Below are 54247 nucleotides of genomic sequence, written 5' to 3' on the forward strand. Positions count from 1 at the left end.
AGCTCGCTGTCGCTCTCGAACGTGCGGGACGCTCGGACGCGTCAGAATGTCGCCCGCGACACTACCGGACGAAAATCTACTAGTAGGCTCGGTGGAAGTAAATGGGGTGAATTCCGGCCCAGACGTTCAAGTATGGTGGCGGCGTAGCGTACTGTATGAGCCAGGTGACGAGACGTATCGTACAGGAACTTCATGACGAACCGCATCTCGAAGGCAGACGGATTACTGTTCAGTTCATCAAAGAACAGATCGAAGAGCGGGAGCTCGACCCGAGAACAGTCGCCGATCGCCACGATCTAGACGTAGCTGATGTCTATCGAGCGCTCACGTACTACCACGACCATCCCGAGGAGATGCGTACGGTTGAACGCCAGCGGCGATCTGCGATTGAAGACCACGATCACCTGACGACAGACCCCGACGACGTGCGTGGCTGATGGGGTATCGAATTCTCGCAGACGAAAACGTTGAGCAGGCGACGATCAATTATCTGCGGAAACTCGGTCACGATGTCGAGTGGGTCGGCGATGTCGAGGAGCTCGATCTCGGCGCTGACGACAGGGCGATCGCTACGTACGGACGCGAGACGAACCGTCTCGTTCTCACCCAAGATGACGACTTCTTTACTCAGTTCGACATCGAAGATACTGCTGGAATCCTCTTTCAGAAGGATCAGACGCTTTCGGCCCGAGAGGTAGGAGATGTCGTGCACGAACTCTCCGAGCATATCGACCAGTCCGACGTGACGCTCGAATACGTGAGTCGAAACTGGCTGTAGAACTGACGTTAGGAACCAATAGCATAGTCGAAATGTACGCCCGCGACACTAACGACCGGTCTCATCTCCGGCGGCGTGCCGCGTCGACCGGGAAACCCTCGTGGCGGGCGGTCGCCTGCGCGGCGACGGGCGGGTCGCGTCAGCGACCGATGTAGCGCGCCTGGGTTCTCCGCGCTGTCATCGCTCCCATCGGGGAGTACTCGGGCGGGGACTAATGGCGCGCGCTCGACGGTAGCCGCCCGGCGCGTTTAAAAGGTCCGCTGGGAGACCGTCACTCTCGTTTTTCGCTGCCACCGACGCTGATCGTGTCCGCTTCCGGCTCCTGCGGTTCCGACACGGAGACGGGGTCGATCCCGCGTCGATTGGCGTCGAACTCGGAGAGCAGATAGACGAGCGCGACGAGTATCAGGACCCCGACCGGGAGCAGCACGAACGGCGTGATCCCGAGGAAGCCCCACACGAGCAGCAACGCCACCGAGACGAGCCCCACGGTGACCGCGTAGTAGATCTGCGTGCGGACGTGGTCGATGAGGTCCGCGCCGGTGAACGTCGCGGACAGCACCGTCGTGTCGGAGATAGGCGAGCTGTGGTCGCCGAAGATGGCCCCGGAGAAGATGACGCCGACCATCACCGCGACGAGGGTGTGCCCCTCCGCGCCGCCCCCGGTGACCTCCCAGGCGATGGGGACCGCGATGGGCGTCATGATCCCCATCGTCCCCCAAGAGGTCCCGGTCGAGAAGGCGATGAACCCGGCGACGACCATCACGAGCGCCGGGAGGACGGCCTGCGGGACCGTTCCGACCGTCGCCTCGGCGACGTACTGGCCCGTCTCCAGCGCGGAGATCACCTCGCCGATCCCCCACGCCAGCACGAGGATCGACACCGCGGTGAGCATGATCCCGAACCCGTCGACGGTGTACTCAGTCGCGTCGCCGAAGCCGAAGACCCGGTAGACCTTTCCGAGGACGAACCCGGACAACACCATGCCGAAGGCGCCGATCATCAGCGCGGTCGCGAAGTCCGCGTTGATGACCGCGTTCCACAGGCGGTCGCCCGCGCTCCCGAACTGGGCCGCCAGGAGGTCCGACAGGAAGCCGGTCGGCGCGAAGCCGCCGGACCAGAACGCGGTCGCGACCGTGACGACGATCAGGACGCCGACCGGCGCGAAGAAGTTGATCAGCCGCGGCGTCGACGCCGGCGGCTCCCCCAGTTCGCCGGCCACGTCCTGCATCGGCTCCGCGCCCTCGCGGGTGACCCGCCCGGTCGTCCACGACCGGTGTTCGGCCGTCAGCATCTCGCCGTAGTCGCGACCCCACAGCACCACGATGGCGACCATCGCGATCGCGAGGATCGCGTACATGTTGAACGGAATAGAGGAGAGGAACACCTCGAAGGTGCTGGGCCGGTTCGCCTCGGCGACGCCCGCCTCCGCGTATCCCTCCTCGATCAGCGACAGCTGGAACGCGACCCACGAGGAGATCCCGAGCGTGGCGACGGGGGCGGCGGTGGAGTCGACGATGTACGAGAGCTTCTCGCGGGAGATCCGGAGCTGGTCGGAGACGTCCTTCATCGCCGAGCCGACGATTGCGGTGTTGGCGTAGTCGTCGAAGAAGAGGACGATCCCGAGCACCCACGCCGCCAGCCCCGCCTTGCGCTGCGTGTCGAGGCGCTCGATCGCCCAGTCGCGGATCGCGTACGTCCCGCCGAGGTTCCACACCAGCGCCACGCCGGAGCCGAGCAGCAGCGTGAACACGAGGATCGTCGCTTGGAACCCGTCGTCGGCGATGATCGCCGCCACGATCCAGTCGAACGTCTGGACGATCCCGAGCCCGCCCGTGTAGATAACGGCCCCCGACCAGATGCCGAGGAACAGCGAGAGGATCGCCTTGCGGGTGAGGATCGCCAGCGCGATGGCGAGCAGCGGCGGGACGATCGAGAGCGCTCCGAACTCGGACATAGCGTGCGAGTACCACGCACCCATATTTAAAAGGGATCACCGAGCGACGGAGAACGCACGACCGCGACCGGATCGCACCGGCCCGCGAGCGCGACCGGACCGCACGGCCCGCGGGCGCGACCGGACCGCGACCGGCGGTATCGACGCCTATCCGAACGCACTTACGTCCCTGTCACGGACCCACGCGCAATGTCTGTCCGAGTAGGCATCCTCGGCGCGACGGGCGCCGTGGGCCAGCGATTCATCCAGTTGCTCGACGACCACCCGACGTTCGACCTCGCCGCGGTCACGGCGAGCTCGGAGAGCGCGGGCGAGACGTATCGCGAGGCGGCCAAGTGGCGCGTCGACACGCCCATCCCGGCGGACGTGGCCGGGATGGAGGTCGCGGAGACGACGCCCGCGGGCATCGCGGGCGACGACGTCGACCTCCTCTTCTCCTCGCTCCCCTCGGGCGTCGCGGCCGAGGTCGAGCCGGCCTTCCTGGAGGAGGGGTACGTCGTCTCCTCGAACTCCTCGAACGACCGGATGGCGGCGGACGTGCCGCTCACCATCCCGGAGATCAACCCCGACCACCTCGACCTGATCGAGGTCCAGCGCGACGAGCGGGGCTGGGACGGCGCCCTCGTGAAGAACCCGAACTGCTCGACGATCACGATGGTGCCGACGCTCGCGGCGATCGACGAGTTCGGCCTGGAGAGCGTCCGCGTCTCGACGCTTCAGGCCGTCTCGGGCGCCGGCTACTCCGGCGTCACCTCGATGGAGATCATCGACAACGCCATCCCGCACATCGGCGGCGAGGAGGAGAAGATGGAGACGGAGTCGCGCAAGCTGCTCGGCGAGTTCGACGGCGCCGAAGTCGCGCTCCACGACGCCGACGTGGCCGCCTCCTGTAACCGGATCCCCACGCTCGACGGCCACCTGGAGAACGTCTTCGCCGAGTTCGCCGACGACCCATCGCCGGCGGACCTCCGCGAGGCGATGCGCTCGTTCGAGGGCGTCGGCGACCTCCCGAGCTCGCCCGACCAGCTGATCAAGGTGTTCGGCGACGACGAGCCCGAACGCCCGCAGCCCCGCCTCGACCGCACGTACGCGGACGGGATGGGCATCGTCGCCGGCGGCGTCCAGTCGACGGACGCCGGCGCGAAGTACAACTGCCTCGCGCACAACACGATCCGCGGCGCGGCCGGCGCCTCCCTGCTCAACGGCGAACTGCTCGTCGAGGAAGGGTACGTCTGAGCAACTCGCGCGCCGACCGATACTCACTTTATTCTCCGCGTTCCGTTCGCCGACGCCATGGCAGCGCCAACCGCGAAACGGTCCCTCCGCCGAGGCGTCGCCGTCCTCCTGATCCCGCTTTCGGGGGCGACGACGCTGCCGGACTTCGTCGAGTCCGCGCTCCCCGGCGTCTCTGACGCCGTCGGTATCGTGCTCTTCGTCGCCGCCGTCGCGTACCTCGTCGGGAGCGTCGGCAGGCAGGTGGCCGCGGCGGCCGACACGCCCCTGTAGGCGGCTCCGGGCCGGGCTCGCCCGCACTGTCTCGGCGACCGAAGCGTTGAACAGGCGCGTCGCGGAACGGGTCTCGCATGGTCGAGAAAGACGCCGTCCGCCGCGGATACGACCGGATCGCGGCGGCGTACGCCGCCGACCGCGTCGAGGACGGCACCGGGCGCGCGGTGCTCGCCGAGTTCCGCGAGTCGCTGCCGGCGGCCGCGCGCGTCCTCGACGCGGGCTGTGGACAGGGGACCCCTGTCCTCGCCGACCTGAGCGCGTCGGCGGCCGCGGTGGGGACCGACATCTCGCGGACGCAGTTGGATCTGGCTGCCGAGCGCGTCCCGAACGCGGCGCTCGCACAGGGGGACATCGCCGCCCTCCCGTTCCGCGACGGCGCCTTCGACGCGGTGACGGCGTTCCACTCGCTCATCCACGTCCCGGCGGCGGAACACCAGTCCGTCGTCGACGAGTTCGCCCGCGTACTCGGAGCGGGCGGTCGGCTGCTCTGTTCGGAGGGCCCGGAGGAGTGGACCGGCGCGAACCCCGACTGGCTCGACACCGGCGTCGAGATGCAGTGGCACATCGCCGGCGCCGAAGCGACGCGGACGCAGCTCCGGAACGCCGGGTTCGTCATCGAGCGCGAGCGGACCGTCGGCGACTCGCTCGCCGAGGGCGACGACGCGCGCTGGACGTTCTTCGCGGCGCGGCTGGCCGAGTGAGCCGCCGCGGACCGCTATTCGTTCACTTCCCTTCGAACTCGGGCTCGCCGTCGCCCATGAACGCCGTGACCCCCTCCATGAGGTCGTCGGTGTTCATCACGTGGCCGAAGCCCATCGCCTCGACCTCCAGGCCGGCCTCGTTGTCCGTCCGCCCGGCGTGGATCGCGCGCTTCGTGTACTTCTGGGCGATCGGCGGGCCGCCGGCCAGCTGCTCGGCCAGCTCGCGGGCCCGCTCGTCGAGCTCGTCGTCGGGGACGACCTCGTTGACGAAGTCGTAGTCGGCCATCGTCTCGGCGTCGTAGCGGTCGGCGGTGAGGATGATCTCTTTCGCGCGCCCCTCGCCGACGATCCGGGCGAGGCGCTGCGTGCCGCCCCACCCCGGGAGCAGGCCGAGGTCGAGCTCGGGCTGGCCGAGCTCGGAGCGCTCCGAGGCGATCCGCATGTCCGCCGCGGTCGCGAGCTCCATCCCGCCGCCGAGGCAGTAGCCGTCGATGGCGGCGACCACGGGCTTGTCCGACTCCTCGAACTTGCCGAACGTCTGCTGTCCCTGTCGGGAGAGCTCGACGGCGTGGATCGGGTCGGCGCCGCCGGCGGCCATGCTCTGGACGTCTGCGCCCGCGGAGAAGGCGCGGTCGCCGGCGCCGGACAGGAGGATCGCCCGGACCTCGTCGTCGGCGTCGAGCCGGTCGATCGCCTCGGCGAGCTCGTCGAGCACCTCGCCGCTGATGGTGTTCATCCGGTGCGGGCGGTCGATCTCAACGTGGCCGACTCGGCCGTCGACCTCCACGTTCAGCACCTCGTAGTCGGGGCCGCCCTCGGCGTCGCTCGCGTCGCCCGCGGCGCCCCGGAACCCGCCGGATTCGGCGGCCTCACGGAGGTAGTCGGTCGCCTCGTAGCGCGCCTCGCCGGTCTCCTCGGCGAGCGCGTCGAGCGTCTCGACGAGCGTGTCGAGCCCCTCCTCGTCCGCGAGCTTGGCCGGGCCGTCGGGGAAGCCGGCGCCGAGCTTGACGGCCTCGTCGATGTCGTCGGCGTCGGCCACGTCGTTGCCGATGAGGCCGGCCGTCTCGTTGGCCATCACCGCGAGCAGGCGGCGGCGGACGTCGGCGTCGATCGCGTCGCTGGGTATCTGGGCGCCGTCGCCGTCCTCGTAGTCGTAGAAGCCCTTCCCGGTCTTCTTGCCGAGGTTTTCCGCCTCGACCTTCTCGCCGAGCAGGGGGCAAGGGCGGTAGGCGTCGCCGAGGACCTCGTGCATGTACTCCAACACGTGGTACCCCACGTCGACGCCGACCTGGTCGGCGAGCTCGAACGAGCCCATCGGCAGGCCCATGTCGAACTTCGTCGTGGAGTCGACCGCCTCCATCGTCGCGTCGCCGGACTCGACGATCCACGCCGCCTCGTTCATCAGCGGGACGAGGATACGGTTGACGATGAAACCGGGGCTGTCCTTCCGGACGCGGACCGGGGTCTTCCCCATCGACTCCGCGAGCCCCTCGATCAGTTCGAGGGTGTCCTCGCTCGTGTGCTTCCCGGAGATGACCTCGACGAGGTCCATCCGCACCGGCGGGTTGAAGAAGTGCATGCCGCAGAAGCGCTCGGGCCGATCGGTGACCTCGGAGAGCTCGGTGATCGAGAGGCTGGAGGTGTTGGTGACGAAGACGGCCTCGTCGGGGGCGTGCTCGACGACCTCGTCGTACACGTCCTTCTTGATCGCCATCTTCTCGGGGACGACCTCGACGACGACGTCGGCGCCGTCGAGCGCGTCCTCGAGGTCGACGAACGCCTCGACGCGGTCGAGCGCCGCGTCGGCCTCGTCGCCGCCGATCCGGTCCTTCTCGGCGAGCTTGCCGAGCGACCACTCGATCTGGTCGTATCCGTTCTGGACGAGTTCGTCGTTGATGTCGCGGAGCGACACGTCGTAGCCGGCGAGCGCCGCCACTTCCGCGATGCCGTGCCCCATGTTTCCGGCACCGAGCACTGCCACGCGCTGAACGTCTTCGAGCTGCATACCCGAACGGTCGGAACCGTCATGGTTGAACGTTTTCATCTTCCAAACGCGAAACGTACTGTAAGTTTATTAGGGCAGGCTACGCCGGATCGCCCCGCGCCGGGGAACGGAACCGAACGTACTCGTGCGTGCGGTCCCGTCTCCCGGACATGGACGACGACGTCGCGGCGACGCTGCGCGAGGACCCCACGATGGCGGCGCTGGTCGACCGACACGGCCCGCTCGACGTCGCGCCCGCGGACGACGAGTTCGGTCGGCTCTGTACCTCGATCGTGAACCAGCAGCTCTCGACCGCCTCTGCGAACGCGATCCGCGAGCGGTTCCTGGACGTGCTGGGCGGCGACCCGACCCCCGACCGCGTCCTCGCTGCCGAGGAAGATGCGTTGCGCGAGGCCGGGCTCAGCGGTACGAAGGTCGAGTACCTGCGCAACGTCGCGACCGCGTTCCGCGACGACGAGCGCGACTTCACCCGGGAAGGGCTGGCCGGCGTGAGCGACGAGGCCGTCGCCGACCGCCTGACTGAGATTCGTGGGGTGGGCGAGTGGACCGCGCGGATGTTCTTGATCTTCGCGCTCGGCCGCGAGGACGTGCTCCCGCTCGGCGACCTCGCGGTCCGGAAGGGGATCGAACAGGTGTACCACAGCGGCGAAAAGCTGTCGCGCGCGGAGATGCGCGAGATCGGCGAGGCGTGGCGCCCCTACCGGAGCTACGGCACGCGGTACATCTGGGCCGAATACGAGTCGTAATCGGTTGGGTATGGATCGCTCGTGAGCGTTGTCCGAGTGCCAGTCGTTCGGCCGGGCGACGGTGAATCTTATAAAGGGCCGATCGTCGCGACTACCACCGAAGCCTCAGCCGCTCGGCGATGCGTGGCTGGCCACCGATCGGCGGCGAACACTTCCAAAGCCCCAGCCGCGAGGCGGACGTACGCTCGTTGCGGTCCTCAGTCGCTCGCGTCGCTCGCTCCTTGCGGTCCTTACGTCGCCTACGCCAGCCTCGCGGCTGCCCCTTTGAGTCCCGCCCGACCGCGACCGCACCTCACGCCTCCCCAGCCTCGTCGGCCTCCCTTCGGTCGGCCGACTCCCTCGCGCGGTGCCGTTCGCGGCCGCCTCCGGCGGCCGCTCACGGGCACGCGCCACCGCAACTGATCCCGTCTCGTCGACCGCGTCTCCGTCTACTCCTCTTCTTCGAGGATCTCGCCCGCCTCGTCGCGCTCCGTTTCGTCGGTGTCGGCACGTCGGCGCACGTCGACCCGGTAGTCGGTGAGGATGTCGCGGCCGAGGAGCAGGGGGTACTCCATGTGCCCGCGGTCCTCGACGCTCGCGGTGACGGTGTGCTGGTTGCCCCCGATACCGATGACGAGGTCGACCACGGGGCGGGCCTTCCCGCCCTTCATGCTGCCCGACTTGACGCGCGTCATGCTCTTGATCGGGCCGGCGCCGATCTCGGCGGCCAGCTGGGTGTCGATACTCGTCCGGGTCGCGCCCGTGTCCGACTTCGCGAGCGCCTGCGTCGAGCCGGAGGTGCCGGTGACGACGACCTCCTCGATGTAGCCGATGTCTGGCTGCTCGGTCGAGCTCGGCTTCGGCGCGGGCGCACAGGAGGGCCGCGAGTCGTCGAGACTGGCGGCGACGCGCTCGACCGCCTCGTCGTCCACCTCGCCGCCGACCGTCTCGATCGCGAGCTTCGCGATGTGCGGGGCGGGGCTCGTGCCGGTCGCCTCGAAGAGGCCCTTGAAGCCGGCGGTCGGGTTCACCTCGAGGACGTACCAGCCGTCGTACCCCTCGACGAGGTCGACGCCGGCGTAGTCGAGCCCCATCACCTCGGCCGCGTAGAGGGCGGTGTCGGCGGCCTCCTGGGGCATGTCGTCGGTCGCGTCCTCGACCGCGCCGCCGAGCGCGACGTTGGTGCGCCAGTCGCCCTCGGGCGCGTAGCGGTACATCGAGCCGACGATCTCGTCGCCGACGACGTACACCCGCAGGTCGCGGTGCTTCTCGTCGTCGCGGTCGATCAGCTGCTGGAGGAACGCCTGCCGGTTCCCCACCTTCGGGTTCACGCGCTCGGTCAGGTCGACCTTCCACGTCCCGCCGCCGTGGGTCCCGATCGCGGTCTTGTACACGCCCACGTCGCCGAACCGCTCGCGGCCCTCGTTGAGGCGGTCGTTCGAGAGCGCGAGCAGCGCGTCGGGCACGCGGATGTTCCAGTCGGCGAGCGTCGCGGCCGTCGCGAACTTGTGGATCGACGCGAGCACCGCGTCCGGCTCGTTCAGCATCGGTCGGATGCGCTCGAACGTCGTCGCCAGCCCCAGCAGCTCCGCGGGCTGGTCGGTGTTCGAGAGGAGGAGCCGGTTCGCGATCACGTCGACCGCGGGCTCGACGGAGACGTCGCCGTCCTCGACGCTGACCGCCGCGTTCTCCTCGCGGAGCCACACGGGCTCGTGGCCGAGGTCCTCGACCGCGTTGCAGATCGCCTTCGTCTCCTTGCTGTTGTGCAGCGACAACACTCCCACCCGAACGGAGTCCGAACTCATACCTGCTCCTGCGCGGGCCGTCCTAAAAGACGCGCCGATCGGTTCGGCGGTCGCCCCCCGAATCTCCGGGCCGCCATATATATACCCGGCCCCGCGCTCCGCTTTGGCATGAGCGACGACCGGGCGTTCACGTACAACGGCGGGGCGGTGCCGCCCGGCGAGACGCAGAACATCCGCTACGGGATCAGCGAGACGTACCTCGGCGACCCGGTGCGGATCCCGGTCACCATCGTCAACGGCGAGCGCGACGGGCCGACCGCGTTCCTCACCGCGGCCGCCCACGGCGACGAGCTGAACGGGATCGAGGTCGTCCGCGAGGTCGCCCACGAGTGGGACCTCTCGCGGCTGGCCGGCACCCTCGTCTGTCTCCCAGTCCTCAACGTCCCCGGCTTCCTCGCGCAACAGCGGTACCTCCCGGTGTACGACCGCGACCTGAACCGGTCGTTCCCCGGGAAACCGGGGTCGACCAGTTCGAAGCGGATGGCCCATCAGATCTACGAGAACTTCATCGCGCCGTGCGACTTCGGGCTCGACTTCCACACCTCCACCCGCGGCCGGACGAACATGCTTCACGTCCGCGCGGACATGACCGACGAGGCGGTCCACCGGCTCGCGATGGCGTTCGGCTCGAAGGTGATAATCGACAGCGACGGCCCGGGCGGCACCCTCCGCGGCGAGGCGACCGACGACGGCATCCCGACGATCACGATCGAGATGGGGGAGGCCCACCGGTTCCAGCGCCCGCTGATCGACGACGCGCTCGCGGGCGTCCGCTCCGTCTTCGCGGAGTACGGCCTGCTGGAGACCGACACGGTGCGCTGGCCCGGCTGGCGCACGATCGTCGCCGGCGCGGGCGAGAAGACGTGGCTGCGCGCCGACTCCGGCGGCATCGTCGACACCCACTTCGAGAGCGGGTCGCTCGTCCGCGAGGGCGACCGCATCGCGACGATCACCAACCCGTTCAAGGAGGACGCGGTCGGCATCGAGGCCCCCTTCACCGGCCTCCTCATCGGCCTGTTGGAGAACCCGGTCGTCTACCCCGGCAACCCCCTCTGTCACCTCGTCGAGGTCGGCGAGTCGACCCGCCGGGCGATCGAGGCCGGCGACGCGCCGAAGCCCGTGGGGCAGCCGGCGTCGACGTCGCGGCAGTGAGGCCGCGGTGCGGCGGGTCGCCGTCGCGATGCGGCGGGTCGCCGTCGCGCCGAAATCGGCACCGTCACTCCTCTCCGGCGAGCCGCTCCCGGAGCCCGACCGCGGCGCCGGCGACGACCGCGAGGAAGCCGACGAGGAACGCGACCGGCTGGAGGAAGACCCGCTGCGCGACGACGGCGCCCGGCTCGCGCTCGACGGTCCGGGTCCAGAACTCGTAGCGCTCGCCGTCGCGCTCGACGATCAGCAGCCCGTCCCCGAGCGTCGGCTCCGTCGGGTACGACAGCGAGTCGACGCGCTCGTCCGGGTCCTCGACGCCGAACCCGCCCTCCGGCGCGTCGCGGGCCCGGTCGAACGCCTCTCGGACTTCGGGCGCGAGGTCGGCGTACGCGACGACCGCGTCCGAGGCGTTGGAGCCGTTCGCGGTGCCGGTCGCCGGCGACCCGATGCCGGCGACCGACCCCTCGCCCACCGGCTGAACCGTGTGCGTGTAGGCGGGGTTCGGCTCGCCGACCGAGACGGGGAGGAACAGGGGGTTCGCCATCAGGAGGACGCCGAGCGCGACGAGCCCGGCGGCCGCGAGCGGGGTGCGCATGGCTCGGGGTTTGGCGGGCCGGGAGTTGAGCCTTTCCGACCTTACTCGGGTTTATAATCTGTGTCAGCCGTCTCGGCAGATCGTTTATAAGTGGACAGCGGCTCTGCTATGAACTTCTTAAAAGCCCTCACTGCTCAGTTATGAGCCGCTACTGACGGAGCGATGGCGGACACCGCCAAAGCCCCAGCCACGAGGGCGGCGCACGCTTGCTGCGCGCCTCGGTCGCTCACTTCGTTCGCTCCCTGCGGTGCTTGCGTCGCCTGCGCCGCCCTCGTGACTGCCCCTTTGAGTCCCGCCCCATACCGCACGGCAACCGCACCTCACACCTCCCCAGCCTCGTCAGTCGGCCTCCGCTGCGCTCCGGCCGACTGACTCCCTCGCACGCGCTCCTCGTGGCCGCCGACGGCGGCCACTCGGAGGCGCGCGCCACCGCAGTTCGTTTATAAACAATCGTCGCCGTCGCTCCTGGTCATTTAAATACTGTATCGCGTCCGGCGGTGGCGCACGTACCCCCGCTGTCCCCTACCGCCCGATCGTCCCCTGCCGCGTCACGGGCGCGTCCGGGTCGACGAGGAAGGCGACGACGGTCGCGCCCTCGTCGCCCGCGGTCACGGTCGGCGGGGCGCCGTCGCCGGTCCACAGTGCGCTCTCCGTCTCGGCGAGGTCGGCGCCGTCGACCGCGGCGGTCCCCTCGAACACGTACATGTAGGCGTCGCGACCCTCGATCTCGGGGAGCGTCGCGCCCGCGTCCGCGTCGAGGCGGACGTCGTAGCAGTCCACCGCGTTGCGCACGGTGAACGGGTGGTCTGCGCCCGCAGGGGCGAACACGCGACGCCACTCGTTCGGCTCGGGCTCGGGCAGCGGGCCGTGCTGGATCCCGGGCTCCAACCCGATCTCCTGTGGGCGGACGAAGATCTGGAGCATCCGAAGCGGCGGGTCGTCCGCCAGCGTCTCCTCGGCGTGCCAGAACCCGGACCCGGCGTTCATCACGAGGAGGTGTTCCGAGTCGGTGACGAGCTCGTTGCCCTCGCGGTCGTCGTGGCGCATCACGCCCGCGGGCACCCACGAGACGATCTCCTCGTCGCGGTGCTGGTGCATCCGGATCAGCGTGCCGGGATCCATGAACGACTCGACGACCGTCGAGAGCGGGCCGTACCCGTGGTCGTCGTGGTCCGGGAGGTTCCGCCCGGGGAAGTTGAACCGCGTGCGGAACTTCCCCTGATCTTGAAAGACCTCGGAGCGGGGCGCCGGGTGGAGGCCGCGGTCGGCGGCGGTGGTGGAGTCCATTACCAAATGGTAAAATCTCCGCGGTCAAAAGCCGTCCGGTGGGGGCGACGCGCTCTTTTGTCCCGCGCCCCGCGTTCCGATATCGTGCCGACCGTCCTCTCGGACCGCGACCGCCGCAAGCGCGACGACCGCCCCGACGAGACGTTCTACGCCGAGCCGCGGTTCGTCACCCACGCGGACGACGCGTTCCTCGCGCGGCTGACCGAACTGTACGCCTCGGTGACCGAGCCCGGCGACCGCGTCCTCGACGCGATGAGCAGCTGGGTGTCGCACCTGCCCGACGTCGAATACGCCCGCGTCGTCGGCCACGGGCTCAACGAGGCGGAGCTGGCCGCCAACGACCGCCTCGACGAGTTCGTCGTCAGCGACCTCAACGCCGACCAGTCGCTGCCGTTCGCCGACGGCTCGTTCGACGTCGTCTGCTGTGCGCTGTCGGTCCAGTACCTCCAGTTCCCGGGGCCCACGTTCGCCGAGTTCGCCCGCGTTCTAGCCCCCGGCGGCACCGTCGTCGTCAGCTTCTCGAACCGCATGTTCCCGACGAAGGCGGTCCGCGCGTGGCGGGCCGCCTCGATGGCCGAGCGGGCTGACCTCGTCGAGCGGTACCTCGACGCGGGCGGGTTCGCGGTCACCGACCGGATCGCGGAACGCCCGGGTGGGGACCCGTTCTACGCCTTAGTTGGGACGCTCCCGTGACGCCTCGGGCGACTCCAGCCCCGAGCCGCTCGGCGGGCGGAGGACGAAGGTCGCCAGCCCCGCCGCGACCGCCAGCCCGCCGCCGAGGACGAAGGTGGCGTTCCACCCTGTCGACGCGACGAGGTAGCCGGCGACGACGCCGGAGAAGACGCCGCCGCCGACCTTCGCGGTGTACAGGACCGCGTAGTTGCCGGAAGAGTTGGCCGCGCCGTAGTAATCGGCCAAGAGCGAGGGGAAGAACACGTACAGCGGCGAGGAGAAGAACATCGCCCCGAGGACGAACGCGACGAAGACCGCCCCGTTGCCCGCCTCCCCGGCGCCGACGAGACCGATCCGGAACAGGCCGGCGAGGAGGAACGACCCGGCCATCACGCGCTTGCGGTCGAAGCGGTCGGTCGCCTCGCCGAGGATCAGCCGCGAGACGCCCGCGGCGACGGGCAGCAGGGTCGCGGAGAGCGTGGCGATCAACGCCGCGAGCCCGAAGTTCTCCGCGAACCGGACCACGTTCGCGATGACGAGCAGGTCGGCGCTCGCCATCGCGATGAACATCGCGTACAGCAGCCAGAACTGCCACGTCGAGAGCATCTCGCGCGTCGAGTAGTTGCGGCCCCGGATCGACGCCGCGAGCCCCTCGTCGTCGTCGTCACCGTCTTTCCGATCCAGCCAGTCCTCCGGCGGGTCCCGGAGGAGGAACGAGCCGACGAGCGTGACGACCAGGATGCCGATCCCGATGTTGCGGAGCACGTCGCTGTACGCCGCGACGGTCGCGTTCGCGCGGACGTACGGGACGACGAGGGCGCTCCCGGCGGCGAACGCCATCGTCCCGACGCCGGTCGTCAGCCCCGTCCGGTCCGGGAACCACTTGACCGCGGTGTTGACCGCGACCGTGTAGACGATACCGACGCCGACCGCGCCGAGCGAGTAGAGGAGGTACAGCTGCCAGAGGCTCGTCGCGTACGCGAGGCCGATGTACCCGCCGCCGGCCAGCACCGCCGCGAGGAACGTGAGCGCGCCCGGTCCGCGGCTGTCTCGCCACTTCCCCGCGGGGAACTGCGAGAGGGACTGGAACACGACGTAAAACGAGAACACCGCGCCGAGCGCCGGCAGCGCGATGTCGAGCCCCTCCGAGAGCGCCGGAGAGATGGACGACCAGACGTACTGGTACGGGCTCACCGCGGCCATCATCCCAGCCGCGGCGGCGATCTGCCACCACCGCGAGAAGCCGAGGACGTCGGCCGCGCGCGCGGCGTAGTCGATCCCGACGGCCGAATTGTCGCCGGTCTCTCCGTCGGTCTCGGCGGTCGAGGCGTCCGGTTCGTCGTTACCCATCGTCGTTCGTCGGCTGCGTGCTGTTGGTCCGTGTCATGTGATCCGGTCGGACCGGAGTCGCCGCGAACCGCGGTCGACCCGGTTCGGTGGCTTCGTGTGTCTACTCCTCGCTCCTCGACTAAAACGCGTCGTTGCTCCGAGTCCGTCCGACCGGGCGCCCGCCGACTTTCGGGGGGATCCCGGGCGCACTGCGATCCCGGCCGCGGTAGGGAATCACGACCGGCCGATAAATTATGATAATCGTCTATCCTGTCGAAAATTGTTAAGATGCGTCCGCTCGTAGGCGAATTCGAACGCGGAGTCGTTTATCCGACGGCCCGCACCGAACACATGTCCACCGACATCAACGCCACCGACTCGCCGAGCGAAATCGCGATCGCCTCTCGCGAGGCCGATAGCGCCGCAGGGGGCTCCCCGCCCGGGCGCTTCGAGCGCGTGCTGGTCGTCACGACCGACGACCCGGCCGGGCGGGCGGCGGCGTCGACGGCAGTCGACCTCGCCGCGGCCCACGATGCGACCGTGGACGCGCTGTACGTCGTCGACACGACCGAGGGGTGGGACATGGTCGTCGAGCGTCGCGAGCGGGCCGGCGAGGCGCTCGTCGAGTCGGTCGAGGCCGCGGGCGCGTCGGTCGGCGTCGACGTCGAGAAGTGGTTCCGCTACGGGACCCCGCACCGCGAGGCGGTCGACTTCGCCGCCGCGCACGACGCGGACCTCGTGGTGATCGGCAGCGCCCGCCGGACCGGGCTCGACCGGCTCCTCCATCCCGACCCGGTCCCGGCCCGCGTCCGGCGCGGCGCCGACGCACCGGTGATGGTCGTCGGCCCGGACGACGCCTGACCGAGCCTCGCGCCGTCGCTTCCTCCTTCCCGTCTCGTCCCCGTTTCGCCCGCACGCCACCGGTTAAGTGGGTCGAACCCTAACGATCGGTGTGACTGACGTAGGCATCGTCGGCGCGGGCGCGGGGGCGGCCGCGGCGGCGTTCGTGGTCGACGGCACCGTACCCGACGCGGACGTGACCGTGCTGGAGAAGTCCGGCGGGCTCTGCGGGCGCGCGGCGACCCGACGCCACGACGACCTCACGTACGACTACGGGGCGAACTACCTGAAGAGCGACGACGACCGCGTCGTCGAACTGATCACCGAAACGCTCGACGACGAGGGGCTCGTCGACGTGACGGACCCGGTGTACACCTTCGCGGCCGACGGGGCGGTGTCCCCCGGCCGCGACGCCGACGAGCACAAGTGGAGCTACCGGCGGGGGCTCACCCAGATCGCGAAGCGCCTGTTCGGCCGCACCGACGCGACCGTCCACCGCCGGACTCGCGTCGAGACGGTGCGACGAGTCGAGGCCGACAGTAAGTGGGAACTCGACGACGCGGACGGCGAGACCCACGGTCCGTTCGACGTCCTCCTCCTGAACCCGCCGGCCCCGCAGACGGCCGAGCTGCTCCGGACCGCCCAGTGGGACGACCCGCTCCGCGAGACACTCGTCGAGGCCGTCGGCGCGGTCGAGTACCGCAGCGTCTGGACCGCGGTCCTCCGCTACCCGTTCGCGCTCGATGTCCCCTACTACGCGCTCGTCAACACCGACAAGGAGCACGCGGTCGGCTGGATATCCCGCGAGGAGTGTAAGGCCGGCCACGTCCCCGACGGCGAGACGCTGCTCGTCGTTCAGGCGAGCGACGCGTGGTCCGACGCCCACTACGACGACGACCCGGCGGAGAACGTCGCCGCGCTCGCCGACCACGTCGCCGAGATCGTCGGCGACGAGCGGCTGGCCGACCCCGCCTGGACCGACCATCAGGGGTGGCGCTACGCGCAGCCGGAGGGCGGCGTCGACCGCGGGCCGGTCGATTCGGCGCGCGACGCGGGGCTGTACCTCCTCGGCGACTGGGTCGCGGGCGAGGGGCGGCTCCACGCCGCGCTCGCGAACGGGCTCGACGTCGGCGAGCGCGTCGCGTACGGTATTTGAAAACAGGGGGCGCCGCCGCGGTCGACCGCGGCGTCGCTGCCGGGGGAACGAGTCTTTTCTGAAAGAGCGATTCGAGAGCGGACCGATCCGCGACCGGAGCGCTTAGTTCGTCGTGATGCGGTACTCGACGGTCCCCAGACCGGGGAGCGTGAGCGTCTGGACGCGCCCGCTGCGCCGGCGCAGAGTCCGCAGGACCGACCGCGAGAGGACGGCGAGCGCGACGGTGCCGGTCAGCAGCGCGACGGTCGCGACGGGGTACGCGAGCGCGACGAACGGTGCGAGGATGAGCGCGAGGAACGCGAGCGTTCCCAGCGGCGAGCGACTGCCCGGCGGCGACTCGGAGCCGATCGGCCGGTGCGCCTCCGCCGAGGTGATGGAACCTTGGTACATATCTCACCGTACGCGCTCCGCCGACTAAAACCTTTCACTTCTCAAATATGTTTTGAGAAACGGTACCACGGACCATGTCCGTAAAACAACTGAAACAGTTGTTCATGCGGTGTAAGATGTACCATGCTACTCATTAGTACACCTCTCAAAAATCTGTGAGTTAGTATCGGTGACGGCGTCGAAGTCCCGGTCGCAGGGAGTCGCCCGCCGCGGACCGCGCTCGCGGCCCCGGAGTCGAATCCGCTCACCCGGGCGGAGGGGGACGGTCCCGAGACGCGGCCCGGCGGTGCTTTTATTTCGCTTCGACTCTTCTCGTAGATACGGACAGCTACACACGATGACACTCGACACTCCCACCACCGACCCAACGGTCGTCGTTTCGGCGCCGGAGCGCAGACGCGTGGTCGCCGGCCTCGCCGACGGCACCGTCGAGACGGTCGCGGATCTGCGTGTTCGCGGGCGGGCCGACGAGATCGCCGCCGAGCTCCGCGAGACGCACCTTCCGGCCTTAGAGGAGGCCGGCTACATCGAGTGGGACCGCGAGGCCGGCACCATCAGGCCCGGCCCGAACTTCGAGGAGGCCGCGGGCCACGTCGACGACCTCCCGATGCCGGACATCGAGCCCTCGGACGACTGACCGGCGCGGTCGACCGACCGTCGCGGCCGGCCGAGCGGACGCGGCCCGGAGGCCGATCATCGCGGACGCGGCCCGAGACGTTTATCCCCGGGCGCGGGCGACACCCGACAGCCATGGCCGAGCCGATCCTGAAGTGGGCCGGCGGGAAGCGGCAGCTGCTCGACGAGCTGTACGCCCGGTTCCCGTCGGCGTTCGGCCGGTACCACGAGCCGTTCGTCGGCGGCGGGGCCGTCTTCTTCGACCTCGAACCCGCCCGCGCGACGGTCAACGACGCCAACCCGCGGCTCGTGAACTTCTACGAGCAGGTCCGCGACCGCCCCGACGAGCTGCTCTCGCGGCTGGCCGCGTTCGACGACCCCGAGGGCGACCCCGACCCGGACCTCCCGTACGCCGAGGAGACGGCGCGCGGTCGGGACGTGGAGGCCTACTACTACCAGCAGCGCGCGCGGTTCAACCGCCGGCCGTACGAGGGGGAGTTCGACCCGCTGGAGGAGGCCGCCCTCCTCCTCTACCTCAACCGGACCTGCTACAACGGGCTCTACCGCGAGAACGCGGACGGCGGGTTCAACGTCCCGATCGGTCGGTACGCCGACCCCGACTGGGTCCAGCGCGACCGGGTCCGTCGGGCGAGCGACCTGCTCGCCGACGCGGAGGTCCGCAACGAGGACTTCGCGTACGTCCTCGACGCCGCCGAGCCCGGCGACCTCGTCTACTTCGACCCGCCCTACGAGCCGATGAGCGCGACCGCGAGCTTCAACGAGTACAGCGCGGCCGGGTTCGACCGCGAGGACCAGCGCCGGCTGCTCGACGTCGCCGGCGAGCTCGACGACGCCGGGGTGTGGGTCGTGCTCTCGAACAGCGGCGTGATGTACGACGCGTACGCCGAGGCGGGCTTCCGCGTCGACCGCGAGGGCGCGACCCGCGCGATCAACAGCGACGCCGACAGCCGCGACGCGGTCGACGAGATCGTCGCGACGAACGTCCCGCCGGCCGAGCGCCGTGAGGTCGGTCAGCGGGAACTGTCCGGATACTGAGTCGGCCACGATCGGGGCAGCCCGGCGGCACGTGCCGCGGTCGCCGCCGTCGGTTTCCGGTCGCGGACCGCGGCAATGGGGCGGGCTTTTTGACCTCCCCCGCCGAGTGGTCGGGTATGACCGATCTCGACATCGACCTCGTCCTCGTGCCCGTCGACGGCAGCGAGGAGTCGCACGAGGCGGTCGATTACGCCATCGCGGTCGCGAGCGAGTACGGCGCGAGCGTCCACGCGCTGTACGTCCTCGACGAGGAGGTCGTCCGCGCCATCGACCACGGCGTGGTCGACGAGAGCGAGGTTGCGGACGACTCCGAGGCGTTCACCGACTCCGTCGCGCGCCGCGCGGAGGCCGCCGGAGTCCCCCACAGCAACTCCATCGCCTACGGCTTCTCCACGTCGGTGAAGACCGTCCACCCGGGAAGCGTCGTCCTCGACACGGCCGAGGAGCTTGAGTCCGACTTCATCGTCGTCCCGCGCGAGCCGGTCTCCGGCGACCCCGGCGAGGTGTTGGGGAAGGCCGCGGAGTACGTCCTCCTGTACGCGAGCCAACCCGTTCTGTCGGTCTGATGGTCGGCGGCCTCCTCCCGGCGGGCACGACGCTGCCGCCCGCACCGCACCTCCTCGTCGTCCTGCTCGCGACCGGCGCGGTCGTCGCCGCGCTCCGCCGCCGCCGGCCCCGAGTGACCGCCCGCCGCGTGCTCGCGCTCGCCCCGTGGATGGCGCTCGGCTCCGCGGCCCACGTCCTCTACGTCGTCGACGCGCTCCCGTCCTCGCTCGCGCCGTTCGCCGGCTCGCCGACCGTCTACCTCACGGTGGGGACGCTCGCCGGCGCGGCGTGGCTCGCCGCCGACGCCGCGCGCCCGGACCGCGTCGCGGCGACGCTCGCGGCCGCCGGCGTCCTCCTGCTCGTCCCCGTCGTCGCCGTCGCGGTCGCTACCGGCCTCTCGCCGATCGGCGCGCGCTGGTCGGCGGTCGCGCTCGCGCTCGCGATTCCGATCGCGGCCGCCGCCTGGGTCGGCCTGACTCGCTTCCGGCCCGAGGCCGCGGTCACCGGTTCCGTCGGCGCCCTCGCGGTGTTCGGGCACGCGCTCGACGGGGTCTCGACCGCGGTGGGGACCACCCAGCTCGGATTCGGCGAGCGCACGCCGCTCTCGCGGATCCTGCTGGAGATCGGCGGACTGCCGTCGCTCCCGGTGATCGGCGAAGGGGGGCTGTTCCTCCTCGTGAAGCTCGCCGTCGCGAGCGCGGTCGTGTGGCTGTTCGCGGCCTACGTCCGCGAGGAGCCGGCGGAGGGGTACCTCCTCCTCGGCTTCGTCGCGGCGATGGGCCTCGGCCCGGCCGCGCACAACCTGCTGCTGTTCTCCGTGGCGGCGTGAGGAAGGGCCCGACCGGCGCGTTCCCGGTCGCCTCACAGGACCGCCAGCGCGAACGCGACCGTGACGCCGGCGAGCAGGACGGCCTGGACGAACGCGCTGGCGAGCGCGCCGACCACCGCGTAGGCCGCCTGTCGAGCGGCCTCGCGCGTGTCGCCGTCGCGTTCGTTCAGCGCGGCGAGGAAGACGGTGCCGCCAAGTCCGACGACGAGCCCGATCGGGCCGAGCGGGATCAGGAGCACGATTCCCACCAGCGTCCCGACGACGACGGTCCGGGTCGATGCGCCGCCGAGCTTCCCGGAGACCATCCCCGACGCGACGTCCGCGGCGGAGGCCAGCAGCGAGACGACGACGAGCGCGACCACCACGGCGGGGCTCGGTGCCGCGAACCCGGTGGTGTACGCGTAGCCGACGACGGTCAGCGCCGCGAGGACGCCGCCCGGCACCAGCGGGACGAACGAGCTGGCCGTCCAGACGACGAGCAGCGCGATCGCCAGTCCGGCCGCGAGAGTCACCATACGGAACGGACGCTACGTGCGCTGAAAACACTTCACCACGGTCGGCCCGACGGGAGCGGGTCCGCCGACCCCGCTCAGTCTTCTTCTTCGACGACTTCCGGGTCCTCGATGGCCGACTGGAGGGAGTCGAGCCCGTTGACCCACTCGGAGACGAGGCCGTACTCGAGGTCCTCGACGAGCTCGATGTCGAGCGCCTCGCCGTCGATGACGCGCGTGCCGGCCTGGACGACGTAGCCGAGCGCGGCGTCGAGGTCGTCGCCCTCCTCGGCCTCGGCGGCCGCGCGCACGAACTCGCTCACGTCGCCGTCGACGACGCCGCCGACGACGTACTCCTCGGCCGCGTAGAAGACGGGGACCAGCGAGGTCTGGACGCCGTCGATCAGCATCACCTTGTCCTCGTCGTCGAACTCGACGTCTGCGAGGACGATCTCGCGGATGTCGCGGACCTCCTCGACGGCGCGCTCCTCGTCGATGCGGTCCTCGTCGAACGCGGCGAGCACCTTCACCACGGCGATGGCGGCGTCGTCCTGGAGGTTCAAGAGGAGCCGCGCGGAGTCCTCGTTCTCGGGGTCGAGTTCCTCTTCGGCCAGCCTGTCGAGCCAGTTCTGCCAGCGTTCGTCGGTATAGAACGTTTCAACGGCGTCGTCGTCGGTCATGTCCCGTACGTCGCCCGGACTACTCAAATGCCTTTCCTATCGATCGCCGCCCGAGATAGCGTCTCACGCGTGAGAATCCCGGAATCAGACCTCTCGTTCGAGCGTCGCCTCGGTGTCGATTCCGTACACCGCGCGGGGGGTCTCGACGTGCGCCCGCCGGACCGCCTCGTCGTGTTCCCCCTCCAACAGCCAGCGCACCCGCCGCGGGACGGTCTTCGGTCCGAGCACCATCCCCGGTCGTTCCGGGTCGTCGACGAAGTCCGTCTCCATCAGGAACGGCTCGCCGGCCTCGGCCGCGCGCTCCAGCCGCTCCTTGTCGCTCATCACGCTCGGGGTGACGCCCGCCAGCTCGCCGGCCGCGTAGTGTTTGACGACGCGCGAGGGGTCGAGGCCGACATCCTCGGCGACCGCGGCGAGGTCGGTCAGGTCCTCGGTGGCCTCGGTGTGGAGCTGGACCGCGCAGTCGACGTCGGCGCCCAGCTCGAACGCGCGCCGCGTCACCGCGTTCGACGCGTCCCAGACCGCGTCGCTCACGTCGTAGTGAGGCCGCCCGGACTTCAGCGCGAGCGCGTCCCCGTCGGCGACGTACTCGCTCGCGACCTCCAGCCCGCCGCGCATGAGGTCGCGGGCCTCGTCGGGCGCGAAGTCGCGCTCGTCGACGAGCCGACTGATCAGCCCCGGATGAACGCCCAGGACGGGCCACGCGCGGCCCGGGAGCGCGTCCGTCGCGGCCGCGACGGTCTCCAGCGTCTCCTCGAAGACGGCCCGGAAGTCGGCCGGCTCGTCCGGCTCGACGCCGAGCAGCCACGAGGGCTTGTTCACCACGAGCAGGTGGGTCCCGCCGAGCCGCGCGAACTCCTCGACGGCCTCGATCCCGCGGCCGTGTCGCGGGTCGAGGTGGAGGTGGTTGTCCAGCACCGGCGTGCCGAGGTCCTCTGTCATGCGAGATGGTTCGGCCGCGCGCGATTAGAAGGATCGGTCCGTGGCGGTCGGCGCGGTCGGCGACCGCGGGAGGCTCGTCGCGGCGCGCCGGGGCGCGGTTCAGTCGGCGCGGTTCGCCGCAAACGCTGTGTCGGTCCCGGGGACGGTCACGTCGGCGAGGCCAGATTCGATCTCCTCGCGTCGGTCCTCGAACCGCCCGGGCAACACCAGCCGGTCCCCGAGCGCGTCGAGGGGCTCGTCGCTCGCGTACCCCGGGTCGGCGGTGGCGAGCTCGAAGAGGACGCCCGCGAACTCCCGGAAGTAGACGGACCGGAACCAGTGGCGGTCGATCTGTTCGGTCGGGCGGAGGCCCATCGACGCGACCGCGTCGCGCATCCCGGACTGGTCGGCGTCCGTCGGCGTCTGGAACGCGACGTGGTGGACCGTGCCGCGCCCCGAGCTTCCCTGCCGATCAGTTTCGACGACGTCCACGTACTTCCCCACGGCGCCGCCCGCGGCGAAGCGAGTCCGGTCGTTGCCGGTCGCGGCGTCGGCCTCGGACTCGGTCTCGGTCAGCCCCATCGTCCGCAGGAGCCCCTCGGTTCGGTCGGGGTCGTCGAGCCACAGCGTCACGGAGTGGAAGCCGCGGATCGCGGCCGACTCGGGGACGTGCGCGGTCCACGCGGTCGTCGGGTCGTCGTCCGGGATCTCGACTTCGACCAGCTCGACCGGGAGCCCGTCGGGGTCGCGGAAGGGGAGGACCGTCTCGCCGAAGCGCTCCTCGCGGGCGTCGTAGTCGACGCCGCGCTCGTCGAACCGCCCCTCCCAGTAGTCGAGGCTCCCCTCGGGCACGCGGAACGCGGTGCGGGAGACCTGCCCGGCGCCGACCTCGCCCTCCGGCAGGTCCGTCCACGGGAAGAACGTCATGCTCGTGCCGGGCGTGCCCTCGGCGTCCCCGTAGAAGAAGTGGTACGTCCCGGGGTCGTCCTGGTTGATCGAGCGCTTCACGAGGCGGAGCCCGAGCGTCTCGACCCAGAAGTCGAGGTTGCGCTGCGGGTCGCCCGCGACGCAGGTGACGTGGTGGATTCCCGGGGTGGGAGTCGGGCCGTCCTCGGTTCCGGCGCCTGCGGAGTCGGATTCGTCTGTCATACTTCCAGATACGCTCCGGAGGGACTTGAATCGGTGCGGACACGGGTGTTACCGGGTCGAGTACGAGCCCACGACGATGGCCGAGGGCGGGATTCGATCGATACCTGAACCCCGATCGGCTGCGACATCATTTATAAACGAAGTGCGGTGGCGCGTGCCGACGAGCGCCCGTCAGGGCGCGAGTCGCACGCGCGAGGGACGCGGTGAGCGCTCGAAGAGCGCGAACCGCGAGGCTGGGGAGGCGTGAGGTGCGGTGCTGTGCGGGGCGGGGTGGGGCTCAAAGGGGCAGTCGCGAGGGCGGCGTAGGCGACGCAAGCACCGCAGCGAAGGAGCGTCAGCGACTGAGCGAGGAGCGCAGCGAGCGTACGCCGCCCTCGCGACTGGGGCTTTGGAGGCGGTCACCGCAGAGCGAGAGATCACGTACAGCCGAGCGGCTGGGGCTTTGGAGGCGGTCACCGCAGAGCGAGGGATCACGTACAGTCGAGCGGCTGGGGCTTTGGAGGCGGTCACCGCAGAGCGAGGGATCACGTACAGTCGAGCGGCTGGGGCTTTGGAGGTGTGTTCCAACGGTTCGTGGTCGAGTGTTTATAAACGAGCGGCTGGGGCTTCGGCGGTGTTCGCCGCCGCTCCGCAAGCAACTATTTATAAGCGAGCGACCGGGGATGTGTAGGCCTACTCCCCGCCCGCTCTCTTTTATAAATATCGTCGGAGTTCCTCCACGATACGACCGGAATGCGGCCGCCCGCGGGTACTTCATCGGATCGAATCGACTGATCAGCGAGCTCGCGCCATGGCCCGTTCGATCCGCTCCCTGAGCATCTCCAGCTGGTCGCCGACCGCGCCAACGGCCGCGAGAACCGGATACGTGACGTCGAGGTCCTGGTAGCAGTACCCCGGCAGGTCGAGCTCGTCGCCGAGCGCGAGCCGGCGCTCGTGGTCTGCGAGCACGCGCTGGCGGCGGGCCGCGATCCGGTCGCAGTCGTCGCGGAGGGCCCCGATCCGGGTCCGGCAGGCGTCGAGCGCGCCGAACCCGGCGGCCGCCGAGTCGTCTCCTTCACCGCCGATCTCCGCTTCGATCGCCCCGATCTCCGTCCGGATCGGTTCGAGGCGGGACCCAGCGCGCTCGACCGACTCGATCTCCGACTCCACGGCGTCGAGGAACGCCTCGCGCTCCTGAACGGCGGTCTCGACCGCGCACAGCAACGAGCGCTTGTACTCCTCGTGGAAGCAGTCCGTGCGGGTGAGCACGTAGGCGAGCTCGGGACCGAACTCCTCGGCGACGCTCCGCTCGTAGGTGTCGTCGTACTCCGCCTCGTAGTGCGGGACCGACATCACCGTGGCGCGGTACGCGTCCCGGACCGCGACGAGCCGAGACCCGGGCGGCGCCGCACCGTCGGCTCCCCCGGTCGCTCCCCCGATCGCGCCGCGGACGCCGGCCGGTCCGCCCGCGCCGGCGAATCCTCCGCCCGCGCCCGGGTCCGTCGGGTCGACGCGCCCGCTCTCGTTCGGGATCGAGGAGACCCGGCCGCGAAACGCTCGGAACGCCTCCCGCTCGTCGACGACTCGACGCCGCTCGACCCGGAGCTTCGCCCGCGCCGCCCGGATCGGGTCGCTCCCCTCGTCCGCGTGAGTCGCTGCCATACGTCGCGGCACGTCGAGGCCCCTCGTAAGCGCTTATATGAGTGGTATCGCGGAGGGCAGAGACGTCCGGGCCGCTCCGGAGCGGTATATACTCCCCTCGCCGTCCCCGTCGGTTGCGGCCGCGGTCGCTCGTACCGGCCCCGGTGGACAGCGACTTTACCGCGCCGCCCCCGACCGACAGTATGGAGAAGGTGTCCCTTGCCGAGGCGTTCGACTCGTTCGACGAGACGTGGTCGCCGCGGCTCGCGGGCGAGCTCAACGGGCAGGCGGTGAAACTCGCGAAGGCGGACGGGGAGTTCGTCTGGCACAGCCACGCGGAGGCCGACGAGCTGTTCCTCGTCAACGCGGGTCGACTCCGGATCGAGTTCCGCGACGAGGCGGACGCGGTGCTGGAGGCGGGCGAGTTCACGATCGTTCCGCGCGGGACCGAACACCGGCCCGTCGCCGAGCCCGAGGCCGAAATCGTCCTCTTCGAGCCGAGCGAGACGCGCAACACGGGCGACGTCGAGACCGACGAGACGGTGACCGACTTGAAGAGCCTCGACTGACCCTCACGCCACCGCGGCCCGCGCCAGCGACCCGAACAGCGGCAGCCCCAGCCCCGCGCCGACCGTGACGTAGACGACCGGGAACATGTCCGACGCCGCCCCGGCCGCCGGCCCGAGCGAGAGCACGAACGCGGCGAGACAGACCACGCCGGCGCCGAAGGCGTACCCCGCTCCACGACGCGCCGTCGGCGCCGGGAGCGACGCGAGCGCGCCCGCCGCGATAAGCCCGAGCCAGTGGACCGACGCGACCCCGACGCCGACGGCGAGCGCGGCGACCACCGCGACCGCGTGCGGTCCCGGCTCGGTCCTGACGCGGTCGCGGAGCGCGGTCGACTCCGAAGACACGTTCGACTCCGAATTTCCGGGCGACTCCGACGCGTCGCTCATCGGGACCCCTCCGTCGACGGCTCGAACCGGACCACCGGGTCGCTCCCGCCCCCGAGCGGCATCGGCCGCTGGTTGTTGTCGAGCCAGCGCCGGAGCTGGTCGTCGTAGTGCGCCGAGAAGTAGTCGCCGGAGTTGCCGCCCGGCAGGACCGCGGTCGCGTCCGTCCCCGGCCGCACGGCCATCCGCCAGCTCGACCCGATCGCGGACTCGACGCGGTAGTTCTTCACCGTCGCGGGCGAGCCGTCCGCGGGCAGCTCCTCGTAGTTCAGGAACGGCGCCTCGCCGCCCAGCGGGTGCGCCATCGCGCGGGTGGTGTTGTAGTCGCCGTACCGGTCCCAGTCCTCCGAGCCGGCCGCCCCGATCTCGTCGAGCGCGTCTCGGAGGGCCGCGACCGCGAGGTCGCCCCGCGAGCGCCCGTCGAAGAGCGGGTCGTCGTCGGGGAGCCGCGCGAGCGTCCGGTCGTTCGGGTAGTACGACTCGCCGTGGTCGGCGTCCGAGAACGCGGGCCCGAAGACGCGCTCGCGGAATTTCGGGAGGTAGCGGGCGAAGATCAGCGCGGCGCGCGAGTCGCGTTCCATCCGGTAGTCCCAGTCGTCGAGGTCGTTGGCGGCGTCGATGACAGCGGGCCTGAAGCCGTGCCGGTCGCGGACCGCCTCGACCAGCTCGGGGACGAGTTCGGCCGCGCGGCCGTCGCGCACGTCGTTCTGGAGCGCGCGGTGGAAGTCGGGGTCGGTCGGTCCCTCCCCGCCGGCGTCGGCGTCGCCGCCCCCGCCGATCGCGTCGTCGAGCCGGTCGGCGATCCGCGCCCCGCGGTACGGCGTCGCGTAGTCGACGCCGACGTAGTGGACCGGGTCGTCGATCGGGCGCTGGTTGGCCGTCGAGAGGACGTCGGGATCGATCGCGTGCGGCTTCTCCTCGAAGGGGACGAACCCCTCCCACGAGGACTCGCCGAACGGCTCGAACCCCCGCCACTCCCCCTCGCCCGCGGAGCCGTCGAAGATCCGGTCGCCGTCGACGACCTCGCCGTCGATACGCCGGATCGGCAGCCGACCGGTCGCGAAGTAAAGCGTCCGGCCGTCCGCGTCGGCGTAGACGAGGTTCTGCGTCGGCAGGTCGAAGTCGCGCGTCGCCGCCAGCAGGTCGTCGATCCCCTCGCTGCGCCCGTAGGCCTCGATGGCGGCCGTGGTCCGCGTCGCGGTGTGGCCCGTCCACGCGACGCCGACCGTCCGTCCCTCGCGCTCGATCAGGGGACCGTGAACGGTGCGGCGCACGCGGAGCTCGCGGTCCTCGCCCCCCGCCACCGGGATCGTCTCGCGCTCGTCGGTCTCGAAGTCGCGCCACTCGCCCTCGTAGCGGTAGCGGTCGCCCGCGTCGTCGATCTCGTACCGGTAGCAGTCGAGGACGTCGGCACCGAGGTTTGTGAACGACCACGCGCCGCGGTCGTTCGCGCCGGCGATGACGAACGGGACGCCGGAGAACGTCGCGCCCCGCACCGACCGCTCGGGGGTGTCGACCGACTGCTCGTACCACAGCGGCGGCGCCTGGAGGGAGAGGTGCGGGTCGTACGCGAGTATCGGCGTCCCGCTCGCGGTGTGCTCGCCGGAGACGACCCAGCTGTTCGAGCCGACGCCCGTCGGCGACTCGAAGCCCGAGAGCCAGTCGGTCAGGGCGGCGTCGATGGGGTCGGCGGCGTCGACGGGGTCGGCGGTGTCGACGGAGTCGGTCGACCCGTTCGAGACGGGTTCGCCTGGGGCCAGTTCGCCGCTTCTCGAGTCTCCGAGCCGCGTCTCCGTCCCGTCGAGGATCGGGTAGTCGTGGTCGTACCGCGTCGGAAACAGCGTCTCCGCGCGGTCCGCGCCGAGGCGGTCGGCGACGAGCGCGCGTCGCAGTTCGCTGAAGCTCCCCGTGAGCGTCCACGAGATCTGCTTTTCCATCAACATCGAGTCGACGGGGGTCCACGGCTCGGGCTCGTAGCCGATCAGCTCGAACTCCAGCGGGAGCGGCAGGTCGTCCATCGCCGCGTTGACGCCGTCGGCGAACGCCTCCACGAGGGGGCCGGCGCGCGTCTCGGCGACGACCTCCCAGGTCGCTTCCGCGGCGTCGGCGAACCCCATCGCGACGTTGAACTCGTCGCTGCCGAGCGTCGCCTCGCCGATCACCGCCGAGAGCCGGCCGCGCATGACGCGGCGCTGGAGGTCCATCGCGAACAGCCGGTCGAACGCCTGGCAGTAGCCGACCGCGAAGTACGCCGCGGGCTCGGCGTCCGCCTCGACCTGCGGGACGCCGAACTCGTCGCGGGCGACGGTCGCGGGCCCGTGCGGGCTCTCGACGGTCTCGGGGAGCGAGCGGTCGGCCGCGTCCCACGCCCGGCCCGACAGCGGGGCGAACGAGTCGAGGAGGTCGGCCGCGTCGCTCGCCGCCAGCCCGGCTGTCCCAGCGGCGAGGACGCTCGCGAGGACCGCGCGGCGCGTGGTGTCGCGTGTCACCTCCCGACCGAGGCCCCGATACCTCATTATAATTTGGATTAGACCGGGGGCGGGAAACGTACATCCGTCGCCCGACCGAAAGCCGGGTCGATGGAGGTCGCGCTGATCACGGTCGGGGACGAACTGCTCTCGGGCGACACGGTGAACACCAACGCCAACTGGCTCGCCGCGGAGCTGAGCGAGCGCGGCGTCGCCGTGGCGCGGATCCTCTCGATCCCAGACGACAGGGCCGAGATCGCGGCGCGCGTCCGTGAGTACGCCGCCGACTTCGACGCCGTGATCGTCACGGGCGGGATCGGCAGCACCCCGGACGACGTGACGATGGAGGGGGTCGCTGACGCGTTCGACCGCGAGATGGCCCCGACCGAGCTCACGCTCGAATCGGTCGAGCGCCGGCTGGCCGCGATCCGCGAGCGCGTGCCCGACCGCGAGTTCGACGTCGACGTCGCGGCGGAGGCGTCGGTCCCCGAGGGGAGCCGCCCGCTGGTGACCGAAGCGGGGCTCGCGCCGGGCTGCGTCGTCGAGAACGCGTACGTCATGCCCGGGATCCCGGACGAGCTGAAGGCGACGTTCGAGACGGTCGCCGACGAGTTCGCGGGCGACCGGCGCTCGCGGTTCCTCTACACCGTCGAGCCGGAGTCGAACATCATCCCCGCGCTGAAGGAGGCGATGGACCGTTTCGACGTCGCCGTCGGCTGTTACCCCGACCGCGAGGCCGACCACAACCGGCTGAAGGTGACCGCGACCGACGACGACGCGCTCGACGACGCCGCGGCGTGGCTGCTGGAGAACGTCGACGCGAGCGAGACGCCGGTGTCGCGCGATTGGTGAGGGACAGCTCGCGAGACGAGGAGAGCGACTACCACGAGCTGTCTCGGGCCGTCCGCGACGACGCCGCGGTCTGCGACTACTGTTCGAGCGCGTTCGGCGTCGCGGACGCCGTCGCCGACGCCGGGCTGGCTACTCTCGCGGAGTACGACGGTCACTCGAGCATCCGCTCGCTGGTCGACGGAGACTACGAGATCATCACGTTCCGAGCGGGGACGGGTCTTACCGGTCGCCCGCGGGAGCGCCACCGCGGCCCCGCGGGAGCCGTGGGTCGCGTTCAGTACCGCGAGAAGTTGTCGTCCGGGTAGACGTACCCGTCGTCGAGGTCGACGACGTCCAGCGTCGCCAGCCGACGCAGCCGCGAAGTCGCGTCGTCCTCGTCGATTCCCAGTTCGACCGCCCGCGCGAGCACCCGATCGCGGGTCGGAACCGACTCGACCAGCCCGTCGTCGTCTAAGACCATCTCCTCGGCGACGATGGCCTTCAGGACCGCGCCGTGTTGGCGCTTCGAGGGGGTCCGGTCGGCGCCGGTCCACTCGATGGAGAGTGACCCGTCGTCGCTGACGTGCGAGACGACGAACCCGTCGGGGAGCGTCTCCGTCAGCGTGGCGACGAGCGCCGCCCGATCGAGCCGCGCCGTGAACCGATACCGGTGCCCGTCGCCCGACCGCCCCGTCACCTCGACGTTCGCCCCGTCCTGCTCGACGGCGTCGGTCACCGCCGCCGCCAGTCGCTTCCCGACGTTCGCGGCTATCCGGTCGCGCTTTTTCGCGGCCCTGGCCGCCTCTCTCGCCGACGCCTCGTAGGCTTTCATGCGTTCGTGTAGCGGCGTGTCGTCCATGCCCCCTCACTCGGTGCCACCGAATTACCTCTTGTGTTGAGCGACCGGCCGATGGTGTGACCCGCGCCGTCGACGACCGGAACAGCGCCGACCGCTCCGACCGCTCGCGGTTCGGCTCCTTCGAAGCCAGCGGGCGACCGTACGGGTTGGCGAGAATTCGAACCTGCCGCCCGGCGCTGCGGTACCGGGTACGCCGGGCGCTCGCGGCGGCTGCTGCCGTTTCGACGTCCTCCCCGTCACGCAATTTCACCGAGACCCGGAGGGCCTTAGAAAACATCAGTAAAAATATATGTTGACAAATAGGTTTTTAATGTAGAAGCATCGAGTGCGAGAGTGTCATGTCCAACATGAAAAATATTGATGGATCCGAGACTACGGACGGTGAGCCCGTGATCAGTCGTCGGTCCATGCTCGCGACCGGGGGTACCGTCGTTGCCGGAACGGCTCTCTCCGGGTGTCTCGGCGGCGACGGCGGCGACGGCGGATCGGAATCGACGACGAATATCGCGATCGTCTCCAGTCCCGCCGGGTTCGACGACAACGCGTTCAACGACTTGGCGGTCGACGGGCTCGAAACCGCACAGGAGGAGTACGACATCGAGATCAATCAGGTCGAGGAGACCGAGCAGTCGAACTACCAGTCCACGCAGTCGACCCTCGCCGAGAGCAGCGACTACGACCTCATCGTGCTGGTCTCGTACAACCACACCGAGGCCCTCACGCAGAACGCCGCGGAGTATCCGGACCAGAACTGGATGCTCATCAACGCGCACGTCGACGAGCCCAACGTGGCCGGGTACACGTGGGCCAACCACGAGATGTCCTACCTCGCAGGCGTCCTGGGCGGGACGATGACGACCGAGGAACTCTCTCACGAAGGCAACTCGAACGACCCGAGCAACGCCCACATCGGGTTCGTGGGCGGCGTCGACGGATCGCTCATCAACGCCTTCGAGCGGTCGTACGTCGCCGGCGCGGAGTGGGTCAACTCCGACGTCACCGTCGACGTCGGGTACATCGGCGATTACAGCGACACGGACACCGCTGCCAGCATCGCCTCTTCGCAGTACGACAACGGCGCGGACATCGTTTACCACGCCGCAGCGGCGGCCGGACAGGGCGTCTTCGAGTCTGCCCAAGAGAACGACCGCTTCGCGATCGGCGTCGACGCGGATCAGTCCGTGACCCTCGAAGAGTTCCAAGACGTCATCATCGGCTCCGCGGTCAAGTATATCAACGAGGGAACCCAGGAGGTCGCTTCGGCGGTCGCCGAGGGCGACTTCGAGAGCGTCACGGGCGCGAACACGCTCGGTCTCGACGAGGAGGGCGTCGACCTCGTGATCGGGCAGGCGTTCGAAGGCGAGATGCCCGATGTCGTGTCGCAGAACATTCAGGACGCGAAGGACGGAATCACGAGCGGCGATATCGAGGTTCCGTGTTCCGCATCGGGCTGTAACTAAGGCCGTCGCGGTCGCTCGTTGGCATTTATGATCACCGTACTACGAAAAGACAATGACAGCTAAGGAGACGCCACCCGCCGTCCGCATGGAGGGTATCACGAAACGGTTCGGCGACGTCGTGGCGAACGACGACGTCGATTTCACCTTGGAGAAGGGGTCGATACACGCGCTCCTCGGTGAGAACGGTTCCGGCAAGACGACGCTGATGAGCGTCCTCTACGGGCTCTACGAAAAGAACGCGGGGACGGTCCACATCGACGGAGAGCCGAAAACGTTCGAATCGCCCCGGGACGCGATGGACGCGGGCGTCGGCATGATCCACCAGCACTTCCAGCTCGTAGAGACGATGACCGTGCTACAGAACATCATTCTAGGCCACGAACCGAGCGATAACGGGTTCGTCGATACCGCGACCGCCCGGTGGGATATCGAAGATATCTGCTCGCGCTACGACTTCCACGTCGACGAGTTCCTCGACACGAAGATTCGAGATCTCGACCTGGGCGCCCGCCAGCGCGTCGAGATCGTGAAAAGCCTCTATCGCGGCGCGGATATCCTCATCCTCGACGAGCCGACCGCGGTTCTCACTCCACAGGAGATCAGCGATCTGCTCGACCTGATGGGGGAACTCGCGGACGCCGGCCACTCGCTCATATTTATCACGCATAAGCTGGGGGAGGCGCTCGGCGCGGCCGACGAGATCACCGTGCTGCGAGACGGAGCGGCCATCGGGACGGTCGACGCCGCTGAGACATCGGAAACGGAACTCGCGCGGATGATGGTCGGGAGAGAGATCCAGTTCGATCGCCCGCCTCGGGAGTCACCGGAAGGCGACGCCGTGCTCGACGTCGAGCAACTCCACGCACGGGGGAGCCGAGGTCTCGAACAGGTCAGCGGCGTCGACCTCACCGTCCAGGAAGGGGAAATCCTCGGAGTCGCCGGCGTTCAGGGGAACGGTCAGACAGAGCTGGTCGAAGCGCTGACCGGGCTCCGCGACGTCGAGTCCGGGTCCGTACGGTTGAACGGCGAGGAGATCACCGACACGAACCGCCGGCAGCGTATCGACGCCGGCATCGCGTACATTCCGGAAGATCGGACGACCGAGGGACTCGTACAGGACTACACCCTCGTTCGGAACGCGCTACTCGGGAACCAGACCGTCGACCCGTTCGTCGACAACGGGCTAATCGACTGGGAGACCGTCCACGACCACGCCGGCGACATCATCCGGGAGTACGACGTACAGCCTCCGAACGAACGCTCCGAGGCGAAGTCGCTGTCGGGCGGGAACCAGCAGAAGTTCATCGTCGGGCGGGAGATCGAACACGATCCGGACGTTATGATCGCGTCCCACCCGACGCGAGGGGTCGACATCGGTTCGATCGAGTTCATCCACGACCGGCTACTGGAACTGCGTGAGGCGGGGATGGCGATCCTCGTCGTCTCCTCGAAGCTCGACGAGATTCGGAAGCTCTCCGATCGGATCGTGGTGATGTACGAGGGCGAATTCGCGGGGGCGGTCGACCCGGTGGAAACGACCGAAGAGGAGCTCGGGATGCTGATGGCCGGCCACGACGCCGGCACCGACGACGGCGACAGCGAACCCAGCGGTGGTGTTCACTCGTGAGCCGCCTGTCGGGACGTCTCCGTGACGTCGTCGATCGGGCGGCGGGACGGATGCTGCGCGCCTCGGTCGTCGAGCGATTAGCGATCGCGACCGCCTCGACGGCGTTGGCGCTGCTGATCGGCGTTACCATCGTCGCGGCGGCCGGCTACGACCCGGTCCAGTTTCTCGTCAGCCTGATCAACGGAGCGGTCGGCGGAGAGTCGGCTATCGCACGAACGCTGCGGTTCTCGACGCTGTTCATCCTGACCGGCGTCGCGGTCGCGGTCGCGTTCCGAGCCGGTGTGTTCAATATCGGCGTCCAAGGGCAGTTCGTCGTTGGCGGCATCGCGACCGTCATGTCGATCATCTGGACGGCGCCGCTGTTACCGGAAGGGACCGTCGGCGGCGCCGGACTGATTCTGATCGGCTTCGTTGCGGGAACGTTCGCGGGCGGCGTGTACGGTGCGTTACCCGGCGCGCTGAAGGCGTACGCGGACGCGAACGTGATAATCACCACCATCATGCTGAACTTCATCGCGACCGGCGTCGTCGGGTGGTTGGTCCAGAACCCGTTTCGCGGTGAAGGGAACGCGGCACCGAACACGGAGCGGATTCCGGAGTACGTCTCCTTTCCCAGTGTCGTGTTCGACAGTTCCGGATTCTCGGTCATCGGGTTAGCCATCGCGCTCGCGACCGTCGCGGTCATCTACGTCGTGATGGAACGCAGCCGATTCGGGTACGACATGGTAACGAGCGGCTACCAGGAATCGGCGGCGACGTACTCGGGCGTCAGCGCCAAGCGGACGGTCGTTCTGACGATGACCCTCTCCGGGATGGTGGCGGGAATCGCCGGGGCGGTCTTCGCAGTTATGATTCAGGGGTACTACACCGACCCGAGCGGCATCGGGACGTACGGGTTCGACGCGATCGCTGTGAGTCTGCTCGCCGCGAACAATCCGCTCGGCATCGTTCCGGCCGGCTTGCTGTTCGGTGGTCTCGAGTCCGCCGGATCGCACATCGGGATCTACACCGACGTTCCCGTACAGCTCATCGACGGCGTCATCGGACTCGTCATTCTGTTCGTCGCCGTGCCGGAGCTGTTCCGCATGGCTGCCGTGCGGACCGGTCTCGGGGGTGACCGGTGATGAGCTTCGCCGAATACGCCAAGAGAAACAGCCTCGGAATCGCGGGTATCGCCGTTCTCGTCGCTGGAGCGGCGATAGCAGCCGTGGCGATGGACCTGCCGTTCTGGGAAATCGTTACGATCGGATTCGTGGAGCGCTCGCTCCAGGCTGCGACCCCGATCGCCCTCACGGCGATCGGCGGGCTGTACGCGGAGAAAAGCGGCGTCTTCAACATCGGCGTCGAGGGGTTCATGATCTTCGGGGCAGCGACCGCGGCGACGATGATGTGGATCATCAGCGGAGGATCCCCCGGCCAGAGCGACGTCTGGCTGGCGATCCTCGCTTCGGTACTGGTCAGTCTGGTGTTCGCCGTCCTGTTTGCCGTCCTGCTGATCAGGTACGAAGCAGATCAGATCGTCGCGGGGCTGGCGCTCTGGTTCATCGGTCTCGGATTTGGTCCGTTCATGGCGGTCCTGGTCTGGGAGAGCCGAAACAGCCCGAGCCTTGAGAGCATCAACGACCTGACCGTGCCGGTGCTCGCGGATATTCCGGTGCTCGGTCCGATCTTCTTCGACACGTCGCCGCTGGTGATGGTCACCGCCGTCTTGGCCGTCGCTGCGTGGAAGTTCCTCAACGATACGAAATACGGGTATTGGATCCAGGCGGCCGGCGAGAATCCGGAAGCGCTCGACACCGCCGGCATCGACGTCACGCGTGTTCGGTACGCCGCGGTGATATTCTCGGGCGTGATGGCCGGCTTGGGCGGTGCGGTGTTGCTCGCGCAAGCGGGATCGTTCACCGGGACCGGCGAGACGATGGTCGGCGGCCGCGGCTGGATCGGCATCGTCGCCTACCTGTTCGGGAACTACAACCCCATCGGGGCAGCCGTCGCGGCACTCGTGTTCGGCGGACTGGATATGCTTCAGATCCAGTTACAGACGGTCGGTATCAACGTTCCAAACCGACTCGTCAACCTGTTCCCGTACGCCGGCGTGATTCTCGTGCTCACCGTCTGGGGCTCCACACAGACGCCCTCTGCGGTCGGTGAGCCGTACGAAAGCGAGGAGTAACACCTTCGTCGCTTTACTTGTCCGGCGATTTTACGTTGTCGTAACCGCTGACCGTGATGGACCCGAACACGCCGACCTGTTATGGTCGAAAGTAGATTCAGTTCCCAAATCGCATAAGCTGACGAGGGTTGTCTCCTTCAAGAACGACCGGGGAACGTATGGGTTGGGGCGGATTCGAACCGCCGACCTGCTCCGTGTGAAGGAGCCGTCATAACCTGGCTAGACCACCAACCCGCTCGTGTCGAGGTATCCGACCTCCGAACTTAAGAGTTACCTTCCGCCGAATCGTTCATGTCCCACCCGCCCGGATCGCCCCCGTGACCCACGAACTCCGCTTCCTCGAACGCCTCCGCCAAGGCGTCGCGAGCCTCCTCCACGCGCCCCTGTCGCTTGTCGGGCTCTACGCAGAGCGCGAGACGCCTCGCGAGCAGTACGCGTTCACGCTCCGCGAGCCGTATCCGATCGTCGAGGCGCAGCTCCACCGACTCGGGTTCGTCCGCAACCTCGTCTCCTCGCTCAAGTACCGCGACTACGAGACGCCTCCGGAGACGACCGTCGCGAGCTGGGTGCGGTACCCCGAAGGCGCGCTCGCGAGCGACCACCAGCTCCACCTCGCGCTGTACGCCGGCGCCGACCGCTCGATGACCGACGTGTACGCCCACTGGGAGCCGTCGTGGATCCGCCACCCGATCCGGCACTACCGCGCGACCGACGTCGACGCCGAGAAGGGAATCGAGCGGACGCGGTCACTGTTCGAGGAAGCGGGCATCGAGTACGCCGTGCTACCCGCCGAGGAGCGGATCGGTCACGACGCAGCCGCCGCGTCTGGACCGCCGATCCGATAAGGAGTCCGCGGCGTGGCTACTCCGCGGCGGCGTCCTTGCCGCGGTACTCCGCGACGCGCTTCCGGGCGGACGCGACCGCCTCGCGGGCCTCGCCCTCCGCGCGCTCTTCCAGTTCTTTCAGGTCCGCTTGGAGCTTGTCCAGCCGCGAGGGTTCCGGTTCCGGTTCCTCGTCCTCGCGCCCGACGAGCTCCTTCACGCGAGCCTCGACCGGCTCTAACTCCTCGACGACCCCCGCCTTCGCGTGTTCCGCCGCTCGACCGAGGTAGTACCGTGCGTCTTCGAAGTGCTTGCTCATATCTGTCCTTTGGACGAGGGCAGATATAACCTTTGTGGCGGCGCGGCGGGGACAGGATCCCCCGGCCGGCTCACTCGCGCGCGCCGGGCGGTAGCGGGTCGGCGTGGTCGGCGATCGCCTCGGAGACGCGGTGCGGGTGTTCGTGAACCACCCAGTGGCTCGCCTCCTCGATCGCGAGCAGCCGGCCGTCGGCGCAGCGCTCGACGCTCTCGTTGGCCAGCCGGCGCGCGAGGAACCGGTCCTGACCGCCCCAAATCACCAGCGTCGGCACCGAGACCTCCGTCTTCGGCGGGTCAGGACGGTCGCGGACGATCGCGCGGTACCAGTTCACCATCGCCTCGAAGGCGCCGTCGCGGTTCCACGCCCGTCGGTACCGCCGCAGGTCCTCGTCGGTGAAGGTACCGGGCGCGCTCGTGTCGCGTAACGCGTCCGTCGCGAGCCGCCAGTTTCCGGCGCTCGCCACCGCCTCGGGGAGCTTCGGTAGCTGGAACGCGAGCATGTACCAGCTCTTGAGCCGCTGGTCCCACGAGCTGCGTAGCGCGCGCTCGAAGACGGTCGGGTGCGGGACGTTGATCGCGACCAGCTCCGAGACGCGCTCCTCGTGGCCGAGCGCGAGCCACCACGCCACCGCGGCGCCCCAGTCGTGGCCGGCGACGGCGGCCGTCTCGCGGTCGTAGGCGTCGATCAGCCCGACCACGTCGCGTGCGAGTTCGTCGATCCGGTAGTCGCGCACCTGCGACGGCTTCGCGGAGCAGTTGTAGCCTCGCTGGTCGGGGACGATGACGCGGTAGCCCGCGTTCGCGAGCGGCGCGATCGCCTCGTGCCAGCCGTACCAGAACTCCGGGAAGCCGTGAAGCAGGACCAGGAGCTTCCCGTCCTCGGGGCCGGCCTCAACGACGTGAAGCGGCACCCCGTTCGTCTCTATCGCGCGGGACCGGCCCGGCACCGACTCCGGAATCTCGTCGTCGGGGACCGGTTCCGGCAGCGCCGCCTCGTCGACCGGCCGGCCGGTGGGCGTCTCGTCCATACCGATCCCGTGCGTCGGCACCGTCAAATAGGTACGCTCGCCCGTGATGTGGGGGATCGAAATCCTCAAGCGGCTGGCAACCACCCTTCCAACTATATCCGCGAATCCCGGCGTTCGCCCGCGGTGAGCGCGTTCTCCGGGGATTCGCACCGTACCCTATGACATCCGATTCGTCGACCCCTTCAGCAGCGGACGCGGACGCGTCGAGCGACGACGCGACCGTCTCGAACGTCGTCCTCGTCACGGTAGACTCCCTTCGCGCGGACGCCGTCTCCCCGTACGACACCGACCGCCGCTCGCCGGTCATCGACGGGCTCGCAAACGGCGGCACCGTGTTCGACCGCGCGTTCGCGACGGGCAACTGGACCCCCTTCTCGTTCCCGTCGATCCTCGCGTCGGAGCCCGTGTTCGCCCGGTCGGGCGACATCGGCGTCGACGAGTCGGTGACGCTCGCGGAGGTGCTCTCCGACGCCGGCATCGCGACCGGCGGGTTCAACGCCGCGAACGGCTTCCTCACCGACCACTGGGGGTACCCCGACGGGTTCGACGAGTTCGAGCCGTTCGTCACGAGCGTCGGCTCCAGCCGCTACAGCCGGTACCTCGCCGCGCATCCGACCGTCGAGGCGTGGATCCAGCTCGCGTCCTCGCCGATCCGCCGGCTCGGCTCGAAGGTCCGCGGCGAGAGCGACGACCGCCCGTTCCTCGACGCCTCGCGCATGTTCGACGTCGAAGACGCCGCAACCGGGTTCGTCGATGACACGGACGAGCCGTTCTTCCTGTGGGTCCACTACATGGACACCCACACCCCGTACGTCCCCGCGCCGCGGTACATCCGCGAGGTCTCCGACGGCATCGTCGGCACCCACCAGATGCTCCACGCGCACGCTCGGACGAGCCTCGGTCTCGAAGTCGGCGAGCGGACCCTCCGCGAGCTCCGGACGCTGTACCAGGCGACGGTGCGACAGGTCGACGCCAGCATCGGCCGCCTGCTCGACAGCCTGGACGAGGCGGGCGTCGCCGACGACACCGCGGTGCTGCTCGCCGGCGACCACGGCGAGGAGTTCCAGGAACACGGCCACCTCGCCCACTATCCGAAGCTGTACGACGAGCTGATCCACGTCCCGTTCGTTGCCGACGTGCCCGGGCTCGACGGCGGCCGCGTCGACGGTCACGTCGGACTCGACGCTATTCCGCCCACGGTGGCCGACCTGCTCGGCGTCGACCCCGCGCCCGAGTGGCACGGCGAGTCGCTCGTGCCGGTGCTCTCCGGCGCCGACGAGACCGGATCGGCGGCCGACGACGACGCCGACGGTCCGGACGTCCCCGACGACCCCGTCGTCTCGGTGACCGTCCGCGGCGAGGAGGTGACCCAGCAGCCGATCCCGCGGTCGCTGGCCGACGGCGACCTGTTCGTCAGCGCGCGCGACGACGACTGGACGTACATCGAGAACGTCGACGCCGGCGAGCGGGAGCTGTACCACCGCCCCTCGGACCCGACCCAACAGGAGAACCTCGCGGTCGACCCGAATGAGGAGGAACAGGCGGTCATCGACCGGTTCGAGCCGGTCGTCGACGCCCACGCGGAGCTGCTCCGCGAGCGCGGTGCCGCGGCGGAAGCGGCCGCGGCCGAGCGCGCCGAGGAGGAGGTCGACGAAGACCTCGAAGCCCGCCTCGAAGCGCTCGGGTATAAGTAATGGTCCGCGCCCTGCTGCGCAACCTCGTTAGCGGACCGCTCGCGGTTCAAATGCGCCGGTTCGTAATGGTGGGCGCGTTCACCGCAGGGATACAGATGGGCCTGTTGTGGCTGTTCGACGACGTCGCCGGACTGAACTATCTCCTCGCCGCGACGATCGCCATCGAGATCACGATCGTCCTCTCGTACGTCTTCAACAACGCGTGGACGTTTCAGGCGAGTCAGAACACCGGCCTGTCCGAGTACCTCGGCGGACTGCTTAAGACGAACCTGGTTCGCGGTACCGCGTGGCCGATACAGATCGGTGTGCTCTACGCGCTCGTCGAGTGGGGCGGGATGACCGCACTCGTCGCGAACGTCCCCGCGATCCTCATCAGCGGGCTCTACCGCTTCGCGCTCGACTCGCAGTGGACGTGGGGGTGATATCCGCCTCGCCGCGTCGAGTCCATCAGAACGGGAGCCGCGGCTCGACGCGCTCGACGAGGTCGCGGACCGCCTCCTGTTTGTAGTAGCCGACCGCGGACGCGGCCACGACGAGCGCGACGAGCGCCATCGCGGAGAGGAACCGGCCGCTCGCGAGCTCGCCGCCAGCGTACACCGTCAACACGTACGCCGGGAGGCGGCCGACGGCGATGACGCCGATGAAGGTGGGCAGCGACCACTTGGTGAGGCCGCTCAAAAAGCAGATGGCGTCGTCGGGAAGCCCGGGGATGATGACGAACGCGAACAGCCCGGGAATTCCCACGGTGTCGACGAACCCGTCGAACCGCTCGATCACGTCCTCGTGGATGACGTTCTCGACGAAGGAGCGACCGTAGCGTTTCGACAGCGAGAAGGCGACCGCGCTGCCGATGAGCACGCCGGTGAGGCTGTACACCGTGCCCCAGAACGAACCGAAGAGGTAGCCCGCGACGAGGGCGACGACCTGTCCCGGGATCGGGGCGACGATGACCTGGAGGGCCTGGATGCCGATGAACACGATGGGGGCGAAGATACCGAACTGGTCGAGCCACGTCCGGAGGGCCTCGGCGTCGGTGATGAAGCCCGCGTAGCGGCTCACGAGGACGTAGAGCCCGACCGCGAGGACCGCGACGCCGACCACGGCCGCGATCCCCCGCCGGCGGTCCGCCCGCGAGGAGAAGAGTTTCATTCGTGTCGTAGCGGGTGACAGAGGGTCTTGAAGCTTACCAACGCCGGGATCGACCGTCCCGAGACGGACGCGGGGCGAGGAGGCGTCTCAATCCAGCCGCTCCGCGCTCCAGTACGCCATCCGCATCGGAATCCCCACGCCGTCGCGGTAGTCGGCGCCCTCCGGCAGGAACCGGAGCTCGTCGAGCGGACGGCGGGCGACGGCCGCCAGCCCGAGCGCGTCGACCGCGTCGTCGACGGTCGGGTCAGCGGCGACCGCGACGTCGCTCTGCGCCTCGGAGAGCACCCGACAGACCCGGCCGAGCGCCGCGTTCGGATCGTCGAGGTGGCCGTCGAGCGCGCCCAGTCGCTCGCCGACGCCCGGCACGCCGGTTTTCGAGTGTTCGAGCGGGCTGCCGTTGAGTCCGCGGAAGCACACCTCGGGGTGCGCCTCCAGAATCCGCTCTCGCGCGGCCTCGTCCTCGCGGAGGAACGCGTCGACCTCGCCGACCGCCGGCGCGATGTGGTACGACTGCCGGCTGAGCCCCTTGTCGAGGTCGGCGCGGTTCCGCTCGTTCACCGTCTCGTAGTTGGCCCCGTCCGTCGCGGCCTCGCACGCGCTCCGCGACGGGACGGGAAACACGCTGCTCGGACGCTCGGCGGCCGACCGCGCGGCCGAGTCGACGGCCTCGCGGGCCGCCAGCGTCTCCGCGTCGTGGGGGAGGCCGATCGGTACGTCGACCAGCATCCGGTCGACGCCGTCGTTCCACAGCGCTTCGAGGTCGCGTTCGAGGCGCGGCTCCGGTTCGTCGTCCTCGAACACGACCGCGAGCCACGCGCCGCCCGCCCAGTCGACGCCCGCGACGGTGTCGGGTGTCATCGATCGATCGCTCGTTCCCGTGCCTATTCAATCGGTCCGGTCCGCGGACCGATCGCTCGGGGCATAGGGCCCTGCGAGGCGCGGTCGAAGCCGCGACGCGGCGCGCTACGGCGAGACGGGTACGTCGTCTGTCACGGGAACCGCCGGGTCGACGGTCACGTCGAACCGGACGCCGCCGCTCGCGCTGTCGCCGACCGAGATGTCCCACCCGTGGGCGTCGGCGATGCGCTCGACGATAGTCAGCCCGAACCCGGTCCCGTCCGTGGCGGTCGTGTATCCCGCTTCGAACACGCTCTCGCAGTCCGTCTCGTCGAGCCCCGGTCCGTCGTCGGCGACGTAGAACCCGTCGGCGGACGCCCCGATCGTCACGGTCACGGGCGACCCGCAGTGGTCGTCGACGTTGCGGAAGAGATTCTCGAGGAGCCGCCGGATCCGGGAGCGGTCGCCGGAGACGGTTATCTCGTCGTCCGCCACGTCGAGCGTGTCGGCCGGACAGCCGAACGGCTTCCAGGCCTCCGCGGCGAGCGCGCCGACGTCGACCGGCTCCGGCTCGGACACCGACTCGCCCTCCTTCGCGAGCGTGAGCAGCTCGTCGATCATCTGCTCCATCCGCTCGTGTTCCCGTTCGAGGGCCTCGAAGTGCGTCGCCTCGCCCTCGGCGCGAGCCATCTCCGCCGCCGTCTTCGCGTTCTGGAGGGGCGTCCGGAGGTCGTGCGACACGATCGACGTGAACTCGTCGAGCCGCTTGTTCTGTCTGATCAGCTCCTCGCGCTGCCGCTGTTCGCGCGTCGCGTCACGGAGGATCCCCACGGACCCGCGGAACTCGTCGTCGAACGGGAGCGCGGCCATGTGGTCGTAACACGGCACCGTCTCGCCGTCTTTCGTGTGGATGTCCACCCCGAACTGCTGCGTCTCCGGCCCCGCGCTGGAGACGATCGTCGCGAGCATGCCGTTCGCCCGCTGGACACCCTCGTCGGACTTGATCTTGCCCGGCGGGCTGCCGATGATCGCCTCCCTGTCGTAGCCGACGAGGTCGAGGAACGCCTCGTTGACGTACTCGAACTCCGCCTCGGCGTTCACGACGTAGATCGGATAGTCGAGCGCCCGGAGGACCGTCGAGTATCGCTCCGACTCGATCTGGGCGCGGTACTCCGTCGCGGCGTGCTTGACCCGGTTGGCCAGGCGGCGGTGTTGGTCGGGGCCGCCCTTCTGGAGGTACCCGGTCACGCCGGCGTTGATCGCCTGCGCCGCGATCTCCTCGCTGCCCTTCCCCGTGTAGAGGATAAAGGGGAGGTCGGCGTAGTGATCGCGGACGGCGTCGAGCAGTTCGAGTCCGTCCGTCCCGGGCATCTCGTAGTCGCTCACGACGCAGTGGACGGACCGCTCGTCGAGCGTGTCGAGCACCGCGTCCGGACTGGCCACCGTGGTTATTTCCACGTCGCCGAGCTCCCGCTGGATGAAGGATTTGGTCAGGTCGAGAAACGCGGGATCGTCGTCGACATGTAAGACTTCGATCGACGCAGTGGCGGCTTCATTCGGGTTATCGATCGACATTCCAACTACCGATCAAGAGGGGTTCTAAACGGAAAAATATCCGGCTGTAGTGTCTCGTTTCGAGAAGCCGATCGGGGAGACAATCGGCCGCTCGTCTCGAATCTCTTACACTTCAGATCGCCGGCGACGCGACCGCGATTTCCGCCGTTTCGGCCTCCCCGCTGCGCCCGGGAAACGCACGTCTCGGAACGCGGTGGTCGGGTGACATCCGCGGCGGAACACCGCGGCTTCACCAAAGGTAGGTACGCGTCTGTAGTCGGCGGAAAATGCGGGAGAAGTGGGCCGGCACGAATTTGAATCGTGGTTACGGCCACCCGAAGGCCGAAGGATACCAAGCTACCCCACCGGCCCGCACTCGACAGAAGGCCGCTCGTTCTTTTAATCCTTCCGAAAGGGGGCGATCGAGACGGACCGGAGGGACGAGGAGTCGATAGCATATCTAGGTCATCGACGCCAGACGCGGGTACCACGAAGCCCCAGTCGCGAGGACTCGATGCGCTCGTTGCGGTCCTCAGTCGCTCGTTACACTCGCTCCCTGCGGTCCTTACGTCGCGCGTCTTCGTCCTCGCGACTGCCCCTTCGAGTCCCGCCCCGCACCGCAACCGCACCTCACGCCTCCCCAGCCTCGTCAGGCGCGTCCTGCGGGCTCCCTTCGGTCGCCCTCGTCGCGCCCGACTCCCTCGCGCGTGCTGACTCGCGCCCGTCGGGCGCTCGCAGGCACGCGCCACCGCTGCCGCGTCATCAATTATAAATCGCCGTCGCCATCTCCGTCGACTGTCCCCCCCATCTCGAAGTATCGGTCGCGATGCTTCCGACAGCCGGGGTTGAACGCGGCGCCGCAGGCGGGGCAGGCGTCGTCGTCGGCCGCGAGGTATTCGCGGGCCGTGAGCGTCGTCCCGCAGGCGCCGCACAGGACCGCCGGATCGTCGAAGCGCTCGCGGGGCCACGGGACCGCCTCGTGGTCGGCGGCCGCGTCGTGGCAGGCGTCGCAGGGGTAGTACGCCTCACAGCAGCCGAACCGGAGCGCGACCACGTCAACGGGGGCGTCCCAGTGCGCACAGCGCGTCTCTGGGTCGACGGCGACGCCGCGCAGGGGGACGTCGAAGCGCGAGTCGGTGTCGGGCGCGGTCGTCGTCTCGCGGTCGGGCGTCGACGCGTCGCCGTCGGGTGGTGTCGCGGTCATCCGTCTCGCGGTCAGTAGCTGGCGTAGCCGTCGGTGTCGAGCCAGTTGTGGACGACGGTAACGGTGTGGTCCGCGTGGAGGGGTTCGGGGCCGACGCGCAGCCGCCGCTCCGCGCGGTCCGCGATCGCGTCCGCCTCCTGCTCGGCGAAGTCGTGGTGGTCCGAGAGCACGAACACGGGGTCCGTCGGCGGCTCCGCGTCGCCCAGCGGGTCGCCCTCCTCGTGGAGCTGGACGAGCGTCCCGTCCGGACCGCGGCCGTCCCCGCCGACGAGCCGGTCGAGCGTCGCGTCGAGGCCCATCCGGCGGAGTTCGACGCCCGGAGAGACGTCGGCGGGCATGTGGCCGATCGCGTCGTCCCGCGCGGCGAGCGCGTCGCGGATCCGCGCGGCGACGTTGCGCTCGTCGGGGTGGAGGTGACGGAGCGTGTCCGAATCGAAGGTGACCGTGAACTCGTCGGCGACGACGAGGTGGACCCGGACCGCCTCGCGGATCCCGTGCGAGAGGAAGACGCCCGCGCTCACGCACCGACAGAGCAGATCGAGCCGCCCGGCCCCCGGGATGTCCGACAGCGATATCGCGTCGGGATCGGTGGGCACGTCGCGGCCGATGACGACGAACTGGCGCATATCCGGGGCTCGCCCCCGACCCTCATAAGGCGTGCGACCCAACCGCCGCCGTGAGCCTCACCGGACTCTGCCAGGTCTGCGAGGCGGCGACCGCGACCCGCACTTGCGACCGCTGCGGGCGCGCCGTCTGCGACGACCACTGGGACGAGCGGGCCCGCGCCTGTTCCGGGTGCGCCGCCGGGCGCGGGTAGCTCGACCCGGGCGCTCGGCCGAACGGTCGCGCCGTCCGCGACCTACCGGTGCCGGTTCAGCCGCTTTCTGAGCCGCTTCGCCGCGTCGCCCGCGGCGCCGAAGTACGTCGCCTCGTCGCCGGGGCGGCTCGACTCCTCGCCGGCGAAGATGATCCCCCGCGAGGAGTTCACGAGCCCCACGTCGACCGGGAGACCGGGGCGCTCCGCGAGCCCGTGTTGGACCGCGGCCTCGGCGTCGCCCCCCTGCGCGCCGACGCCGGGCACGAGGAAGGGGATCTCGGGGACGATCTCGCGGACCGTCTCCAGCTCGTCGGGCGTCGTCGCGCCCACGACGAGGCCGACGTTGCCGTTCGCATTCCAGGTGTCCGCGAGCGCGGCGACGCGCTCGTAGAGGGGCTCACCCGAGGCAAGTTCGAGGTCCTGGAGGTCGGCCCCGCCCGGGTTCGAGGTGCGACAGAGCGCGAACACGCCCTTGTCCGCGCGGTCGAGGAACGGCTGGAGCGAGTCGCGTCCGAGGTACGGGTTCACGGTGATCGCGTCGACGTGGTCGAGGACCTCGGCGTACCGCCGCGCCGTGTTGCCGATGTCGCCGCGCTTCGCGTCGAGCAGGACGGGGACGCCCTTCCCCTCGGCGTACGCGGCGGTCTCGCGGAGCGCGCGCCAGCCGTCCGGGTCCTCGTAGAAGGCGGCGTTCGGCTTGTAGCAGGCGGCGTGCTCGTGGGTCACGTCGATGATCCGTCGGTTGAACGCCCACCGCGGGAGGTCGGCGTCGGTCACGGTCTCGGGGAGCCGGCTCGGGTCGGGGTCGAGCCCGACCGAGACGACGCTGTCGACCGCGTCGATCCGGTCCGCGAGCGTCTCGAAGAAGCCCATACGCGCCCTGCGGCGGGGGGCCCACTAACCGTTGTGTTCCGCGGTCGCCCGCGACCGGGGTGTTCGTCGGTCGAACGTACCGGACGGTCCGACGTATGTGCCGATCGGGGGATCCCGTAATAACAGGATACACCAGTCGGCCCCTCGTCGGTCGCCACACGCATGGCCGGTAGCACTGGCGGTGGCCTTCGGGAGTCGCTCTCCGGACCGATCCTGAAGTACTACGCCTACAAGGCGACGAAGGCGGTCGAGTTCTACCGGCCGATCATGTACCTCTTCTTCCTGGCGCAGGATATCTCCTTCACCCAGATCGCCGTTCTGGAGGCGCTGTACAACCTGACGACGCTGTTCGGCGAGATCCCGACCGGCTACGTCGGCGACCGCGTTGGGCGTCGCAACAGCCTCCTCATCGGGACCGGGCTCATCTCGCTGACGCTCCTCGGTATCGGTTTATCGAGTTCGTTCCTCCAACTGGCCGTCCTCTACGTCTGCTGGTCGCTGGGGTACAACTTCCGCTCCGGAAGCGAGGACGCGTGGCTCTACGACACGCTCACCGACGACCTCTCGGAGGACGAGTTCGCCCGCGTCCGGGGCCGCGGGGAGTCGGCGGCGCTGGCCGTCGGCGCCGTCGCGGCGATCCTCGGCGGGTATCTCGGAAGCGTCGACCTCTCGTACCCGTGGTTCGTCGCGGCGGGCGTGACGAGCCTTGGGGTCCCGGTACTGCTCACGCTCGACGAAGCCGAGACGTACAGGCAGACCGATACTGGCGACCTGAGCCTCCGCCGGACGGTCGGCATCGTGAAAGACGTCCTCTCGCGCCGTCGGTTGCGGTCGTTCCTGCTGTACTACTACGTCCTGTACGCCGCGGTCACGTACCTCGTGTTCGTCTTTCTCCAGCCGATCTTCGAGACCGTCGTTCTCGACCTCGGGATCCGGCAGCCGCGGGTCGAATCGCTGCTGGGGTGGTTCTACGCGGCGTACAGCCTCGTCGGCGCGGTGCTCACCTACTACACGGGTGCTATCAGGGAACGGATCGGACTGCGGACGTGGTTCCTCCTCCTGCCGTTCGCCGTCGGCGGCGCGCTGATCGGGATGTACTTCGTCCCGGTGCTCGCGCTCCCGACGTTCCTCCTGATCCGCGGGGTGTCGGACGTCACCCGGTCGTTCGCCGGACAGTACATCAACGACCGGGTCGAGTCGCTCGGCCGGGCCACCGTCTTGAGCGCGATGGCGATGGTCAGCGGTCTCGCGGTCGTCCCGTTCCAGCTCGGCAGCGGCCTCCTCTCCGACGCCGTCTCCCCGCTGTTTGCGCTGGGCGTTGGCGGCGCCATCCTCGTCGTCGGGGCGACGGCCATCTTGCTCTGGGAGGTCCCCGTCGGCGACGACGCGGTCGACGCTCCGAACGACGACCGGGCGTGATCGGCGGCCCAGTCCGTGCGAAACGCCGGCGACCTAACAGGAGCAGTAGTACTCGCGGTCGACGAACTCCGTCTCGAACAGCTTCGCGGCCGGTCCCGGGTCGGAGGGGCGGTAGACGCCGGTCGTCAGGGTCCCCTCGTGCTCGAACGCGCCGGAGACGAGCCGGCGCCAGTCGGCGGCCGACAGCTGGTCCCAGAACGCGTCGTCGCCAGCGAGCAGCGAGAGGTAGTCGCGGAGGTACACCCACCGCGTCGGCTCGATCCCGCCGGACGCGTAGGTCGCGTCGGTGACCGCGGCGTACGCCGCCATCGGGAGGTTCGCGCCCGCGGCGACCGGCATCGAGATCCACTTCCACGGCCGGGTGTTGACGTCGAGCAGCAGGAACTCCTCGCGGGCCTCGTCGTAGACGAACTCGGACTCGCTGATCCCGTGGTAGCCGGCGTCGTCGAGGACGGCGAGCGCGCGCTCCTCGATCGCGGGCTCGTCCGCGGTCTCCACGAGACAGGAGGTGCCGAAGTTGCGCGGGTACCGCACCGCGGCGTTGCCGACGACCGCGAGCGCGTCGTCGCGCCCGGACGGTGGCACGTACGACGCCAGCGAGTGGTCGCGGCCGGTCGCGATGTCGACGCGCCGCTGGGCCATCACGGCGATCCCCTCCTCGCTCGCGGCCGCGACGACGTCGGCGAACTCCTCGCGGTCCGCGACCTCGATCACGTTGGTGCCGAACGCCTCCTCGAAGTCGCGCTTGAGCTCCGGCTTCACCACGAGCGGGAAGCCGAGCGCCGCCGCGGCCTCGTCGACCGTCGCGTCCGCCTCGCGCGTCCCCGCGGCCGCGGTCTCGGCCAAGCGGTACGTCTCCGGGTAGGGGACGCCGAGCCGCTCGCAGGTCGCGTACAGCTCCGACTTGTTCAACACGTCGTCGAGCGTGTCGCTGCCGGCGAAGGGGAGCCGCACGCCGTCGGGGTCGGCCTCGGCGTACGACAGCGCCCACTCGTCCATACAGCCGAACGCGACCGCCTCGGTGCCCGCGGCGTCGACGATCGCCTCCACGTCCTCGCGGAACCCGTCGAGGTCGTCGAGCGGGTACGTCACCGCGCCGGCGAAGTCGACCGCGTCCGACGGCGGCGCGAGCCCGTCGTGGGTGACCGTCCCGTTCTCGGCGCCCCCGTCGGCGGCGTCGCCGCTGGCCCGGTCGAGCGCGATCACTGGCACGTCGTGGGCGTCGAGCGCGCGAGCGACGCCGAGCCCGGTGATGTGCGCGTTGCTGACGAGCGCCGGCGGCCGCTCGAACTCGGCGTCCGCGAGCGCGTCGATCAGTCCCTCGGTGGACCGAAAGGTGTCTGCCATACCCGGTCTCGGCGGTCGACGCACAAAAGGGACCGACGTACCGGCTCGCTGTGCCCGTATCGGTGACGCGGGCGACGAGGTCCGCCACGACGCCGAGGGCGGGACCCGCGCGGGCGACGCGAGCGGCTTTTCAGGGCGCGTCGCCTCCGGATCGGTATGCGCGAAACCGAGGGCGACGACGCCGAGAACGCCGACGGCGAGGGCGACGGGCCGACCGACGAACTCCCCGACCGGGTCCGGCGGGCGTTCGCGGACCACGGCTCCTTCGAGCGCGACGGCGACGGGTGGGTCTCGACGACGACCGCGTTCGACGGGCGCGTCCGCGCCGAGCCGGCCGAAGAGGGGAGAGTCGAGTTCACGGTCGCCGTCCGCGTGCCGACGCTGTCGGCGGTCACCGCCGACGAGGTCGCCGACGTGGTCGAGGACGGCTGGGCCGACACGTTCGAGCGCCGCGCGGTCGACGTCGGCGGCGTCACCCGGAAACGGCGGGAGTTCGATCCCGTCGTCGAGCGCGAGGGCGACGAGATCGCGGTCATCTACGAGCTCGCCGACATCAACGAGCGGCGCGGGGTCGACGACGCGGGCGCGCTGATCGACTTCGTCGAGGGGACGTACGTTCAGGGCGTCATCCCCGGCTACGAGTACACGGCGCCCGTCTCGGACCTGCTCTCGGCCGCGCGCCAGCAGGGCGGCGGCGGGCCGGTCTGAGGGACCGCGGGCCGGTCAGCGGGAGGGCCGGCCGGGCCGACGGGGCGGCGGCCGGGCTGCGGCCGATAGGGGGAAGTGTCGGCGGTCCGTACGGCGACCATGCTCGCGCTGTTCGGGTTCGGCAGCCTCCTCGCCTTGGTGGCGTTCCACACGTTCCTCGCCGGTGTCGCGACCCGTTTCTTCCGGATTCAGCTCTCGACGTCGTGGGGGTCGGTCGTGTACACCCTCGTGTTGACTCCCCTGCTGTTGCTCGTCTCGACGCTCGTGTTCACGGGCGCGCTCGGCGTCGGGACCGGGATCAACGTCGGGAGCTCGACCATCCTGCTGGCGCTGCTCGTCGCGCTCCCGCTGGCGCTCGGCGTCGCGATCGACTACCTCTACGTCCCGTCGCCCGACGAGTACGAGCTGCCGGACACGCGCTGAGAGCCCTCGGACTCGCGCTGAGAACTCCGGATACCGCTGAGAACGCTCGAACGGGACGGCTTCAGCGGTCGACCAATCCGGCCACGACCTCCTCGACCCGCGCCACCACGTCCTCCGGCGCGCGCGTGGCGTCGACGCGGTGGAACCGTCCGGGGTCGGCGTCGATCAGGCGCTCGTAGTTGTCGCGCACGGCCGCGAGGTAGCCGTCGCGCTCGAACTTGTCGGTCCGGCCGGCGCGCTCGGCCGCGGTCTTCGGGTCCAGATCGAGGTAGATCGTCGCGTCCGGCGGGCGGGAAAACGCGGCGTGGATCCCGCGGACGTACTCCACCGGTCGCTCGATTCCGGCGTCGGCGCGCGCGAGCGTCGCCCCCTGATAGGCGAACCGCGAGTCCGAGTAGCGGTCGGAGATCACCAGGTCGCCGTCGGCGAGCGCCGGCCGCACCGTCTCCGAGAGGTGGTTCGCGTGGTCGGCGGTGTACAAGAACAGCTCCGCGAGCGGGTCGGCGTCCGGGTCGCCCATCGAGCGCCCCACCGCCTCGCCGTACCAGCTGTCGGTGGGTTCGCGGGTGAACGTCGCGTCGGGGTACACGTCCTGGAGCGCCTCCCAGACCGTCGTCTTACCGCTGCCGTCGAGCCCCTCCAGCGTGATCAGCATGGTGGCGTTCCGCCGTGGCGAGGAATAAACGGCGCGGGTCCGGTCCGTGCGTCCGAGCCCCCCTCGGTCCGAGCGCGGGTCCGCCCGACGGCCCTTTTTAGTGACCCCTCCCCGAACGGCCGGCATGGTCGACGACTCGTCAGCACCACGCGCGCTCGGGGGAGACGGATGGTAGCGATCGCCGTCTCGCTCTCGCGGGTGGCGGCCGCCCTCGTGTTGGTCGTCCTGAACGGCTTCTTCGTCGCCTCGGAGTTCGCGTTCGTCAGGATACGGGCCACCTCGGTCGACCAGCTGGTCGAGGACGGGAAGGCGGGCGCGGAGACGCTCCAGGAGGTGATGACCAACCTCGACGACTACCTCGCGGCGACGCAGCTCGGGATCACGCTCGCGTCGCTCGGACTGGGGTGGATCGGCGAGCCAGCCGTCGCGGCGCTCATCGAGCCCGTCCTCGGCCCGCTCCTGCCCGAGGGGCTGGTCCACCTCGTCGCGTTCGCGATCGGGTTCTCCTTCATCACCTTCCTCCACGTCGTCTTCGGCGAGCTCGCGCCGAAGACGATCGCCATCGCGCAGGCCGAGCGGATCTCGCTTCTGCTCGCGCCGCCGATGAAGCTCTCGTACCTGATCTTCTCGCCCGGCATCGCGGTGTTCAACGGCACCGCGAACGCGTTCACGAGCCTGATCGGCGTACCGCCCGCCTCGGAGAGCGACGAGACGCTCGAAGAGCGGGAGATACGGCGCGTGCTGGCCCGCGCGGGGGAGGCCGGCCACGTCGACGAGTCCGAGGTCGCCATGATCGAGGGCGTCTTCGAGCTCGACGACACCGCGGCCCGCGAGCTGATGGTCCCCCGCCCGGACGTCGTCTCGCTGCCCGCGGACGCGTCGCTCTCGGCGATCCGCGAGACGGTCCTCGAGGCGGGCCACACCCGGTACCCGGTCGTCGAGAACGACGACGCCGACCGCGTCGTCGGCTTCGTGGACGTGAAGGACGTGCTGCGCGCGACCGAGACGGGCGACGACGGCGCGACCGCGAGCGACCTCGCCCGAGAGATCCTCGTCGTCCCGGAGACGACGAGCGCGAGCGACCTCCTCGTCCAGTTCCGCGACGAGCGCCGGCAGATGGCGGCGGTGATCGACGAGTGGGGCGCCTTCGAGGGGATCGCCACGGTCGAGGACGTCGCCGAGGCGCTCGTCGGCGACCTCCGGGACGAGTTCGACGTGGCCGACGGCCGGCACACCATCCGGCGGACCGGCGACCGGACGCACGAGGCCGACGGCTCGGTCGCGCTCCTCGACGTCAACGACGCGCTCGGCACCGACCTCAGCGGCGACGGCTACGAGACGCTCGGCGGGTTCGTCCTCGACCGCATCGGGCGGTCCCCCGAGGTCGGCGACGTCGCGGAGACTGAGGCGTACGCCTTCGAGGTCACCGCGGTCGACGGCGCGCGCATCTCGACGGTACGCGTCACGCGGCGCGACGATCCCTCGGAGTCGGCGGACGACGGCGACGGTGAGGGTTCGCCCAATGGGGACGCGGCGTAACGGCGCCGAGCGAGTTCGGCCGTGAACGGGAGCGGGCGACCCCGCCGGCGCGACGACGCGAGCGTTTTTCACCCGCGGGCGCGACCGGGGGCGTATGTACGACCGGATCTGCGTCCCCACCGACGGCAGCGACGCGGCCGCGGCGGCCTTCGAGCACGTGCTGGCGATCGCCGCCGACCACGGCGCGACGGTTCAGCTCCTCCACGTCGCGGACACGACCCGCGACAGCGTGACCCGGATCGGCGGCGACGTGGTCGACGTGCTGGAACGGGAGGGCGAGTCGATCGTCGAGGAGGCGGCGGCCCGCGCCGCCGACCGCGGCGTCGACGCGGAGACGGCCGTCCGGCAGGGGGGCGTGCCCGAGACGGTCGCCTCGTACGCCGAGGAGCTCGACGCCGACCTCGTCGCGATGTCGACGCGCGGGCGGGAGGGGGTCGAACACCTCGTCGGCAGCACGACCGAGCGCGTCGTCCGGCAGTCGCCCGTACCGGTGCTGGCGCTCCGCCCGGGCGACGAGACCGTCCCGTATCCGTACGAGGACGTCCTAGTGCCGACCGACGGGAGCCCTGCCGCGACCGCCGCGCTCGACCGCGCGCTCCCGATCGCGGAGCGGGCGGGCGCGACGGTCCACGTCCTCTCGGTCGTCGACACCGGCGGGATCGGTATCGGGGACCACGTCGAGGTGGACGTCCTCTCGGAGTACGCCGACGACGCGGTCGCCGAGGGCGTCGAACGCGTCGAGGCTGCCGGGCTGGAGGCGGTCGGCGCCGTCGAGGTCGCCTCCTCGGCCGCGCGCGGGATCCGGGCGTACGTCGACGACCCCGGCGTCGACCTCGTGGCGATGGGGACGCACGGCCGGACCGGCGTGGGGCGGTACCTGCTGGGGAGCGTCGCCGAGCGCACCCTCCGGACTGCCCCCGTCCCGGTGCTGACGGTCCCGGTTCCCGAGGCGGAGTAGTCCGGCCGTTCCCGTCAACGTCAGCCGCCGATGCGTCGAATTTCCAGAGCGTCTGACGCCGCGGTAGGTTTACGGGGCTTCCACGCGATAAGACTCGCATGAAAGTGTTGGTAGCCGGCGGGACCGGGTTCATCGGGTCGTACCTCTGTCGCGCGCTCGCGGACGACGGCCACGCGGTGACCGCGCTCTCGCGATCGCCCGAGGAGGCGCCGGAGGGCGTGACGGGCGTCACCGGCGACGTGACCGACTACGACTCCATCGCGTCGGCCGTCGACGGCCACGACGCGGTCGTGAACCTCGTCGCGCTCTCGCCGCTGTTCGAACCGGACGGCGGCAACCGGATGCACGACCGGATCCACCGCGGCGGGACCGAGAACCTCGTCCGCGCGGCCGAGGACGGCGGGGTCGACGGCTTCGTCCAGCTGAGCGCGCTCGGCGCGGACCCGAACGGCGACACCGCCTACATCCGCGCGAAGGGCGAGGCCGAGGAGATCGTCCGCGAGAGCGGCCTCGACTGGACGATATTCCGCCCCTCGGTCGTCTTCGGCGAGGGCGGGGAGTTCGTCTCGTTCACCAAGCGGCTGAAGGGGATGTTCGCGCCGGGCGTCCCGCTGTACCCGCTTCCGGGCGGCGGGAAGACGCGGTTCCAGCCGATCCACGTCGAGGACCTCGTGCCGATGATCGCCGCCGCGGTGACCGACGACGAGCACGCCGGCGAGACGTACGAGGTCGGCGGGCCGGAGGTGCTCACGCTCCGGCAGGTGACGGACCTCGTCTACGAGGCGGAAAAGAAGGGCGTCACCATCGTCCCGCTCCCGATGCCGCTCGCGAAGATAGGCCTCTCGGTCCTCGGCGCGGTCCCCGGGTTCCCGATGGGCGCGGACCAGTACCGCTCGCTGAAGTTCGACAACACGACCGCCGACAACGACGTCGGCGCGTTCGGCGTCGACACGGCCGAACTGACCACGCTCGGCGAACACCTCGGGATCCGATGAGCCGGAGAACGAACGTGTCAACTGTCCTAATCTCAACGCTGGTAACCGCAACCGAAGGCTTATATACGAGATCACGTTCTGTTCAGTTCAAACGCGGAGGGAGCACACGATGAAACTCGCAATGATCGGATTCGGACAGGCGGGGGGCAAAGTCGTCGACAAGTTCTTGGAGTACGATAAGCGGACGGGCTCCGAGATCGTTCGGGCCGCAGCGGCCGTCAACACGGCGAAGGCGGACCTCATGGGGCTCGAACACATCGCCGAGGACCAGCGCGTCCTCATCGGCCAGTCGCGCGTGAAGGGCCACGGCGTCGGCGCTGACAACGAACTGGGCGCGGAGATCGCCGAGGAGGACATCGACGAGGTCCAGGGGGCGATCGACTCGATCCCGGTCCACGAGGTCGACGCCTTCCTCGTCGTCGCCGGGCTCGGCGGCGGGACGGGCTCCGGCGGCGCGCCGGTGCTCGCGAAACACCTCAAGCGGATCTACACCGAGCCGGTCTACGGGCTCGGCATCCTGCCGGGCAGCGACGAGGGGGGCATCTACCCCCTCAACGCGGCCCGTTCGTTCCAGACGTTCGTCCGCGAGGTGGACAACCTGATGGTGTTCGACAACGACGCCTGGCGGAAGACGGGCGAGTCCGTCCAGGGCGGCTACGAAGAGATCAACGAGGAGATCGTCCGGCGGTTCGGCATCCTCTTCGGCGCCGGCGAGATCCAGCAGGGCCAGGA

57 protein-coding genes, 2 tRNA genes and 1 pseudogene (2 of these 60 only partly in view) are annotated in these 54247 nt (G+C 69.7%); 33 read left to right on the top strand and 27 right to left on the bottom strand.

From position 1 onward, the window contains the following. The 3 genes from C466_RS04270 to C466_RS04280 all read left to right on the top strand — a co-directional run. Nucleotide 1, top strand: a 1-nt sliver of a protein-coding gene (locus tag C466_RS04270; protein WP_004595230.1) for a hypothetical protein. Its footprint begins 1076 nt before the window's first position; just 1 of its 1077 coding nucleotides falls inside the window; its start codon lies off the left edge, out of view; its stop codon straddles the left edge of the window (only 1 of its three bases is visible, at nt 1). A gap of 154 nt (nt 2-155) precedes the next feature. Further along, nucleotides 156-437: a DUF433 domain-containing protein gene (locus C466_RS04275; RefSeq protein WP_004595229.1), complete on the top strand. Its 282-nt coding sequence runs from the start codon at nt 156-158 to the stop codon at nt 435-437. Further along, the gene (locus C466_RS04280; protein WP_004595228.1) at nt 437-778 is read left to right on the top strand and encodes a DUF5615 family PIN-like protein; all 342 of its coding nucleotides are present in this window, start codon (nt 437-439) and stop codon (nt 776-778) included. The genes C466_RS04275 and C466_RS04280 overlap by 1 nt, the downstream gene beginning before the upstream one ends. A gap of 271 nt (nt 779-1049) precedes the next feature. Here C466_RS04280 and C466_RS04285 read toward each other — a convergent pair whose 3' ends face one another. After that, nucleotides 1050-2735 (bottom strand): Na+/H+ antiporter NhaC family protein, encoded by a 1686-nt coding sequence (locus C466_RS04285; RefSeq protein WP_004595227.1) that lies wholly within the window; start codon nt 2733-2735, stop codon nt 1050-1052. A 189-nt stretch (nt 2736-2924) separates the two neighbouring features. On the opposite strand from C466_RS04285, the gene asd reads away from it, so the two are divergent. The 3 genes from asd (at nt 2925) to C466_RS04300 (ending at nt 4945) form a co-directional block, all read left to right on the top strand. Next, a complete protein-coding gene (gene asd / locus C466_RS04290) occupies nt 2925-3971 on the top strand; it encodes an aspartate-semialdehyde dehydrogenase (RefSeq protein WP_004595226.1) in 1047 nt (348 codons plus the stop codon). Nucleotides 3972-4028: 57 nt separating this feature from the next. Beyond that, nucleotides 4029-4241: a hypothetical protein gene (locus C466_RS04295; RefSeq protein ID WP_004595225.1), complete on the top strand. Its 213-nt coding sequence runs from the start codon at nt 4029-4031 to the stop codon at nt 4239-4241. A gap of 77 nt (nt 4242-4318) precedes the next feature. Then, nucleotides 4319-4945: a class I SAM-dependent methyltransferase gene (locus C466_RS04300; RefSeq protein ID WP_004595224.1), complete on the top strand. Its 627-nt coding sequence runs from the start codon at nt 4319-4321 to the stop codon at nt 4943-4945. 22 nt (nt 4946-4967) lie between these two features. Here C466_RS04300 and C466_RS04305 read toward each other — a convergent pair whose 3' ends face one another. Next, nucleotides 4968-6950 (bottom strand): 3-hydroxyacyl-CoA dehydrogenase/enoyl-CoA hydratase family protein, encoded by a 1983-nt coding sequence (locus tag C466_RS04305; RefSeq protein WP_004595223.1) that lies wholly within the window; start codon nt 6948-6950, stop codon nt 4968-4970. 149 nt (nt 6951-7099) lie between these two features. On the opposite strand from C466_RS04305, the gene C466_RS04310 reads away from it, so the two are divergent. Continuing rightward, entirely contained in the window at nt 7100-7696 is a 597-nt protein-coding gene (locus C466_RS04310) for a DNA-3-methyladenine glycosylase family protein (protein WP_004595222.1), read from the top strand. 428 nt (nt 7697-8124) lie between these two features. Here the strand turns inward: C466_RS04310 and C466_RS04315 are convergent, their stop codons facing one another. Then, complete coding sequence (locus C466_RS04315) at nt 8125-9480, bottom strand: putative ATP-dependent zinc protease (protein ID WP_159368539.1); 1356 nt, start codon at nt 9478-9480, stop codon at nt 8125-8127. A 108-nt stretch (nt 9481-9588) separates the two neighbouring features. On the opposite strand from C466_RS04315, the gene C466_RS04320 reads away from it, so the two are divergent. Then, nucleotides 9589-10632, top strand: coding sequence for a succinylglutamate desuccinylase/aspartoacylase family protein (locus C466_RS04320; protein ID WP_004595220.1), 1044 nt, complete (start codon nt 9589-9591; stop codon nt 10630-10632). A gap of 64 nt (nt 10633-10696) precedes the next feature. Here C466_RS04320 and C466_RS04325 read toward each other — a convergent pair whose 3' ends face one another. Both C466_RS04325 and C466_RS04330 read right to left on the bottom strand, forming a co-directional pair. After that, nucleotides 10697-11224, bottom strand: coding sequence for a hypothetical protein (locus tag C466_RS04325; RefSeq protein ID WP_004595219.1), 528 nt, complete (start codon nt 11222-11224; stop codon nt 10697-10699). Nucleotides 11225-11746: 522 nt separating this feature from the next. Further along, nucleotides 11747-12511, bottom strand: a complete 765-nt coding sequence (locus C466_RS04330; protein WP_004595218.1) for a pirin family protein — start codon at nt 12509-12511, stop codon at nt 11747-11749. Nucleotides 12512-12595: 84 nt separating this feature from the next. On the opposite strand from C466_RS04330, the gene C466_RS04335 reads away from it, so the two are divergent. Next, nucleotides 12596-13204 carry a class I SAM-dependent methyltransferase gene (locus tag C466_RS04335; protein ID WP_004595217.1) on the top strand — a complete coding sequence of 203 codons (609 nt, stop codon included), beginning with the start codon at nt 12596-12598 and terminating at the stop codon, nt 13202-13204. Here the strand turns inward: C466_RS04335 and C466_RS04340 are convergent. Then, nucleotides 13184-14533, bottom strand: a complete 1350-nt coding sequence (locus tag C466_RS04340) for an OFA family MFS transporter (protein WP_004595216.1) — start codon at nt 14531-14533, stop codon at nt 13184-13186. The genes C466_RS04335 and C466_RS04340 overlap by 21 nt on opposite strands. A gap of 330 nt (nt 14534-14863) precedes the next feature. Between C466_RS04340 and C466_RS04345 the strand changes: the two genes are divergently transcribed. Continuing rightward, nucleotides 14864-15373, top strand: coding sequence for a universal stress protein (locus C466_RS04345; protein WP_004595215.1), 510 nt, complete (start codon nt 14864-14866; stop codon nt 15371-15373). Between the two features lie 91 nt (nt 15374-15464). Further along, nucleotides 15465-16508 (top strand): NAD(P)/FAD-dependent oxidoreductase, encoded by a 1044-nt coding sequence (locus C466_RS04350; RefSeq protein WP_004595214.1) that lies wholly within the window; start codon nt 15465-15467, stop codon nt 16506-16508. 102 nt (nt 16509-16610) lie between these two features. On the opposite strand, the gene C466_RS04355 is transcribed toward C466_RS04350, so the two are convergent. Beyond that, the gene (locus C466_RS04355) at nt 16611-16898 is read right to left on the bottom strand and encodes a hypothetical protein (protein ID WP_004595213.1); all 288 of its coding nucleotides are present in this window, start codon (nt 16896-16898) and stop codon (nt 16611-16613) included. Nucleotides 16899-17235: 337 nt separating this feature from the next. On the opposite strand from C466_RS04355, the gene C466_RS04360 reads away from it, so the two are divergent. The 4 genes from C466_RS04360 to C466_RS04375 all read left to right on the top strand — a co-directional run bounded on the left by C466_RS04360 (nt 17236) and on the right by C466_RS04375 (nt 19944). Further along, nucleotides 17236-17535 (top strand): DUF7344 domain-containing protein, encoded by a 300-nt coding sequence (locus C466_RS04360; protein WP_004595212.1) that lies wholly within the window; start codon nt 17236-17238, stop codon nt 17533-17535. Nucleotides 17536-17648: 113 nt separating this feature from the next. Then, the gene (locus C466_RS04365) at nt 17649-18569 is read left to right on the top strand and encodes a DNA adenine methylase (RefSeq protein WP_004595211.1); all 921 of its coding nucleotides are present in this window, start codon (nt 17649-17651) and stop codon (nt 18567-18569) included. A 116-nt stretch (nt 18570-18685) separates the two neighbouring features. Next, entirely contained in the window at nt 18686-19135 is a 450-nt protein-coding gene (locus tag C466_RS04370; RefSeq protein ID WP_004595210.1) for a universal stress protein, read from the top strand. Further along, nucleotides 19135-19944: a DUF63 family protein gene (locus C466_RS04375; protein ID WP_004595209.1), complete on the top strand. Its 810-nt coding sequence runs from the start codon at nt 19135-19137 to the stop codon at nt 19942-19944. Before C466_RS04370 ends, C466_RS04375 begins: the two co-directional genes overlap by 1 nt. 32 nt (nt 19945-19976) lie before the next feature. Here C466_RS04375 and C466_RS04380 read toward each other — a convergent pair whose 3' ends face one another. From C466_RS04380 to C466_RS04400, 5 genes are all read right to left on the bottom strand, one after another. Next, on the bottom strand, nt 19977-20459 hold the full coding sequence (locus tag C466_RS04380; RefSeq protein WP_004595208.1) for a DUF456 domain-containing protein: 483 nt from the start codon (nt 20457-20459) through the stop codon (nt 19977-19979). Nucleotides 20460-20533: 74 nt separating this feature from the next. Continuing rightward, nucleotides 20534-21115 carry a DUF2150 family protein gene (locus tag C466_RS04385; protein ID WP_004595207.1) on the bottom strand — a complete coding sequence of 194 codons (582 nt, stop codon included), beginning with the start codon at nt 21113-21115 and terminating at the stop codon, nt 20534-20536. A gap of 84 nt (nt 21116-21199) precedes the next feature. Then, nucleotides 21200-22057, bottom strand: a complete 858-nt coding sequence (locus C466_RS04390) for a TatD family hydrolase (protein ID WP_004595206.1) — start codon at nt 22055-22057, stop codon at nt 21200-21202. A gap of 99 nt (nt 22058-22156) precedes the next feature. Next, nucleotides 22157-23185, bottom strand: a complete 1029-nt coding sequence (locus tag C466_RS04395) for a ring-cleaving dioxygenase (RefSeq protein ID WP_004595205.1) — start codon at nt 23183-23185, stop codon at nt 22157-22159. A 774-nt stretch (nt 23186-23959) separates the two neighbouring features. Further along, a complete protein-coding gene (locus C466_RS04400) occupies nt 23960-24826 on the bottom strand; it encodes a DUF7260 family protein (RefSeq protein WP_004598952.1) in 867 nt (288 codons plus the stop codon). A gap of 182 nt (nt 24827-25008) precedes the next feature. On the opposite strand from C466_RS04400, the gene C466_RS04405 reads away from it, so the two are divergent. Next, nucleotides 25009-25374 (top strand): cupin domain-containing protein, encoded by a 366-nt coding sequence (locus tag C466_RS04405; RefSeq protein ID WP_004598953.1) that lies wholly within the window; start codon nt 25009-25011, stop codon nt 25372-25374. A 3-nt stretch (nt 25375-25377) separates the two neighbouring features. Here C466_RS04405 and C466_RS04410 read toward each other — a convergent pair whose 3' ends face one another. Both C466_RS04410 and C466_RS04415 read right to left on the bottom strand, forming a co-directional pair. After that, nucleotides 25378-25761 (bottom strand): hypothetical protein, encoded by a 384-nt coding sequence (locus C466_RS04410; protein ID WP_004598954.1) that lies wholly within the window; start codon nt 25759-25761, stop codon nt 25378-25380. Then, entirely contained in the window at nt 25758-28247 is a 2490-nt protein-coding gene (locus C466_RS04415; RefSeq protein WP_004598955.1) for a penicillin acylase family protein, read from the bottom strand. Before C466_RS04415 ends, C466_RS04410 begins: the two co-directional genes overlap by 4 nt. A 90-nt stretch (nt 28248-28337) precedes the next feature. Between C466_RS04415 and C466_RS04420 the strand changes: the two genes are divergently transcribed. Together C466_RS04420 and C466_RS17540 are read left to right on the top strand one after the other, a co-directional pair. Continuing rightward, entirely contained in the window at nt 28338-29078 is a 741-nt protein-coding gene (locus C466_RS04420) for a competence/damage-inducible protein A (protein ID WP_004598956.1), read from the top strand. Between the two features lie 11 nt (nt 29079-29089). Then, nucleotides 29090-29281: pseudogene (locus C466_RS17540) on the top strand (hypothetical protein); the annotation flags it as partial. A gap of 71 nt (nt 29282-29352) precedes the next feature. On the opposite strand, the gene C466_RS04430 reads toward C466_RS17540, so the two are convergent. After that, nucleotides 29353-29916, bottom strand: coding sequence for a hypothetical protein (locus tag C466_RS04430; RefSeq protein ID WP_004598958.1), 564 nt, complete (start codon nt 29914-29916; stop codon nt 29353-29355). A gap of 407 nt (nt 29917-30323) precedes the next feature. Here C466_RS04430 and C466_RS04435 point away from each other — a divergent pair, with 407 nt between their 5' ends. From C466_RS04435 to C466_RS04450, 4 genes are all read left to right on the top strand, one after another. Further along, complete coding sequence (locus C466_RS04435; RefSeq protein WP_004598959.1) at nt 30324-31376, top strand: BMP family lipoprotein; 1053 nt, start codon at nt 30324-30326, stop codon at nt 31374-31376. A gap of 85 nt (nt 31377-31461) precedes the next feature. Beyond that, nucleotides 31462-33003, top strand: coding sequence for an ABC transporter ATP-binding protein (locus C466_RS04440; RefSeq protein WP_004598960.1), 1542 nt, complete (start codon nt 31462-31464; stop codon nt 33001-33003). Between the two features lie 50 nt (nt 33004-33053). After that, nucleotides 33054-34127, top strand: coding sequence for an ABC transporter permease (locus C466_RS04445; protein WP_004598961.1), 1074 nt, complete (start codon nt 33054-33056; stop codon nt 34125-34127). Then, nucleotides 34127-35176, top strand: coding sequence for an ABC transporter permease (locus C466_RS04450; protein WP_004598962.1), 1050 nt, complete (start codon nt 34127-34129; stop codon nt 35174-35176). The genes C466_RS04445 and C466_RS04450 overlap by 1 nt, the downstream gene beginning before the upstream one ends. 159 nt (nt 35177-35335) lie before the next feature. Here the strand turns inward: C466_RS04450 and C466_RS04455 are convergent. After that, nucleotides 35336-35410: transfer RNA gene (locus tag C466_RS04455), tRNA-Val, on the bottom strand. A gap of 83 nt (nt 35411-35493) precedes the next feature. On the opposite strand from C466_RS04455, the gene C466_RS04460 reads away from it, so the two are divergent. After that, the gene (locus tag C466_RS04460; RefSeq protein ID WP_004598963.1) at nt 35494-36021 is read left to right on the top strand and encodes a hypothetical protein; all 528 of its coding nucleotides are present in this window, start codon (nt 35494-35496) and stop codon (nt 36019-36021) included. A gap of 16 nt (nt 36022-36037) precedes the next feature. On the opposite strand, the gene C466_RS04465 is transcribed toward C466_RS04460, so the two are convergent. Further along, the gene (locus C466_RS04465; protein ID WP_004598964.1) at nt 36038-36316 is read right to left on the bottom strand and encodes a DUF7553 family protein; all 279 of its coding nucleotides are present in this window, start codon (nt 36314-36316) and stop codon (nt 36038-36040) included. A gap of 70 nt (nt 36317-36386) precedes the next feature. Beyond that, entirely contained in the window at nt 36387-37343 is a 957-nt protein-coding gene (locus tag C466_RS04470) for an alpha/beta fold hydrolase (RefSeq protein ID WP_004598965.1), read from the bottom strand. Between the two features lie 158 nt (nt 37344-37501). Here C466_RS04470 and C466_RS04475 point away from each other — a divergent pair, with 158 nt between their 5' ends. Next, nucleotides 37502-39037 carry a sulfatase-like hydrolase/transferase gene (locus C466_RS04475; protein ID WP_004598966.1) on the top strand — a complete coding sequence of 512 codons (1536 nt, stop codon included), beginning with the start codon at nt 37502-37504 and terminating at the stop codon, nt 39035-39037. Beyond that, nucleotides 39037-39459: a GtrA family protein gene (locus C466_RS04480; RefSeq protein ID WP_004598967.1), complete on the top strand. Its 423-nt coding sequence runs from the start codon at nt 39037-39039 to the stop codon at nt 39457-39459. Before C466_RS04475 ends, C466_RS04480 begins: the two co-directional genes overlap by 1 nt. Nucleotides 39460-39484: 25 nt before the next feature. Here C466_RS04480 and C466_RS04485 read toward each other — a convergent pair whose 3' ends face one another. The 6 genes from C466_RS04485 to trmY all read right to left on the bottom strand — a co-directional run bounded on the left by C466_RS04485 (nt 39485) and on the right by trmY (nt 44407). After that, the gene (locus tag C466_RS04485) at nt 39485-40186 is read right to left on the bottom strand and encodes a TVP38/TMEM64 family protein (RefSeq protein WP_004598968.1); all 702 of its coding nucleotides are present in this window, start codon (nt 40184-40186) and stop codon (nt 39485-39487) included. 87 nt (nt 40187-40273) lie between these two features. Continuing rightward, entirely contained in the window at nt 40274-41044 is a 771-nt protein-coding gene (locus tag C466_RS04490) for a DUF429 domain-containing protein (protein WP_004598969.1), read from the bottom strand. 105 nt (nt 41045-41149) lie between these two features. Continuing rightward, complete coding sequence (locus tag C466_RS04495; protein ID WP_004599586.1) at nt 41150-42598, bottom strand: sensor histidine kinase; 1449 nt, start codon at nt 42596-42598, stop codon at nt 41150-41152. Between the two features lie 278 nt (nt 42599-42876). Beyond that, nucleotides 42877-42949 (bottom strand) — tRNA-Pro (locus tag C466_RS04500). Between the two features lie 394 nt (nt 42950-43343). After that, on the bottom strand, nt 43344-43781 hold the full coding sequence (locus C466_RS04505) for a CHY zinc finger protein (RefSeq protein WP_004598971.1): 438 nt from the start codon (nt 43779-43781) through the stop codon (nt 43344-43346). Nucleotides 43782-43792: 11 nt separating this feature from the next. After that, nucleotides 43793-44407, bottom strand: a complete 615-nt coding sequence (trmY, locus tag C466_RS04510; RefSeq protein WP_004598972.1) for a tRNA (pseudouridine(54)-N(1))-methyltransferase TrmY — start codon at nt 44405-44407, stop codon at nt 43793-43795. A gap of 50 nt (nt 44408-44457) precedes the next feature. Here trmY and C466_RS16900 point away from each other — a divergent pair, with 50 nt between their 5' ends. Further along, nucleotides 44458-44598 carry a hypothetical protein gene (locus C466_RS16900; protein WP_004598973.1) on the top strand — a complete coding sequence of 47 codons (141 nt, stop codon included), beginning with the start codon at nt 44458-44460 and terminating at the stop codon, nt 44596-44598. 42 nt (nt 44599-44640) lie between these two features. Here the strand turns inward: C466_RS16900 and pyrF are convergent, their stop codons facing one another. Then, on the bottom strand, nt 44641-45471 hold the full coding sequence (pyrF, locus tag C466_RS04515) for an orotidine-5'-phosphate decarboxylase (RefSeq protein WP_004598974.1): 831 nt from the start codon (nt 45469-45471) through the stop codon (nt 44641-44643). Between the two features lie 162 nt (nt 45472-45633). On the opposite strand from pyrF, the gene C466_RS04520 reads away from it, so the two are divergent. Beyond that, the gene (locus tag C466_RS04520) at nt 45634-46890 is read left to right on the top strand and encodes an MFS transporter (RefSeq protein ID WP_004598975.1); all 1257 of its coding nucleotides are present in this window, start codon (nt 45634-45636) and stop codon (nt 46888-46890) included. Between the two features lie 33 nt (nt 46891-46923). Here C466_RS04520 and C466_RS04525 read toward each other — a convergent pair whose 3' ends face one another. After that, nucleotides 46924-48237 carry a carboxylate--amine ligase gene (locus C466_RS04525; protein WP_004598976.1) on the bottom strand — a complete coding sequence of 438 codons (1314 nt, stop codon included), beginning with the start codon at nt 48235-48237 and terminating at the stop codon, nt 46924-46926. A 156-nt stretch (nt 48238-48393) separates the two neighbouring features. On the opposite strand from C466_RS04525, the gene C466_RS04530 reads away from it, so the two are divergent. Both C466_RS04530 and C466_RS04535 read left to right on the top strand, forming a co-directional pair. Then, a complete protein-coding gene (locus tag C466_RS04530) occupies nt 48394-48945 on the top strand; it encodes a DUF5813 family protein (protein WP_004598977.1) in 552 nt (183 codons plus the stop codon). Between the two features lie 99 nt (nt 48946-49044). Continuing rightward, nucleotides 49045-49368: a hypothetical protein gene (locus C466_RS04535; RefSeq protein ID WP_004598978.1), complete on the top strand. Its 324-nt coding sequence runs from the start codon at nt 49045-49047 to the stop codon at nt 49366-49368. Nucleotides 49369-49429: 61 nt separating this feature from the next. Here C466_RS04535 and tmk read toward each other — a convergent pair whose 3' ends face one another. Then, a complete protein-coding gene (gene tmk / locus C466_RS04540; RefSeq protein ID WP_004598979.1) occupies nt 49430-50023 on the bottom strand; it encodes a dTMP kinase in 594 nt (197 codons plus the stop codon). A 168-nt stretch (nt 50024-50191) separates the two neighbouring features. Between tmk and C466_RS04545 the strand changes: the two genes are divergently transcribed. From C466_RS04545 to C466_RS04560, 4 genes are all read left to right on the top strand, one after another. Next, on the top strand, nt 50192-51562 hold the full coding sequence (locus tag C466_RS04545; protein ID WP_004598980.1) for a hemolysin family protein: 1371 nt from the start codon (nt 50192-50194) through the stop codon (nt 51560-51562). A gap of 94 nt (nt 51563-51656) precedes the next feature. Then, complete coding sequence (locus C466_RS04550) at nt 51657-52520, top strand: universal stress protein (RefSeq protein ID WP_004598981.1); 864 nt, start codon at nt 51657-51659, stop codon at nt 52518-52520. A gap of 98 nt (nt 52521-52618) precedes the next feature. Continuing rightward, the gene (locus tag C466_RS04555; protein WP_004598982.1) at nt 52619-53515 is read left to right on the top strand and encodes a complex I NDUFA9 subunit family protein; all 897 of its coding nucleotides are present in this window, start codon (nt 52619-52621) and stop codon (nt 53513-53515) included. A gap of 109 nt (nt 53516-53624) precedes the next feature. Continuing rightward, a protein-coding gene (locus C466_RS04560) for a tubulin/FtsZ family protein (protein ID WP_193366042.1) crosses the window boundary here: on the top strand, nt 53625-54247 show its 5' portion. Its footprint extends 556 nt past the window's final position; 623 of the gene's 1179 nt are visible here — the first part of the coding sequence; it begins with the start codon at nt 53625-53627; its stop codon lies beyond the right edge, outside the window.

Source organism: Halorubrum distributum JCM 10118, assembly GCF_000337335.1.
GTDB classification, from domain to species: domain Archaea; phylum Halobacteriota; class Halobacteria; order Halobacteriales; family Haloferacaceae; genus Halorubrum; species Halorubrum distributum.

What these genes read in the sequence shown, in the direction of transcription:
- C466_RS04320 (WP_004595220.1), top strand. Translation starts at nt 9,589, where the DNA reads ATGAGCGACGACCGGGCGTTCACGTACAACGGCGGGGCGGTGCCGCCC.
- tmk (WP_004598979.1), bottom strand. Translation starts at nt 50,023, where the DNA reads ATGCTGATCACGCTGGAGGGGCTCGACGGCAGCGGTAAGACGACGGTC.
- C466_RS04390 (WP_004595206.1), bottom strand. Translation starts at nt 22,057, where the DNA reads ATGACAGAGGACCTCGGCACGCCGGTGCTGGACAACCACCTCCACCTC.
- C466_RS04370 (WP_004595210.1), top strand. Translation starts at nt 18,686, where the DNA reads ATGACCGATCTCGACATCGACCTCGTCCTCGTGCCCGTCGACGGCAGC.
- C466_RS04470 (WP_004598965.1), bottom strand. Translation starts at nt 37,343, where the DNA reads ATGGACGAGACGCCCACCGGCCGGCCGGTCGACGAGGCGGCGCTGCCG.
- C466_RS04490 (WP_004598969.1), bottom strand. Translation starts at nt 41,044, where the DNA reads ATGACACCCGACACCGTCGCGGGCGTCGACTGGGCGGGCGGCGCGTGG.
- C466_RS04420 (WP_004598956.1), top strand. Translation starts at nt 28,338, where the DNA reads ATGGAGGTCGCGCTGATCACGGTCGGGGACGAACTGCTCTCGGGCGAC.
- C466_RS04410 (WP_004598954.1), bottom strand. Translation starts at nt 25,761, where the DNA reads ATGAGCGACGCGTCGGAGTCGCCCGGAAATTCGGAGTCGAACGTGTCT.
- C466_RS04365 (WP_004595211.1), top strand. Translation starts at nt 17,649, where the DNA reads ATGGCCGAGCCGATCCTGAAGTGGGCCGGCGGGAAGCGGCAGCTGCTC.
- pyrF (WP_004598974.1), bottom strand. Translation starts at nt 45,471, where the DNA reads ATGGGCTTCTTCGAGACGCTCGCGGACCGGATCGACGCGGTCGACAGC.
- C466_RS04375 (WP_004595209.1), top strand. Translation starts at nt 19,135, where the DNA reads ATGGTCGGCGGCCTCCTCCCGGCGGGCACGACGCTGCCGCCCGCACCG.
- C466_RS04395 (WP_004595205.1), bottom strand. Translation starts at nt 23,185, where the DNA reads ATGACAGACGAATCCGACTCCGCAGGCGCCGGAACCGAGGACGGCCCG.
- C466_RS04525 (WP_004598976.1), bottom strand. Translation starts at nt 48,237, where the DNA reads ATGGCAGACACCTTTCGGTCCACCGAGGGACTGATCGACGCGCTCGCG.
- C466_RS04530 (WP_004598977.1), top strand. Translation starts at nt 48,394, where the DNA reads ATGCGCGAAACCGAGGGCGACGACGCCGAGAACGCCGACGGCGAGGGC.
- C466_RS04325 (WP_004595219.1), bottom strand. Translation starts at nt 11,224, where the DNA reads ATGCGCACCCCGCTCGCGGCCGCCGGGCTCGTCGCGCTCGGCGTCCTC.
- C466_RS04310 (WP_004595222.1), top strand. Translation starts at nt 7,100, where the DNA reads ATGGACGACGACGTCGCGGCGACGCTGCGCGAGGACCCCACGATGGCG.
- C466_RS04385 (WP_004595207.1), bottom strand. Translation starts at nt 21,115, where the DNA reads ATGACCGACGACGACGCCGTTGAAACGTTCTATACCGACGAACGCTGG.
- C466_RS04430 (WP_004598958.1), bottom strand. Translation starts at nt 29,916, where the DNA reads ATGGACGACACGCCGCTACACGAACGCATGAAAGCCTACGAGGCGTCG.
- C466_RS04505 (WP_004598971.1), bottom strand. Translation starts at nt 43,781, where the DNA reads ATGACCGCGACACCACCCGACGGCGACGCGTCGACGCCCGACCGCGAG.
- C466_RS04345 (WP_004595215.1), top strand. Translation starts at nt 14,864, where the DNA reads ATGTCCACCGACATCAACGCCACCGACTCGCCGAGCGAAATCGCGATC.
- C466_RS04360 (WP_004595212.1), top strand. Translation starts at nt 17,236, where the DNA reads ATGACACTCGACACTCCCACCACCGACCCAACGGTCGTCGTTTCGGCG.
- trmY (WP_004598972.1), bottom strand. Translation starts at nt 44,407, where the DNA reads ATGCGCCAGTTCGTCGTCATCGGCCGCGACGTGCCCACCGATCCCGAC.
- C466_RS04550 (WP_004598981.1), top strand. Translation starts at nt 51,657, where the DNA reads ATGTACGACCGGATCTGCGTCCCCACCGACGGCAGCGACGCGGCCGCG.
- C466_RS04535 (WP_004598978.1), top strand. Translation starts at nt 49,045, where the DNA reads ATGCTCGCGCTGTTCGGGTTCGGCAGCCTCCTCGCCTTGGTGGCGTTC.
- C466_RS04450 (WP_004598962.1), top strand. Translation starts at nt 34,127, where the DNA reads ATGAGCTTCGCCGAATACGCCAAGAGAAACAGCCTCGGAATCGCGGGT.
- C466_RS04485 (WP_004598968.1), bottom strand. Translation starts at nt 40,186, where the DNA reads ATGAAACTCTTCTCCTCGCGGGCGGACCGCCGGCGGGGGATCGCGGCC.
- C466_RS04495 (WP_004599586.1), bottom strand. Translation starts at nt 42,598, where the DNA reads ATGTCGATCGATAACCCGAATGAAGCCGCCACTGCGTCGATCGAAGTC.
- C466_RS04340 (WP_004595216.1), bottom strand. Translation starts at nt 14,533, where the DNA reads ATGGGTAACGACGAACCGGACGCCTCGACCGCCGAGACCGACGGAGAG.
- C466_RS04275 (WP_004595229.1), top strand. Translation starts at nt 156, where the DNA reads ATGAGCCAGGTGACGAGACGTATCGTACAGGAACTTCATGACGAACCG.
- C466_RS04465 (WP_004598964.1), bottom strand. Translation starts at nt 36,316, where the DNA reads ATGAGCAAGCACTTCGAAGACGCACGGTACTACCTCGGTCGAGCGGCG.
- C466_RS04300 (WP_004595224.1), top strand. Translation starts at nt 4,319, where the DNA reads ATGGTCGAGAAAGACGCCGTCCGCCGCGGATACGACCGGATCGCGGCG.
- C466_RS04435 (WP_004598959.1), top strand. Translation starts at nt 30,324, where the DNA reads ATGCTCGCGACCGGGGGTACCGTCGTTGCCGGAACGGCTCTCTCCGGG.
- C466_RS04355 (WP_004595213.1), bottom strand. Translation starts at nt 16,898, where the DNA reads ATGTACCAAGGTTCCATCACCTCGGCGGAGGCGCACCGGCCGATCGGC.
- C466_RS04295 (WP_004595225.1), top strand. Translation starts at nt 4,029, where the DNA reads ATGGCAGCGCCAACCGCGAAACGGTCCCTCCGCCGAGGCGTCGCCGTC.
- C466_RS04330 (WP_004595218.1), bottom strand. Translation starts at nt 12,511, where the DNA reads ATGGACTCCACCACCGCCGCCGACCGCGGCCTCCACCCGGCGCCCCGC.
- C466_RS04520 (WP_004598975.1), top strand. Translation starts at nt 45,634, where the DNA reads ATGGCCGGTAGCACTGGCGGTGGCCTTCGGGAGTCGCTCTCCGGACCG.
- C466_RS04545 (WP_004598980.1), top strand. Translation starts at nt 50,192, where the DNA reads ATGGTAGCGATCGCCGTCTCGCTCTCGCGGGTGGCGGCCGCCCTCGTG.
- C466_RS04475 (WP_004598966.1), top strand. Translation starts at nt 37,502, where the DNA reads ATGACATCCGATTCGTCGACCCCTTCAGCAGCGGACGCGGACGCGTCG.
- C466_RS04440 (WP_004598960.1), top strand. Translation starts at nt 31,462, where the DNA reads ATGGAGGGTATCACGAAACGGTTCGGCGACGTCGTGGCGAACGACGAC.
- C466_RS04555 (WP_004598982.1), top strand. Translation starts at nt 52,619, where the DNA reads ATGAAAGTGTTGGTAGCCGGCGGGACCGGGTTCATCGGGTCGTACCTC.
- C466_RS04305 (WP_004595223.1), bottom strand. Translation starts at nt 6,950, where the DNA reads ATGCAGCTCGAAGACGTTCAGCGCGTGGCAGTGCTCGGTGCCGGAAAC.
- C466_RS04280 (WP_004595228.1), top strand. Translation starts at nt 437, where the DNA reads ATGGGGTATCGAATTCTCGCAGACGAAAACGTTGAGCAGGCGACGATC.
- C466_RS04445 (WP_004598961.1), top strand. Translation starts at nt 33,054, where the DNA reads ATGCTGCGCGCCTCGGTCGTCGAGCGATTAGCGATCGCGACCGCCTCG.
- C466_RS04400 (WP_004598952.1), bottom strand. Translation starts at nt 24,826, where the DNA reads ATGGCAGCGACTCACGCGGACGAGGGGAGCGACCCGATCCGGGCGGCG.
- asd (WP_004595226.1), top strand. Translation starts at nt 2,925, where the DNA reads ATGTCTGTCCGAGTAGGCATCCTCGGCGCGACGGGCGCCGTGGGCCAG.
- C466_RS04480 (WP_004598967.1), top strand. Translation starts at nt 39,037, where the DNA reads ATGGTCCGCGCCCTGCTGCGCAACCTCGTTAGCGGACCGCTCGCGGTT.
- C466_RS04405 (WP_004598953.1), top strand. Translation starts at nt 25,009, where the DNA reads ATGGAGAAGGTGTCCCTTGCCGAGGCGTTCGACTCGTTCGACGAGACG.
- C466_RS04285 (WP_004595227.1), bottom strand. Translation starts at nt 2,735, where the DNA reads ATGTCCGAGTTCGGAGCGCTCTCGATCGTCCCGCCGCTGCTCGCCATC.
- C466_RS04380 (WP_004595208.1), bottom strand. Translation starts at nt 20,459, where the DNA reads ATGGTGACTCTCGCGGCCGGACTGGCGATCGCGCTGCTCGTCGTCTGG.
- C466_RS04315 (WP_159368539.1), bottom strand. Translation starts at nt 9,480, where the DNA reads ATGAGTTCGGACTCCGTTCGGGTGGGAGTGTTGTCGCTGCACAACAGC.